Here is a 57,671-nt window from a genome sequence, read left to right as displayed (position 1 = left end):
CGCAGGCGAGTAGTGGCGGCGCTGTGCCCCAGGTATTCGCGCACGTCGGCGTGAATCACCACCTCGTCCGTCATCTGCGAGACCGGCATGATCGGCCCGGCTTTCTGGTCGTAGAGGGTCTGGATGCGCTGGTAATCCGCCAGTTGCTGCGCGGCATCGCGTTCACGCTCGGCCTGCTCGATCAGTTGATTGATCTCGGCGTCATAGAACGAGGTGCGCCAGCCCTGGAAGTTGCTCAGCCTGGCTTCCTCACGGTTGTCCGGGTTGTAGATCAATGCACGCAGGCTTGAGTGAGGATGACGTTCGGCACCGCCGCCGCCACGGCCGACCAGAATGTCGAAGCGCCGGTCGCGCATCGCGCCGTAGATCTGGTTGCCGGTGCCGGTAATGATGTTGGCGTGAATGCCGGCCTGAGCGAGGGTCGATTGCAGGCTGGTGGCGATGTTGATGAAGGGCGAATCGGTCAGCGAGCGAATAGTGATCCTGAAGCCATCCGGGTAACCGGCCTCGGCCAGCAGGCGTTTGGCTTTCGCGACATTCAGCGCGTAGCCCGGATCGTCGAGGCGGGCAGCCAGACCCAGTTGCAGCGGGCGCTGGTTGATCACGCCATAGTGCGGCATGACCACATTGTTGATGCCCTGATAGTCGATCAGCGAGCGAATGGCCTGGCGCACGCGAATGTCCTTGAACAGGGGCTGCTCCATGCTCAGGGCGACGTAATAGATCGTGCCGCGCGGAATGGTCTGCACCGTGACCTCGTCCGAGCGGGTCAGCGCCTTGATGTCGGTGGCGGCCATGCCGCGTGCCACGTCCAGATCACCACGCTCGACCATCAGACGCAGGGCCTGGGACTCGGTCATGTTGCGCATGATCACCCGGCGCATCTTGGCCGGACCGCGCCAGTAATGGTCGAAGCGGCTCATCAGGATCACGTCGTTGGCGCGCCAGATGTCCAGCTTGAAGGCGCCGGAACCGGCGGTGTTGGTGGTCAGCCAGCCTGCGCCCAGGTCATCACCCTTGGCGTGCTGCAGGGCAGTGACGCGGTCGATGATGAAGGCACTCGGCGAGGTCGCCAGCGTATTGAGCACCAGCATCGGGTCGGTGGCTTTGGGCAGGTCGAGGACGAAGGTAGATGGGCCTTCGGCGCGCATCAACTCACCGACATTGCTGGCGGTGTAGCCGTAGGCTTTCCAGGTCGAAGCCAGCGCCTTGTTCAGCGTCACCACACGTTGCAGCGACCAGGCGACGTCCTGGGCGGTCAGCGGGTTGCCGGAATGAAAGGTGACGCCCGTACGCAGGTGAAAGGTCAGACGCATACGGTCGGGACTGATTTCCCAGCGCTCGGCCAGGGCCGGGATCAACTGGTCCGGTCTGGCGGCGTCCTGCTCCAGCAGCATGTCGTAGACATTGGAATTGACCTCGGCCACTTCCAGTCCGGTGGCGCCGGCAGGATCGAGTGACAGCAGGTTGATCATGCTCATGCCGACCACCAGTTGATCCACCGGTGTTTCACCGCGCGCCAGGGCGGGCGGGGGTTGCATGAGTGTCGCCGTCATGGCGAAGCAAAGCAGCCAGGGCAGGCGCTTGGGCCAGAGCTTCATGGGTGCGGTCCTTTTTTATAGTTATTCAGACGCTTGTTTGTCGAAACACTTTTAGCAAGGGACGCCTCGAGCCCCCCTCGTTACGCCGCTTTTCAGTAGCGCTGTACGGTATGGGTCTCGATGTAGCTGAAGTTGATGTCCTCACCCAGCCCGGGTTTCTCGCTAAGGTGTACGAAGCCGTCCTTGTCCATTGGGTCGACCAACGTGTTGAGGTACGCCGGTACGTCATCGTAATCGAGAAACGGATGCAGCAGGCCGCGTTCGTACCAGCGACAGTTGCTGATTGCGCCGACCACGGCCAGGTTGGCGGCACCGTTGCCGTGTACTTCGCAATCCATGCCAAAGGATTCGGCCAGATGCGCGACTTTCAGGCATGGCCCGATTCCGCCCACACCGGCCACGCCTGCACGCAGGATGTCGCAGGATTTATTGGCCACCCAGCTGGCGCGGCTGTGGTATTTGCCGGAAATGCTTTCCGGGCCGAGCACCGGAATGTCCAGGTTGGCCGCCAGCCAGGCATAGGACTCGGCGGAATCTTCCATCATTGGTTCTTCGAACCAGGCAAAGTCGAGCTTCTGCAGTTCGCGTCCGATGTACAGCGCGTCGGTGCGGCTGTACCAGTGATAACCATCAAGCATCAGGGCGATGTCCGGGCCGACCGCTTCGCGCACGGCGGCGCAGGCCCGAACGTCCATGCGCGGATCGGGCGCGAAAGAGATCGGAGGCATCCAGGTGTGCAGCTTGATGCCTTTATAGCCACGCTGGACCAGCTTCTCGGCGAACTGGCCGTATTCGTCCGGAGTGGAAAGGCCGCCTGCCAGGTCGTCGCCGCACATGGTCGATCCGTACGCCAGCACCTTGTCGCGATAACCGCCCAGCAGCTTGTGTACCGGTTGCTTCAGCACACGTCCTGCCAGATCCCACAGTGCCTGCTCCACCAGCGCCAGTGCGCGGTCGGTGAACTGGCTGGCGCTGCCGCGTTGCCAGTGCGCCAGTTCCTGCCAGATCTTTTCCCGATTCATCGGGTTCTGGCCGACCAGCACTTTCTTAACGAACGATTCGATGATGTGGGGACGGATCAGCTCGGGAGGGCCGAAGGAAAAGCCTTCGCTGCCGTCGTCACAGGCGATACGCAGCATGGCCATTCTGACCGGTTTTTCTTCGCCGGGATGGGCGTGGCCTGCGCTGTCTACAGCGCGTCGCGAGGGGAAGGTAAAGACGTCGACACTGACCGAAGTGATGTTCATGAGGGCCTTCAGAGTTATTGTAGTTATTCGAAAATTTCTAGTATGTCGTCATACAACTTTGGGCCGAGTATTTGTGCTTTTGTAGGGCGATGTCAAGAGTCGTATGACGACTTTATACGATATAAACGCCGGTTATAGAGCGTCATTTAGGTTGGGATGTGTATGAGGCTTGGCTTGCGAGGTGATATGACGGCTGTAAAGTCATCATACCTTTCGATCGTTCATCGGTCTGTGAGAGGCGCCACCATGTCTTCGTAGCGCTGTCGCGCTGCAAACACCNTGGGAGGCGGCTTGCCGGCGATGAACGATGACGCGATTTTCCTGACCTGCCGCGTCGACTGCATCGCCGGCGGGCCGCCTCCCACGAAGGAGGATCACCAAGACGTTATAGGTCGTCGGAAAGCGCCAGCGCCCGCTCTTCTGTCTCAAGTTTCAGCGTGCGCGAGAACAGTCTGGCCACAGCGGGTTGATGGCTGATGCCGATGACTAACGTGTTCGGCAGTGCCCGTCGCACTGTTTCAAGCAACTGACAGGCGCTCGGCTCGTCCAGTTGATTGGTCGCTTCATCCAGATACAGCGTCTGTGGCGCGCACAGCAGGGCACGGGCGAGGCCGATGCGTTGCTGTTCGCCGCCGGACAGTTCGCGGCTCCATTCGCGCTCGTGCGTCAGGCCGTCAGCCAATTGCGCGAGGCCCACCTGATGCAGCACCGACACAAGCACTTCGTCCGCCGGACACTCGGTGGCCGGGTACGCCAGCAATTGCCGCAGCGGCAGGCTGGGCAGGTACGGTTGCTGAGGTATCAGCAGGCTGCTTCCGCCCGGAAATTGCCAACTGCCCTTGTAGTAAGGCCACAACCCTTGCAGCGTGCGCAGCAGAGTCGATTTGCCAATACCGCTGCGGCCCGCAATCCGTAGCCACTGGCCGGGCCCGGCGATGAAGTTCAGTTTGCCCAGCATCTGGCTGCCATCGGCGCGATGAATCTCCAGGTTTTCAACGCGCAGCACCGCACCCTGTTCAGGCTTGCTGACCTGCCCGCGTGTCGCTTCGATAGCCTGCTGAAATTGACCAAGCCGTTCGACAGTGGCGCTCCATGCAGCCAGGCGCGGGTACACGTCGATGAACCAGCTCAGCGAACTCTGCACCAGCTGAAAAGCGTTGCGGATCTGCATCAGGCCGCCCAGCGTAATGGTCTTGGCGAGAAAGGCGGGGAGTGCGGCGAACACCGGAATGATCCGGCTGACCCGGTCGTAGCTGACCGTGAAGAACTGCAGCTTGCGCATGCGGTTCATCAGTTGCCACCAGTTGCCCGCGATGTGTTCGAAGCGTTCGCCCAGTTGCCGTTGCTCGACCGCTTCACCGCGATACAGTGCGATCTGTTCGGCATGGTCGCGCTTGCGCAGCAGACTGGCACGAAAGTCCGCTTCGTAGCGCTGCTGCTGGTAATTGAGCGGCTGCAACGGGCGACCGATGAAGTGCGTGAAGGCGGTGCCGAACAGGGTATAGAGGACGGCAATCCACAGCAGGTAGCCGTGAATCGTGATGTCCTGGCCCAGCATCTGGAAATTGAGCACACCGGACAGGTTCCACAGCACCACGGCAAACGCGCCGACCTGCACGGTGTTGATGATCAGTGACGCCAGCAGCTCCACACTGCGGTCGACCAGTACCGCTATGTCTTCGGCGATGCGCTGGTCCGGGTTGTCCGGCTCACCGGTCAGGCCCAGCCGATAGTACGCCTGATCCTGCATCCAGTTTTCCAGCGTGCTGGCGGTCATCGCCCGCCGCCAGCGCAGCACCAGTGCTTTGCGCAGCCACTCCAGGTACACCATGATCACCACATAGGCGGCGATGTAGATGATGTATTCGCCCATCAGTGCATACAACGCCTCGGTATTGAACCCGCCCAGCGCGTCGAAAAAGGTCCTGCTCCAGGTGTTGATCAGCACGTTGACCTGCACCACCAGAAGACCCATGCCGATGACGCTGGCCAGCAGGACCCAGGACAGCCACTGCCTGCGGTCCAGCCAGTAAGGGGCGGCCAGTCGATAGAAGGTTCTGAGGGTATTCATTGTCCTGCCGTCGCCTGCGGTGCAGGCAACAGACGCAGCTGCACCTGATTTCGGCCGTTGAACAACTCGCCGGCCAACCGTTTGAGCGCCGTGACGGTCAGCGCGTCAGGCAGTCGTGCCTGTTCGGTGAGGTAGCGTGGATCACCCCAGTGGCGCTCGCTGAGGATCAGGCGGCGCAGCTGCGTCTGCGGATCATCCTGCCGCAGGCGCTCCTGTTGTTTAAGACGACTGCGCGCTGTCGCCGCGTCTTTCTCGCTGAGCGTAACCGGCAGTGACGACAGGGTCTTGTTCGCCAGTTGCCACAACTCTTCGACCCGCGCCGGATCGCTGCTGAAACTCAGGCGGCTTTCGATGCGCTGGCTTTGCTGATTCAGGGTGCTGTCGAACGACAACCGATAAACGCCCGAGGCTTCGCCCCGGAGTTGCCGTTTCAGCGCGGCATTGGCGATTTCCTGAAGCGCCGAAATACGGGCGGCATCCTCGGGTGTCCACGGATGGGGTTTGAAGGTGATGACTTGCAGCAAGGCCCGCGGCTCGATACCGATGGCCAGCGACTGCTGATGCCGACCGTCGCGCTGTACCCGAACCTGGGGGTTCAAGGCTGCGCCGCGCTTAATACTCGCCAGCTCGCTCTCGATCAGTGGTTGCAGCACCTGCGGCTCGACATCGGCGATCAGGTAATAGGTCACCGGCGCCTGACTCAAACGCTGCCAGTCACTGTTGAGCTGCGAGGTCTGAACCTGAGCAACGTCTTGCGCGGTCGGTGTGAGCCAGGTTTCCGGGCCGTACTGCAACTCGCGCAACGCCTTGTCCTGACGTTCACGAACATTGACCGTATTGCGCGAAAGTTCGTCCGCGAGTTCGTCCCGCGCCTGCTCGACAGCGCCTGCGTCAATATTCACGGCTTGGCCAAGGCGATAGGTTTGCAGCAAGGCCTGCAAACGTTGCGATGCAGGAAGGTCGCTTTTGGCGTCCACTGTTGTCACGTCAATCTGCAGCCGGTTCGCCTGCTGGTTTAACGACAACGACGTGCCGGACTCGCTGCGCCAGCGGCGGATCTGTTCCTCATCCCAGCCTTCCGGCGCGCTTTGCCCGGCCAGTTGCACGGCCATCTGATTACGCCAGTAGGGCAGATCCGGTGTCATGAAGCCTGCGCTTGAGTCGGCCTGCATCACGAAGCGGCCCTTGTCGCCATCGCGTTTGAGCCAGACCAGTTTGTCGCCGTTGCTCAGTTGCCAGTGCTCGACATTCTGTTCGGCAAACAGCTTTCGTCCGATGACCTTGCCAGTGCTGACCGCAGCGGGGACGTCGGGTAGGTCCGGAACCGCGACCTCTGCGGCAACGTTCACAGGCTCAGGCGGAGCAAGCGTGCTGCGGCGCACCTGAGCCATGAGCGCCTGGACGTCGCTCACGGCTGGCAGCTCCAGCGCGGTCAGGCCGGGCGCTGTCAGTTGCAATACCTGATCCTGATTGTCGGTCCAGCGCACCAGGCGCGCATTGATGTCCTCAAGTGTCACCGTGTCCAGCACGGCCAGGTAGTGCGAGGCAATATCGTGCTTGCTGGACACCACTTTGTTCTGGGTTGCCGCATCGTTCAGTCCGGTGACCCATTGTTCGAAGGTGCGCGGCCTGTTCTCGCTCAGCATGCGCCTGGCGATGTCACGTATGGCCTCGCGCTCCTTGTCCATATCCGTCGCCTGCAGCCCATGACGACGCAGGCGCTCGATCTCGTTCAGCAATTGCCGCAACGCCGCAGCGTGCTCCTGACCTTCGACTCCTGCGGCAATCCCCAGCACGCTCGATTGATCGCCGATCAGGCTTTTCTGCACGGTCAGGCTGCGCACGCCCGGCTCGCGCGGCTGACGGCGCAACTGGGTCTGCAAGGCGTTCAGGGTCAAACGGTCGATCAGGCGTTCCCGAACACCGTCCAGCGTCGAAGTGCGGCTTGCCGCTTCATGCAGGCGGAACAACAGGGTGACCTGATTGCTGCCGCTCTGGCTGTCCTGTAGGCGAGCGATCTTCAGCGTCGGCTGCAGTGGCAACTCGCGATAGCCCTTGTCGGGCAATGCCTTCGTTTTCGCCTGACCGAACCAGTGCTCGATACGGGCGGGAAGGGTGGCGGGGTCGATGTCGCCGACCACGGTCAACAACATGTTGTTGGGCACGTACCAGCGCTGCTGAAAGTCCTTCAGATTGGAAATCCGAGCCGAGCGGATCGCCGCTTCGTTGCCGATGGTGCGGTGCGCGGGATAGCGAGATCCGATGCGTTGCGACGCGGTGCGCTGGTCGTTCATGCGCTGCGCCACACCCAGTCCGCCGCGCCATTCCTCGATGACGATCGGCCGTTCGCGTTCGAGGTTTTCGGCGGTGTAATCCTGCGCCAGCGTCAGGGTTGCCAGCGCTTGCAACGCCTGTTCGGTCTGCACCGTGCCGCCCGACGGGCTCAGCAGGTACTGGGTGCGGTCGTAGCTGGTCATGGCGTTGTAACTGCGGCCCTGGATCCAGCCCCACTGGTTCATGAGGCTGCGGATATCCCGCGATTGCTGGCCACGGCTGTAGAAATTCAAATGTTCGACCATGTGCGCGACGCCCACCTGGTCCTCTTCTTCATCCACTGAACCGGCCTTGACGGTCAGGCGCATGTCGATGCGTCCCGGCTGGCCTGTTTCGCGCACCAGACGGTATTTCAGGCCGTTGCTCAACTGGCCACGCGTGACTTGGTCATCCCAGACCTGAGCCTCTTGGCGGTCAAGCATGCGGGCGCAGCCGCCCAGCATCAGCAAGCCGATCAGGCTCATGATTATTTTGTTCATCAGGTATCCCGGTTGAAACGTTTTTAGAGGTGTGGACGAAGAGCGTGCGGTCAGAAGCGGTAGCCGACTTCCAGCCAGTACTGACGACCTACCTCGTAGGTGGTGTTGCCGCCACGGCTGACGATGGAGTTCACCCGGTCGGCAACGTTGGTGACGTCCACCGCGACGAACACCGCTTCGTCCTTGCCGGTTGGCAGCTCCCAGTCGACGCGCATGTCCCAGGTAGGGGCCGCGCTGACGCTTTCGGTTTCGAAGACCGAGACGCTTCTGCCATCGATGATCACGTCGTCGTTGGTGTTGACGATCTGGTCGTAGGGGCCGCGGTAACGGAAGAAGTTGCTCCAGGTCAGGTGCAGTTGCGGGATTTCGGTGATGGTGGTCATGCGCGCTGTCCACGGCCGGTTGAAGTTGCCGGCCGGCAGGTCGCTGTACTTGATCAGGCTGCCGTCGTAGAGCACGTCATCGTTGAGCAGCAGTTCGGAGTTGATGGCGTCGTCGTAGTTGCCGTAGGCGTCGCGGGTGCGCGACCAGTCGAAGGCCATCTGCACGCTGGTGCGGGTGCCTTGAAGTTTCAGTTCCTGCAAGGGCGTGATGCTCAGCGTGATGTTGTCGCTCTCGCTGGAGCCTTCGTTGGTGTAGGTGTAGTACTCGGTGGCGTAACCGGGCTCGCTCGGCAACCCCTGCACGCGGCCCAGCGACCGGTTGATCTTGTCCTTGCCCTTGCGGTTGACGTATTTCAGGCGAAAGTCAGTGTCCAGCCAGCGCTGATCCAGGCCCAGGGTCAGTTCGTCGTCGTAGGGAATGTCCAGCGTCGAGAATTTGCTGAGGCTGCTCTGGCGCGTGCCGCTCCAGGCGCTGGTCTGGCTGGTGCGGGTGTAGCTGGTCAGCAGTGAGTTGCGACCGTCGGCCAGGCGGTATTTGAACAGGTTGCGGCCGTAATAGCGGTTGGCACCGAACACCACCACCGTGCTGCGATCACCGAACACGTCGTAGTCACCGGAAAAGCGCGGGGCGACGGTTTTCTTTTCCATGTAGTCATCGCCTTCGAAACGCAGGCCGGGGCGCAGGGTCAACTGGCCCAGTTGAATCTTGTCCTGCATGAAGAACGCGTACTTGTTTTCGGTTTCCTCGAGTTTGCCAGCGGCGTATTCGGTTCTGCGGTTGGCGTATTGACGGCGGTTGCCGTTGAGCAGCGGGCTGACCGAGCACAGTTCATCTGCGCCACAGGTGGTGCCGTTGTCGCGGGTGAAACCGGTGGCGGCGACGACGGTGTCGGGGCGCTCCCAGGTGGCGGTCTGGTGCGACAGTTCCATGCCTGTGGTGAAGGTGTGTTCGGTGCCTGCCACTTCCACAGGCAGCCAGTCAGCCTTGGTGGAGTAGGTGACGCCGCGCTGGGTCTGATCCAGGGAGCCGAATGCGCCGTCGGCACTGCGTGCGGTAGTGCTGCTCGGGTTGCCCCAGTTCTTGGCCTGCGAGTAGTACCAGTTGGTATAACTGTCGGACTCGGCATCCCGTGAACTGGTGAGATTGGTCAGCGCCAGTTTGTGGGTCCAGGTGGCGTTGTCGGCGAGCCAGGTGGCTTTGAGCGAGCCCTGATAACCGCCGCCTTCGGTGGTGAAACCGGAATTGATGCGGTTGGCCTGGAAGTAATAGCTCTCTTGCGGCGCATAGGTCAGCGAGGTGTCGAGCGTCAGCCGTTCATTGACGTTCCAGTAGGTCTTGAGCAGGTAGTTGTCGATGCGCCGGGTCTGGTCCTTGCTGTTGTCGGCGTTGGGGCTGCTGTAGCCGTTTTCGAAGGCATTGAGGGCGATGGTCGAGCGCTTCTGCGAGAAGTTGAGAATCGCGCCGAAATCTTCAGTCAGGTGACCTTCCAGCGTGCCGCGCACGGTGGTCTTGTCGAAATCCGGCTGATATTGCTCGTCGGACGCGTTGTCGAAGTTTTCCTGATCATCCTTGCTGATGTGGTATTTGGTCCATGCAGAACGGGTCATGGACGCCGAGAGCTTGCCGTGCAGCTCCCGCGTCGGCTTACGGGTCACGGCATCGACCACGCCGCCATTGAAGCCGCCGTACTCCGCCGGAACGTTGCTGTCGTAGACACGCACTTCCTGCAACAGATCGGCGTCCAGGGCGATGCCATGGGAGCGACTGGGCGCGGAGTCGAACTGGCGCACCGAGTTGTAATCGTGCTCGCCGGGGTCCAGGTCGTTGTTGATCGAGATACCGTCGATCATGAAGTTGTTCTGGTAATACTTGGCGCCGTTGATGCTGATGTCGGCGGGGTCGATCTCGCCCGGCGAATTTGAGCTTTGCTGGTTGCTATCGAACTGAACGCTGGGGTGCATGCGCAGCAGGGTGGTGATATCGCCGTTGGCACCTGGAAACGCCTGAATCGCCTTGCGACCGATGACCGTTTCGCCCTGAAAGCTGTTCTCTTCAGGCTGGCCGAGCACCACGGTGCTCTGCAATTCCATGGGTTTGTCGAAAGTCAGGCCGCCGCCCAGATGAAAGACCAGGCTGCCGTGTTCGTAGCGCCATTCCACGCCACTGCCGGACAGCAGTTTTTTCAGCGCCTGCTCACTGCTCATCTGACCTTTGACCGCTTGCGAGTAGCGGTTGGCCAACAAGCCGGGATCCACCGACACCTGCAAGCCGCTCTGCTGACCGAAGCTGATCAGCGCTGCGTCGAGTTTCTGCACCGAGATATCGAAGCTGTGCAGGGTTTGCAGAATCGGCTCACGTTCGTTCAGCGTGGTACTGGCCATGACGTTCTGGCTGTTGATGGCCCAGCAAAGGCTCAAGGCGCTCAGCTGTGCGGCATGGTTCAAATGCCTGCGGATCGCCGTGGTCAGGTTTTGCGACGGCTGAATGTTCGGTGTCATCCCGTGTCCCTATACGAGCTTTGGCCCGCAAACTTTGAATGAGAATTGATCTCAATGTATGTGCGAGTCAAAGGACGGGACAGCCGCAGGAATTTTCAGGAAAAACGTTAAATAATTTTCATCCGGCATGGCGCAGAAACGCCATAGTCAAACCTGGGATTCTTGCAGCCCTTATGGCACGTGGCCTGTACGCGAAAAGGCGCAGTCAGGGCGATGCAAGTCATTCGCACCTTGCAACGTCTTTTTCACATCTTCTTCACCGCTTCCGCACGAAGCCGACCCTATCTTGGCCGCAGCTGAAATCACGCAGATGTCCAGTACAGGAGCGGCCACGTGGCGCGCAGTTCAACCAGCAGAGACGGGGCCATGACCAGACCCTGGTTCTTCAGATCGGCTACCGGGAAACCGTTGCTGACCAATCGACAGATCGCCTTGATGCTCGCCGTGGTGGCTACCGCTGCCATTGGCGTTTGGGGTGTGAGCGTCTTCAAGGCTGCCCACGTCGTCAACCTGGGCACCAACGGCATGTTGAAGAAATCGGGCCTCTACGCACACTGGAAACAGGGCGATGTGGTGGTCATGATCCGGCATGCGGAACGCTGTGATCGCTCCACCAATCCCTGCATGGCGGACACGCAAGGCATTACGCTCAAGGGCGGTGAGGAGGCGCTGGCGGTAGGCGCAGGTCTCAAGCGTCTCGGGTTCGTGGATGCCCGGATGATTACCAGCCCCAGAATGCGCACCCAGCAGACCGCGGACCTGATCTCCGGGCACGCCGTCGCGAACGAAGCGTGGCCCAACGACTGCAACGGTAACTTCAAGAACGCCGTGCAGGCGCACAAGGTCAAGGGTGAAAACATGATTCTGATCACCCACAGCGGCTGCATCGATCAGTTCGAGCGCAAGCTGGGTGTGCCCTTCAATGAACGCTCCAGCGCCTACGCCGAAGCAGTGTTCGTTCAGGTGGACGGCACGCACACCCCGAAAATCCTTGGATCCCTGAATGCCAGGCAATGGGCAGATATCGACAGCGAGCAACTGAATTGAAGACACCGTCCAGCGCCCGTTACACCTTCTACCGCAACAATCTGGTGTTCCCTTTGCTGTTCGGTCTGGTGGTGTTCGCCATCTTCGACCTGACCCGACTCGACATCATGATCAGCAACCTGCTTTTCGACCCGGTTGCAGGCCATTTCCCGATTGGCGAAAGCCATCTGTTCGAAAAGATCACCCACAACTGGGCCCGGATCATTCCGAACTGGACGGGTGAGTTTGCGATCATTGGCGCCTTGCTGTCGTTCATCTGGCCCGCGCTGCAATACCGCCCGAACGCCCGTCTGACGCGCTGGGTCGGTCGCAGCCGGGGCGCAACCGCGTTGCAGTTTTTCAGTCGGCACCGGCTGGATTTTTTCTTCGTGGTCGTCGCGTTTGCGTTGAGCACCGGGATGATCCATTTCCTCAAGAGCCACACCAGCATCTATTGCCCGGTTGAAACCACGCTGTACGGCGGGGTGCAGGCTCAGGTGGAATGGTTCCGCAATTTCAATCTGTGGCATGAAGCGGGGGCAGGGCGTTGCTGGCCGGGTGGTCATGCATCGAGCGGCTTCAGCCTGTTGGCCCTGTACTTCGTTGCCCGTCGCTATCGCTGGCAGCATTCTAACCGCCTGCTGATCGGGATCCTGCTGCTGGGCATGATTTATGGCACCACACGGGTGCTGCAGGGCTGGCACTTCATGTCGCACACGTTCTGGGCCGGGCTGGTCGTGTGGCTGAGCACGCTGCTGGTTGCGCTGTGTTTCTATGGCCGCTCGCGGTTGCAGCAACCCTTGTCGGATGCGCCTGATCGCCAGCCTGTCATGGCTGGCTCCGGGTTGGTCAGGTAAAGACAGGAACACTGCCATGAACATTCTGGTCATCGAGGATCACCGTGACATTCACGACAACCTGCTGGAGTTTTTCGAGCTGAGAGGGCACGCGGTCGAGGGCGCGCTGGACGGTCTGAGCGGGCTGCATCTGGCGGCGTCGAAACGTTTCGACGCGATCATTCTCGACATCATGCTGCCCGGCATCGACGGCAACCAGATCTGCCGCAGCCTGCGTCAGTACTCACAGTCAGAGGTCGCCATTGTCATGCTCAGCGCCCGCGACGAGCTGGAAGACCGCCTGATTGGCTTCAAGGTCGGCGCCGACGACTACATCACCAAACCCTTCGCCATGTCCGAGGTGCTGGCCCGTGTCGAGGCCGTTGTCGGTCGTCGGCAACGCAAGGACAACCGGCAGATGGTGGTGGCGGATCTGGTGTTCGATCTCGATACGCTGGAAGTCTCGCGACGTGGTCTCCCTCTGAAGCTCAACCCGACCAACATGAAGCTGCTGGAATTGTTGATGCGCAAGAGTCCGCACATCGTCAAGCGGGCCGAGCTGGAGGAGGTGCTGTGGGGCCGCGATGCGCCGAAAAGCGATAGCCTGCGCAGCAACATCCACACACTCAGACGTGTACTGGACAAGGATTTCGACACGCCGCTGCTGCACACCGCCCACGGGCTGGGTTACAAATTGTGCGAGCAACGGGTGCTTGGCGATGTGCCCGGCAGGCGCCCCTTCAGTCGAAGCTGAACAGGCGCTGGATCAGCGTAGGTGTGCTGCCGGTCCAACGTTTGAACGCACGGCGAAAATTCGCCGGGTCGTTGAAGTTCAGGTATTCGGCCACGGCCTCGTTGCTCATGCCCTTGATCTGATACAGGTACAGCGCGACGTGCTTGCGCGCCAGGTCGTGCCGGGCCTGAAAGCAGGTGCCGTGCTTGTGCAGCTTGCGCTTGAGGGTTGCCGGGCTCATGGCAAAGGTCTGCGCCACCTGTTCCAGACTGGTGGCGTCGCGCACCGTGTCCGTCAGGTGTTGGTGCAGCCGGTCCAGGAGACTGGCGCACATGCCAAGCGCGGCGAGCTGTGTCGCGGCTTCCCGCTGGGCGACCTGCGCCGCGATGGGAGAAGCGCCGGGCCATGGCCGCGTCAGAAAATGCCGGGGCAGGCGCATCATGTCCAGCGGCCGTTCGAACGCGGTGTTTTCGCCCAGATGTACCCAGTACTGCTCCACATAACGCGGCTCCGGATAGCTGAAGCTGCATTCCCACGGCAGGCGCTCGCCACTCAATTGCTGACTCATGGCAACCATCGACGTCATGGCTGCCTCCAGCAGAAACACCTGCTGTTCGCCCGCACCGCAGTTGTCCAGCCAGTACAGGTAGGCGAACTGCTCGTCCAGCTCCAGCCGAGGGGTCAGCAACGGGCTGAGCAGGGCGCGCTGATGAATCACGATCTCCAGCGCCTGATGCAGGTTCTGGGCATGGCGCAGGGCGTGGCTGGCGGCGCCGTAATGGCCGGGAAACAGTCGCTGGCCGAACAGAAAGCTGGTGTCGTCGGCCTCCATCTGCCGCTGCGCGTTGCTAATCAGGACAAAGCACTGTTGCGGGCTCAAGCGCGTAGTGCCCGCCAGGATGTCTTCATAGAAAAGTCCGGTGCCCCTGAGCAGGCGATGACTGTCCAGTCCGCGCGACAATGCCAGGTCGATCAGCGTGGCAGGCTGATAATGGCCGGGGATGAAACGGCTGTCGGCTTCGTACCAATCACTCTTGATGGTCACGGCGGGCCTCAGGCAGTTCGCGACAGCGGACGTCTGGCACGGGCCAGCGAAAGGTTCAGGCGCCGCAGCAGGTTGTCCGGTGTTTCGTTGATGGCCATGACCACCGCGACACTGGCCGACAGGTGAACCCGCTCTCCCTGTTGGCGCGTCTTGTGCGCCAGGCTGGCGACCGCCTGTTGCAGCTCCAGGGCCAGCAGTTTCGCCTGGCTCTCGCCGGTGTTGGGCAGCAGCACCACAAACCGGTCGCCTGCCAGACGGCAGAGCAGGTCCTGACGCCGCAGGTTCAGCACCAGCAGGTGACTGAGCGCCGACAGCACTTCGTCGCCCTCGGCATGACCATAGGCATTGTTGATGGCGCTGAAGCTGTCGATGTCCACGGCCATCAGCGACAAGGGCTGCTGTTCGGTCACGCTCTGCTCAAGGCTCAATACCAATTGGCGCTTCAAGTAATCCGCGCTGCCCAACGGCGTGAGCTTGTCGTACAGCCGGTGTTCACGAAACCCGCGCTCACGTTTTTCCATCTGCGCGCTGATCGCCAGTTGCTCGCGATGCCAGTGATAGATACCGATGGTCAGCAGGATCAGGCCCACCGGCATCGGACCCGATTCCAGCCAGTGATCCCATTCGATCTCGCTGGGCAGGCGGATGAATTCATCCAGTGCGTCGATCCACCACGAGAAGAACACGCAGCTCAGTCCGATCGACAGGTAGTTCGTGACCCGTCCTGCGGGGCGGCTCTTGAACACCAGAAACAGCCAGACCAGCGACAACAGCGCCGAACCGCCTTCGCCGATGATGTCCAGCCACTTCCATTCGCTGAAATACTTGATGTCGCCGAAGGCCAGGAAAGCCAGCAGGCCGAGATTGGAGGCAATCAGCAGGACAGCGAGTTTCCAGCGGTGGGGTTGGATAATCCTGAACATGGCCAGTGGCGCTCCTTAAGTGCTGATAGAAGTGCTGATAGTCGGCCAGCAGAACAGATGCGCATGACACTTGCGTGACGCGCGACAGGCGCCGGGCGAGGTCGAATCAGCTCACGTCCGTTTCCATCTTTTATCGCGAAAATCTGTACGCCGTCAGCTTGAAACGCCGTTGTTTCAAGGCCTGCAGGCCTCGTCACGCGCCTCGCGAATGGCGCGCCGAGCGGTGGCCGGGCCTCGCGGGGAGGTCATATCAGCTCATTTCCTGATGAATCATCCCTCCAAAGCGGCCTTTCACGCGGCACCGCGCCAAACCTGTCACAGAACCGTCATTGCACGACTCTAGCTTGCGCCTCCAGTTGCCGGGCCAATTTGCCTGGCCCGTCGGGAATTCTGGGGAGGACTCACATGTACATGCGCCGCAGCAGGGCTCAATTGGTCGGCTTTACTTTCAGCGGGCTGGCACTGGCCATTGCCGGTGAACGGTTGCAGGCCGCCGAAGCGGACGCCACCGAGCACGTACAGGTGGTGGGTCAGGCGGCAAGTATCGACAACGCGCTCAAGGAGCAGCGCAGTTCCGACAGCATCAAGAGCGTGGTTCATGCCGACGGTGTGGCGCAGTTGCCTGATCAGAACGTCGCCGAAGCGGTGCAGCGCCTGCCTGGCATCAGTGTCGAGCGCGATCAGGGCGAAGGGCGTTTCGTGACCGTGCGCGGTCTGGCGCCGGACCTCAACAGCGTGACCATCAACGGCACACTGGTGCCGGCACCGGAAAGCGGTCGTCGCGCCGTGGCGCTGGACGTGCTGCCCGCTGAACTGGTGCAGTCGCTGTCGGTGATCAAGACCCTGACACCCGACATGGACGCCAACTCGCTGGGCGGCACGGTGGATGTCGAAAGCCTGTCGGCTTTCGATCACAAGGGGCTGTTCTATACCGGCAGCAGTGAAGCCAGTTACGACAAGAACACCCACCAGACCAGCCCGAAGTTTTCCGGCGCAGCGAGCAACCGTTTCAGCCTGGGTGACGGCATCGACAACTTTGGCGTGGCGGCTGCGCTGAGCTGGCAGAAGCGCGATTTCGGCTCCGACAACGTCGAGACCGGCGGTGCGTGGGACGGTGCGCGGTTGCAGGAGTTCGAGCAGCGCGACTACGACATCAGCCGCGAGCGTGCCGGTGGCGGCCTGAACTTCGATTACAAGCCCGACGACGTCAGCAAGTATTACCTGCGCACGCTGTACAGCCGCTTCAAGGACGATGAAGTGCGCACCACCAATGGTTTCGAATTCTCCGATGCCCAGGCCGCAGGTCAGACCGGCGATGCCGAAGGCACGCGCAAGCTGAAGGCGCGTACCGAAACCCAGGAAATCAAATCCTACGTGTTCGGCGGCGAGCGCATGCTCGGGTTGTGGACGCTCAGCGGTCAGGCCGGTTACAGCGAGTCCAGTGAAGACAGTCCAGGCCACATCGCCGGAGCCACCTTTACCGGTAACGACGATTTTTCGGACAGCGGGTTCTATGATCGTGACAAGCCACGGCCCATTGTCAGCTCAGCCTTCTACGACAACTCCAACTTCACCCTGGACAAGGTCGATTGGGAAAAACAGTACACCAGGGACACGGAAAAGAACCTGCGTCTGGACCTGGCCCGCGACTACGACTTCAGCGGCTACGCCTCGCAATTCAAGTTCGGTGGCAAGGTCAGTCGACGCGACAAGACCAATGACCTGGAAGTCTGGAAATATCAGGACTTCGGCGATCAGGGCATCAGTGACAATCAACTGAACCTGACGCAATTTCAGAAGGGCAACATCGACTACCGGCTGGGCAACTTCGGCAGCGGCATCAGCCCCGGCGCGGTCAAGGGGCTGATTGGCGGCCTGGATGCAGCGACTGCTTTCGACCCGGCTGAATCCCGCGCCAACGACTTCGACATCAGCGAAGACATCAACGCCGGGTACTTCATGAACACGCTGGATGTCGACAAGTGGCGCTTCATCGCCGGGCTGCGCTACGAAGGCACCGAGATGAACGCCAAGGGCACCGGCGTGCGCGACGGGCAGTTCGAAACCAGCGACACCGAGCGCCGTTATCACCACTGGTTGCCCGGCCTGCATGCCCGTTATCAGGTGGACAAGAACACTCAGGTGCGAGCGGCCTGGACCAAGACCGTGGTGCGTCCGACCTTCGGGCAACTGGCGCCGGGTTTCGTGATTGATGACGACGAGGCGTCGTTTGGCAATCCTCAGCTCAAGCCGCTGGAATCCAGCAACCTGGACCTGGGTATCGAGCACTTCATGGGCCGTGCCGGAACGGTGTCGGCATTCGTGTTCTACAAGGACATTCAGAACTTCGTCTACAACACGGACCTTGCCGGTACCGGCCAGTGGGCGAACTTCTCCCAAGCCAACACTTTCGCCAACGGTGACAAGGCCAAGCTGTACGGGCTGGAGTTGGCGTACTCACAGAAACTCGACTGGTTGCCTGCACCCTGGAACGGTGTGCTGCTCGGCGCAAACGCGACCCTGAGCCGTTCCGATGCGAGCATCAACGGTTTCGACCAGAGCACCGGCACCAATCGCAAGCGCGATATCGACCTGCCGAGCCAGTCGAAAACCGTTGGTAACGTGATGCTCGGCTGGGAGAACGACAAGCTCAGTCTGCGTCTGTCGGCCAACTACAAATCGGCCTATCTCTACGAACTGGCCGCCATTGGCGACAAGGATCACGACCAGTACGTCGATGCGCAGACCTTCGTCGACTTCAGCGCCCGCTATTCGCTGACCAAGAACCTCAAGGTCAGCTTCGAGGCGCAGAACCTCACCGATCAGCCGTACTTCGTCTACAGCGGCCACCGCGCTTACAACGGCCAGTACGAAGAGTACGGCCCGACGTACAAGGTCGGCCTGACCTTTACCCACTTCTGATCCATTCGGTCGCGCCGTTGCGGCGGCGTAGCCATGCGGGCTCATTCAAGGATTCGACCGTTGATGATGATTTCGGTGTTACCCAAAACCCTTTGCCTGACGTTGCTCTCCGGCCTGATGGCCGCCGTTGCGCAGGCCTCGCCACCGCTGGACCTGAACCTGACGCGCTGGGCCGAAAACGAACCCTTCAAGGCGCAGTCGCTGACCTTTCTGCCCGGCAGCGACGGCACGCAGCGTCTGGCAGCGAGTGTAAAAAGCGGTCTGTTGATGCTCGACGCGCAGGGAAAGCAACTCGCACAGTTGCCGGGTTCCTTCCAGGGGCTGGACAGCCGCGCCTCGGGCTCGCAAGTGCTGGTGGCGACGTTGGACAATGTTCGGCAGCAGGCCATGCTGACCCGGCTCGATGCTGGCAGGCACAGTTGGTCGAAGCCTGTGTATGTGCCGGTCCGCGACTACTCGGTCGCCGGTCTGTGCCTGTACCGCGACGAGGCCAGCAACCTGTTCGTGTTTCTGGTCGGCGAGGAGGGCAAGGGCGAACAGTGGCTGGTCGGGTCGGGCGATCAGCTCAGTGATACGCCGCGTCTGGTGCGCAATCTGCCGCTGCCGCCCAACGCCGAGTTCTGTCAGGTCGACGACGCTGCGCATCAGTTGTACGTCAATGAGCAGAATATCGGCTGGTGGGCTTATCCGGCGCATCCTGAGGCCCACGTCGCGCGCCAGCCAGTGGCGTTGCGTGAGCCGTTCGGCGATGTGAAACAGGCCGCAGGCGCGATGGCAATTGTGCCTGGCGGCCTGCTGGCGCTGGACCCTAAAGGCAAGGCGCTGCACCTCTATCAACAGCAGGCGCAGGGCTGGACGTCGGCGGGTGAGCTGTCGCTGATGAACCTGAAAAAGCCCGAAGGGCTGTCGGTGAATCAGGGCAAGGAAGGCCTGCAACTGCTGGTCAACGACAACGACGGCGAACGGTTGTATCAGGGCGCGCTGGGTTGGACGCCGACCCCGGTTCCCGTCGAGGCAGCCTTGCCCAGCGTATTGCCAGTGGCGCAGACCCAGCCGGTGGCCCGCCAGGGCGATGCCGCCGACGACCCGGCGATCTGGGTGAACCCACAGAAACCGGCGCTGAGCCGTGTGCTGGGCACCAACAAGAAACAGGGCCTGCTGGTGTATGACCTCAGCGGCAAACAGCTGCAGTCACTGCCGGTGGGTCGCTTGAACAACGTCGACGTGCGTTCCGGCTTCATGCTCGGCAAGCGCAAGGTCGATCTGGCGGTCGCCAGCAACCGTGATCGCAACAGCCTGAGCCTGTTCAGTATCGACCGCGCGACCGGCGAACTGCGTGAAGCGGGCGAGATCCCGACCCCGCTGGCGGAAATCTACGGCGTCTGCCTGTTCAAGCCTGCCAGCGGCGAGCTGTACGCCTTCGCCAACGGCAAGGACGGCAGCTTTCTGCAGTACCGCTTGAGTGCGCCGAACGGCAAGGCGCAGGGCGAGCTGGTGCGTCGTTTCAAGGTCGAGACCCAGCCTGAAGGGTGCGTGGCGGACGATCAGCGTCAACGCCTGTTTCTCGGTGAGGAGGACGTGGGCGTCTGGGAAGTGGACGCCCGAGCCGATCAGCCGGCAACCCTGTCCAGCGTGATCAAAGTGGGAGATGTACTGCACGCCGATGTCGAGGGGCTGGCGTTCTACCAGAGCGAACAGCACGACTATCTGGTGATGTCCAGCCAGGGTAATGACAGCTACGTGGTGGTCGATGCCGAGCCGCCGTATGCGCTGCGCGGTGCGTTCCGGGTCGGGCTCAATGCCCAGGCCGGGATCGACGGCAGCTCCGAAACCGACGGCATCGAAGTGACGTCGACCAACCTGGGCGGTGCCTGGAGCCGCGGCATGCTGGTGGTGCAGGACGGTCGCAAGCGCATGCCCGAGCAGGCGCAGAACTTCAAATTCGTCCCTTGGGCCGATGTGGTGAAAACCCTGTCGCTGCCGTAAGTCGTTTGTCATCGAACGGTGATAGACAGTCGATTCATACCGCGTGCCGACCGCAACCGGACGGCACTGCAAGACGAGGAAAGACCGATGCACGCAACCCTGGAACACATGACCTTGTGGAGTCTGATCAGCGACGCCAGCCTGCTGGTCAAGGCGGTGATGCTGACCCTGCTGCTGGCTTCATTGCTCAGTTGGTACCTGATCGTTCAGCGCAGCCTTGCGTTGCGCCATTACGAACGCACGCTGGACCATTTTCAAGCGCGTTTCCGCAGCGAAACCGACCTGGCGCCGCTGTATGCCGAGCAGGCTCAGAACGATGGCGTCGGGCAGGTGTTTCGCGCCGGTTACGCTGAATACGTGCAGCTCAAACAGCGCCCCGGAGCCGAGCCGGAAGCGGTGTTGTCCGGTGTCGAGCGTTCATTGCAGGTGGCAATCAGTGAGCAGGAATTGCAACTGGAAAAAGGCCTGCAATTTCTCGCCACGGTCGGGTCGGTCAGCCCTTACATCGGCCTGTTCGGCACGGTCTGGGGGATTATGAATGCCTTCATCGGCCTGTCGCAAGTGCAGCAGGCCACGCTGTCCACCGTCGCGCCCGGCATCGCTGAAGCCCTGATCGCGACCGCCATCGGCCTGTTCGCGGCGATTCCTGCCGTCATCGCCTACAACCGCTTTGCCGCGCGTGGCCATACGCTGGCAGCTCGTTACTACAGCTTCGGCAACGAATTGCAGGTGCGTCTGAACCGCATTCTGCAGACCACGCCACGCACCATGGCCGCTGCGGCCTGAGGACTTGCCATGCTGGTCAAACCGCAACGCAAACACGGCCCGAAAGCCGAAATGAACGTGGTGCCCTACATCGACGTGATGCTGGTGCTGCTGGTGATCTTCATGGTCACGGCGCCGATGCTCACCCAGGGCGTGAAGATCGAGTTGCCCAAGGTCGCGAGCGAGGCGCTGGCCAGCGATACCAAACAGCGCATCGTGACCTTGTCGGTCAAGGCGGAAGGTGGCTACTACTGGAATCTGGGCGACACCGTCGACACCCATGCGCAGACCGATACTGCCGCCAGCCTTGAAGACATGCAGGGACGTGTCGCGCAACTGGTGGCCGAGCGTCCGGACACCCAGGTATTCATTCGCGCCGATGACAAGGCCGATTACGGGCGTGTGGTCGCTGCCATGGCGGCCTTGCAGCACAGTGGTGTCACGCAGTTGGGACTGGTGACCGAGGCGCCGCAATGACCGCCATGGCCCTCCCTTACACGCAGGCACGCCCCGAGGCCCTGAACCGGCCACGGCTGCGCAGCCACGGACTGGCTGCGGCGTTTGCAGTGGCCTTGCATGTTGTCGTGCTGGCCGCACTGATGCAGGGTTGGGTCGCCGAGCAAAAATTGCCTGAGCCGGTGAGAACCCTGACCACTCAATTACTGATTCTGCCGCCTGCACCTGCGCCTGTCGCGCCATCACCGGAGCCGGTTGTCGAGCCTGTTAAGGCGGCGGCGCCTGCGCCCGAGCCTGCGCCGGTCGCGAAGCCGGTCGAAGCTCCCGCGCCGCAGCCGGACACTCAGCGTCAGGCGCGGCAGATTGAACAGGCAGCCCTGGCGCGCAAGCGGGTCGAGGAGCAGAAACGCGAACTTGATCAGCGCCGCAGCGAAGAGCAGAAGAGGACGCTCGATCAGCAGAAACAGGCCGAGCAGCAAAGGCTGCAGGACCAGCAGCGCCTCGCCGAGCAGCAACGCCTGCAAGCCGAACAGGCCCGGCAGTCCGCTGACCGCGCTCGCTCGTCACAACAGGCGGCTGCTGCCGACAACAGTCAGTATCAGCCCCTGAGCAAGGAAGCTCCGGACTACCCCGAACGTGCGCTGGACAAAGGCATCGAAGGCGACTGCACGGTAGTCTACGACGTCTCGCCCCAGGGCCGCGTCGTCAACCCACAAGTACAGGGCGCCTGCCATCCACTGTTCATGCGCCCGTCAGTTGCGGCTGCCGAAACGTTTCGCTATCAGCCACGCATTGTCGACGGCAAACCAGTAACGGTGTCCGGGGTGAAGAACACGTTTCATTATCGGATCAAGTAACGGGGGCCGGTGAGGATGCGGCCATGTTGCTGACTCCGCGTCGAACGCATCGCGTGGCAAGCCCCCTCTTATCAAACAATACGTAATCTGCTGAATGAACACGTTTTTGTGGGAGGCGGCTCGCCANCGACGCGGTATGTCAGGAAAATCGCGTCATCGTTCATCGCCGGCAAGCCGCCTCCCACGGTCCGGTGTTTGTTGCGCGACACCAGAGGTTGAAGGTCGCATGTCTGCGTGCGACAGAGCGCTTCGTCTGTTCGCGAAGACACTCTGAGCACAATCTGGATCAACTCACCTTGAAACGCCTGACCAGCGCAATCAACCGGGTATTGGACTCGGCCAGTGCTGCCGTGCTGCGTTCGTTGCTGGAGCCGCCTTCCACCAGTTCCTCTACGATGTGTTTCACCGCGATGATGTTGCGGCTGATTTCTTCGGACACCGCGCTCTGCTCTTCGGCAGCCGTGGCGATCTGGGTGCTCAGGTCGTTGATGCGCAAGACCGAACTGGTCATGTCGTCGAGCCCGGCGGTCACGGCCGTGGTCTTGCCCGCAGTGGCCTGGCAGCTCTGACGGGTTTCTTCCATGGCCGCGACGGCAGCACTGACGCCTTGCTGCAGGCTGTTGAGCATCTCGTTGATTTCCGAGGTGCTGGCCTGCGTACGGGCGGCGAGGGCGCGGACTTCATCGGCGACGACTGCGAAGCCACGACCCTGTTCACCGGCGCGTGCGGCCTCGATGGCGGCGTTGAGCGCCAGCAGGTTGGTCTGCCCGGCGATTTCACCGATCACTGCCAGCACGGCGTTGATCCGCTTGGCGTCCTGCTCCATCGACTGTACTTTGCTGGTGGCCGAATCCACTTCGCTGATCAGCGCGTTCACGCTGTCCGATGCGTCGGATACCACGGTCTTGGAGACCTGCGCGTTCTCGTTGGCCGATTGCGTGAAGCTGGCGGTCTGGGCAGCACTGCGCGCCACTTCATCGGCCGTGGAGGACATCTCGGTGATTGCGGTCACCGCCTGATCGGTCTCGTTGGCATGGCGGACCAGAATCGCGTTGGTCGTGCCGGCCTGACTGCGCAGTTGCTCGATGCCCATGGCGATGTCGCTGGTCGAGGAACTGACTTCGACCATCATGCGTTGCAGATAGGCAATGAAGCGGTTGACCGATTCACCCACCTGATCAACCTCATCCTGGCCTTTTACCGCAATGCGGCGGGTCAGGTCAGCGTCACCGGCCGACAGCGTATCGATATTGGTCTTGAGCACGGTGAGGCGTTTCATCAGCGTGCCGAGGGCAACGATCATCAGCACGAGCAGGACCAGCACCATCGGAATCTGCAGCCAGGCCAGGGTCTTGAGGACCGTCTCGCTCTGGGTCTTCAGCAATGCGGTGTTCTGCGACACGGCCAGCAGCCAGGGCGTGCCGGCGACCGGCATCAGGAACAGGGTCGATTCTTCGCCGTCACTGTTGTCGTAGGTCAGGCGGGTAGTGCCGCTGCTCTTGAGGGCGAGGGCCGATTTGATGCCGTTGATGAACGGCGACTGCCCTGCCAGTTCGGAAATGTTGCGCAGCACGATCTTGTCGTTGCTGCCCGGCACGTTGGAGAGGATCTTGCCATCTGCTTCGATGATCATGATCCGGCCGTTGACCTCACGCTCCTTGGCTTCGACCAACTGATTGAAAAAGCCCAGGGTCACGTCGATGGTCGATACGCCCCATGGCTTGCCATCCTTGGTGATTGCCATCGCGCAGTTGGTGCGCGGCTCGGGGCTCGCTGCGTCCTGATAGGCCGGAGCCCAGGCGCATTGACCGGCAGGCGAACTCAGGCCGCCCTTATGCCAGCCCTGCTCGAAATAGTTGAGCGATTCAGGCGAGTTCCAGTGGGTGTTGACGATCAGCTTGCCGGAGGCATCGCGGTGATAAAAGGTGCTGTGCTTGGCGCGCCCGGGTGTACGTACTTCGGGCAACGGCCAGATACCGCCACCGAAGACTTTGGCTTCCCCGTACTGGTTGACCATGAACGGCAGCAACCGGTCGATGTCGTCACTGGACAGCTGCGGCACGATTTCGGTAATCACTCGCGCCTGTGCCTGAACCCGGGCCAGCTCGGTCTTGATCTCGTTACTGATGTCGGCTGCCTTGACGGTCAGCATGTTCTCGTCGTTGGCCGTGAGCCTGGGCGTCACGAACTGATTGATCCCATAAACAGTCAGGATAATGACCAGCGCCATGAATCCCACGAATGTAGCGGTGTAGCGTGCCTGAACGGTCTTGAGCGTGGCCATTATTGTTATACCTGCGCGTGAGAGGGGGCTGTGATGCCGAAGTGTCGGCCTTACGCGGCAGTTCTTGAGAGGGTAAAAGCGCCACATTCCGGTCTGGCGATGATCGGTCCGGCTGTCTTTGGCGGTGCAGGGGCGGGTGCAGGTTTATCGTGTCAGCACTTGCAGCCACGGTGTCCAGCTTTCGACATGTGCGCCGTGGGGTTGCGCCATGGCCAGCAAGGCGGCTTGCGGGTTGCGGGTGTCATAGACGCCAGTGATGCGCAGTTCGGCGAGCTGCGGGTCCTTGAGCCAGACCTTGCCGGGCAGGTAGCGCTGCAGTTCGTCCACCATGTCGCCGAGGCGGGCATTGTCTGCGATCAACTGGTTATTGCGCCAGGTGGCGACACGACTGGCGGGCTGGGCCAGCAGTCGGGCCTGTCCACTGTAGCGGTCGACATCCAGACGCTGTCCTGCGATCAGTCCGGGGTTGAGCAGGCGCTGACTGGCACGCTCACTGACCTTGACCGAACCGTGCTGAACGGCCACTTCAATGGTGTTCGATTCCAGGTCCACGTTGAACGCGGTGCCGGTCACCGTGACGTCGAGGCTCTGGACTTGAACATTGAACGGTTTGCTGCGATCGGGTGTGACGTCGAAGAAGGCTTGACCACGCAGAAGGCGGACATCCCGGCGTGCGCCTGAAAAGTCCACGGCAATGGCGCTGTTGCGGTCCAGCGCTGCAAGGCTGCCGTCGGGCAGCCGGACGTCACGGCGCTCATTGCTGGCGGTGGCGAAGTCGGCCTGCAGCAAGGTTGTGAAGGTTGGGTTGAGGGCCAGCACCAGGCAGGCGGCGAGCGCGCCGCCAACCGCCCAGCTCAGGGTTCGGCGTCTCACGGGGCGCTTTTTGACCGGGCGTTGCGCAGTCGCAGCGTCATGCACGGACGGAATCGGCGGCCATTTGTGCGCCGTGGTAGGTGTGAGCTGGCCGGTCAACTGCCAGATACGCTCAGCCCTGCGCAGCGCCTCGGCGTTCTGCGGGTCGGCCTCTTCCCACTGGCGCATCTCATCGTGCAGCCGCGCATCGTCAGGTGCCTGTCGGGCACGCATCAACCATTCCAGAGCAATGTTCTGAAGGGCCTGGCGAGGTTCGGCTTGCGGCATGTCCGGCAAGGCTCCAGCGGCGGAAAAGGGGGGCAAGGGTCGCACAGGATCGCGCCCTTCAGCAAAAGACGGATGACTGCCGGTTTTTTTCAGATTCTTTTGAATGTTTTCGTCGCGCGGGTCAGTCATTGCCACGGTCCAGCCATGCAGCGCAATGACTCAAGGCTTCATGCACCAGATGATGTGTCAACCCTACCGAAATACCCAGCGCACTGGCCACCTGTTGCAACGTGTAGCCGCCCAGGCGATGCATCTCGAAGGCCATGCGCGTGCGTTCCGGCAACCGGGCCAGCGCGTCAGCCACCTGTTGCAGCTCGTCCTGACCGACCACTTCCTGCTCGGGCGATGCCGTAACAGCTGGCAGTTCGGCCAGAAGGGCGTCGCTGTCGGGCTGTCGCTTTTCGGTGGACATGCTGCGCGTGAGGTCCAGCGACAGATTGCGCACGATGCGATACAGGTAGCCAACCGGATTGTTGATCGAAAGAGTCTGGTCCTCACGTCCGTTGAATCGCAGCCAGGCTTCCTGAACGACATCCTCGGCACGCGCACGGCAACCCACGATCGGTGTGGCGTAGTCCACCAGTGCCGAACGGTGCGCGAGATAGAGGTCGAGTTTGCTGGCGGACGAATCCACAGGGCATTGATGCTCGTTTCGTGGGGAAGAAGCGATATGTCCTGCCCGGAAGAACGCATGCTACCCGTTTTCGATAATCGTTATCAAATGCGATCTGTAGTCGTTAACCTGGGTTCGCGGGCGCGGCATGTGCTGCGCCCTCGGGTTTCAAGGCTTCAGAAAATATAGTCAGTGGTCAGAAAGCTCGACTCGCGGTTGCGAATGATGTCGCTGACCAGCTGCTTGTTGCTCTCCTGAAATTTCGTCGCCACCAGCGTGCGGATCGAGAACACCCTTAACGCATCGTGAACCGACAGGGTGCCTTCTGCCGAATTCTTCCGTCCGTTGAACGGGTATTTGTCCGGACCGCGCTGGCACTGGGCGTTGAGGTTGATCCGGCCGACCTGATTGGCGAACGCGTCCACTAGCCGTCCGACCTGCGCCGAGTCGTTGCCGAAAATGCTCAACTGCTGGCCGAAGTCGGAGTCCAGTACGTAATCGATCACGCTGTTCAGGTCGCGGTAAGGCACAACGGGGACAACCGGACCGAATTGTTCTTCGTGATAGACGCGCATTTCAGGTGTAACCGGATACAGCAGAGCAGGGTGGAAGAACGACTCGCTGACCAGTGCACCGTTGTTATTGATGATCTTTGCACCTTTGCCGAGTGCGTCGGCCACCAGCCCTTGCAGATAATCCGTCTTGCCAGGCTCGGGCAGCGGCGTCAGCGAGACACCTGGTTCCCAGGGCATGCCGGGTTTGAGCTGGGCCAGCTTCTCCTGAAATTTTTCCAGAAAGCTTTCGACCACGTCTTCATGCACGAAGAAAATTTTCAGCGCCGTGCAGCGCTGGCCGTTGAAGGACAGCGAGCCGGTGACCGCTTCGCTGACCGCGTTGTCCAGATCCACGTCGGGCAGGACGATGCCAGGGTTCTTGGCGTCCAGACCCAGCGCCGCGCGGAGGCGGTGAGGGCGCGGATGGAGTTTTTTCAGGTCGCTGGCAGCCTTGTTGGTGCCGATGAACGCGAACACGTCGATCATGCCGCTGGCCATCAGCGCGCTCACCGTGTCGCGACCGCTGCCATAGATCACGTTGATGACGCCGGCCGGAAAACTGTCACGAAACGCCTCAAGCAATGGACGGATCAGCAGTACGCCGAACTTGGCGGGCTTGAACACCACGGTGTTGCCCATGATCAGCGCAGGGATGAGCGTGGTGAATGTCTCGTTCAACGGATAGTTGTAAGGCCCCATGCACAGCGTGACACCCAGCGGTACGCGGCGGATCTGCCCGAGCGTGTCCTGCTCAAGCTCGAAGCGACTGGAGCGCCGGTCGAGTTCCTTGAGCGCATTGATGGTATCGACGATGTAATCGCAGGTGCGATCGAACTCCTTCTCCGAGTCCTTCAGGTTCTTGCCGATCTCCCACATCAGCAGATTGACCACCGCCGTACGCTGCTCACGCATGCGCTTGAGAAACGCCTCCACATGCTGGATACGTTCGGCAACGCGCATCGTCGGCCAGCGGCCCTGGCCTCTGTCCCAGGCGCTGACCGCTGCGTCGAGTGCCGTCATCGCGGTTGCCGCATCCAGCAAAGGCGTGCTGCCCAGAATCATCGGTTCAAGGCCTATGCTGCTTCGGATGCACACCGGACTGCGTACCGGCGCCAATGGGCCGTTCCAGGTCTGCAGCTTGCCATCGACCAGATAGTCGCGCTGCTCGATGTGCGGGCCTGGACGATACTGCTCGGGAATGTCATCGACAGTGGGGAATAGCGTTTCAAGATGGCTATTCAGGGGCATCGGCTTTACCTCGAAAATGGTTGCGTCAGGTCAAGGGCAAATACACTACGCCACCTGTGACGCGCTAATGAACCCGTCTGACGACGAGCGCGCGTTCTTTCATCGGACTTTCAGTGAAAAAATTTCAGTCGCTCGCTTGACTTCGTTTTGCGAATCAGTAACATAGCGCTCANTAGCTCAGTTGGTAGAGCAAGTGACTGTTAATCACTGGGTCCCTGGTTCGAGTCCAGGTCGTGGAGCCAGACAAGATTCCAAAGAAACAAAGTCTTTGGAATCATTCAAAAAACCCGCCTGACTGGCGGGTTTTTTGTTTGTGCCTGTTTTGTTTGGTGGTCACCGCGAGCGAGACCCAGCTTGGCAGGAATTGACTGGCTTAAGCAGGGCGCAGGTCCGACCCAGTGACTCGCACTCGTTGGTTTGGAAAGGCATGCGCAGGCCGGTTGGCTGCGTTTCTTTTTAGCTTTCCTGTGATAGCCGCAGCTCTGAATCGATGGATTCCGGGTCTGACGGCGACGCATTCAGCGCTGTCGAAGCACGAACGTTATCAGTGACAGGCGCGCTGTGCACGGTGCGCGGTGCCGGGCGCACCTGATCTTCATTTGGCGTTGGCCCCAATATTGGGCAGGTAAGTCGTCATGAATGCCCAGTCAAAAATAGAATCGCTGGATTTCAGTCGTGGAAATTGGTTTTTCCCTTGGCTTTATTAGTGTCACGGCTTTCTTGGCTTGTGCACTGTTTTGGTGAGAGTGTGCACGCTGTTAATGCATTTGAAAAAAGTAAAGACTTCCAAAATAATGTGTTGACTTTGGTTTTCTTGTTATTCAGTCTGAAGTCACTTTTCCAAGGCTTGACCATATTCGAGCGTGCAGTTTGTTAACTCGGTTAGGCGTAGCAGTGGAGTGTATAACCATTGATGGTTTGGCCGCTTTTCTCTTGGGAGGCGGTGAAGATTAGAGGGATCTATGTTTAAAAATATTAGCGATATTGATGACAGCTCAGAGTTTGTTATCGGTGGACTAAAATTTGAAGCTAATCAGTCCAGCGCTATCACAAATGCGTCCGGGCCTTTCCAGCTCAAATTGATATCCAGTGCCGGCCCCATGATATCGGATTTTGTCACGCATGAGTCTGGGTTTCACTACTCCACCTACGGAATACATGTCGGACAGGATGATCGACTGACGTTTATGGGGGGGCGGGAAACAAAATACAGGGCTATTTTGTAGACTGCCGAGAAGAGAGTAGTACCTTCCATCAGATAGTCAGATTGCGTTTCTCGAGCAGTTTTAACAGGCGTCTCGTTATTCCAAGAGGTGTGGCCCATACATTTGATTATCTTGAGGGCGTGGTAACTCGGGATGAGCCAATATGGTATGTTGACAGCGATAATCCTGCTTGGAATATCGATAATGACCTGGTTTCGATTTCCAGAGACAGCCGGCTAGATGACTTTCCCAGTGTGCGTGTAAATAGATTGCGGCTTCCCGATGAAGCCCATATTTATCTCTCTAAGCTGTCTCAGTCTTTGCTCGAAAGTCCCAAATCTTACCTCGCTAGGTACCCTGTCACCATTGCCGGGGTTGAAACGTTCGTGATGCTTGAGCCAAAAGTTTGGTCCAATGACGCCGAGTACCTCAGTCGTTTAATCTCAAGCGTCGATATCCCGGGTGTACAGATTAAGCGGAACCGTTACGCGTTGACAGGCGGTCAGTCCTACACATTGGTGCCTAATACTGAGGCCTGTATAGCTGACGTCCTGATTTTAAAAGCCAATGATCAAAGTGCGAAAATATTTTACTGGCACGCCAGAACTCGAAAGATTTACACCTTTCTGAATAATGAGGCAGCGACAATCTCGGTGGAGTGCATTGACGTAAGGCCGCAGTCTCCAACGTACGGCAGGATGTTCGTCTTTTCAGTTCCCTGCGATCCGAGAATCAGTGTGTGGATTGATCAAGGTATTGCTTACGTTTTTCGCTGCAGCCTCGATACAATAATCAGGTGCGAGCATGAGGTGTATGCCGATATCAACGAGCCTCGAGTAGATATTCCGATGTTTGGTCAGGATATGATTCGCTTGTTTGATCACGAGCCTTATCCGAGCACAAATCTGCCCACGCTAAAGTGCCCAGGTGCAATAGTGTACAAAATGGCTCAGTTTGAACAGGAACAGTTTTACAGAGTTTGATTTGGGTGCGCACGCAATTGCTTTTTAATCGATGAAGGAGTTACGACATGGAAGAAGTTCTCGCAGCAAAAGCAGTTTCTTGGAAACACGACCTTGCAACTATGCTTGCGTCAGCTAGCTCTGATGCAGATGCTCAGGCCTTGAAGGCATTCAATAATGCATTGATGCCCTATCTGGATAACCCTGAATCACTACGCACTCTACTCGGCAAGATACAACTCGCCGAGCCGATTCGCAACTTGAATCCGCAACGCGCGTTTGAAAGCATGGAAGAGCTCAAATCGGTTCTTCCGGATACGGTAAATGTGATAGCGGCATAATTGCTAACTAAGCTGATGTAATTGGAAGAAATCGTCGTGCGCGCTCATCTTAATTTAGAAAAAAAACGTGTTTTATTATTTGTCTCGGTGGGCGTATTCATTGCGCTCTCCGAGGCTATTTACGATCTGGTTTTCGCCAATTTGGCGTACTCGATAACAGGCAAGGCGTCTTCTGTGACAACGACGTACGCATTCGGCTATATGGCCGAAATAGCGGTTACGTTAGTGGGTGCCGGTTTTATAGACAGATTCAATAAATGGAGGCTTTTCATCGGCACTCAGATCGTGAATGTGTGTGTTTTTGCTATTGCTATTTATTTTTTATCGGTGCATGACGCGTCGGTAGGTTGGATCTGGGTGTTTGCATTTTGTGTGGATCTGATGCATCAGTATGCTCGCTTGATCATGTTCGCCCTGGTTCCGTTTTTATTTGTTCGAGACGAAATTCTTCATGTCAACGGGATTCTTGCTACCATGAATGGTGTTGCCCGATCGGTGGGGCCGGCAATCGGCTCCATGGCCATATTGTTGATCGGTTTGCCAATGTCACTTACCGTTTCGATCGCTTTTATGGTGCTAGGTTTACTATTGGCCGTGACTTTAAAATCGCGCTGTCATGAAAATTCTGTAGATGAAATACAGGACGTTAGCACGTTCAAAGAGCGTTTTCATGAAAGCTTTACTGGCGCCTCCCGCGCTGCGATTACACTGTTGAAATCCACACAGTGGCGTTCCTTTATCGGGTCGTATGCGGCGTGTGTTCTGGTGATCGGAGTGTTGTCATTGCTCTGGATTCCCTTTCTTCGGGATTACCATTTATTTACCCCTGTGCAGACCGGTTATCTTTACGCAGTGGGTACCTTGGGTGCTATCGCGGGAGGACTGACGACAAAACGCTTTTCAGCAATAAGCCGGTTGCCATCAATGATTTTTAGCGCACACTTTATAATGCTTTTAGGCGTGATTATGGCGCTGATGATCAAAAGCAGTCTGGTGTTCGTTGGGCTTGGGATGTTTATCTTCCAATTCGGTGCGACATTATATTTTCGGACGACTTCCAGTGCAATTCAGTTGTCTGTGCCCAAGGAGGTCATCGGCAGTTGGTACGGCGCAATTGACTTTTTGAGCCGATTCGCCGGGCTGGGTGGGATACTCTTGGTCGGCTGGTCTTATGATAATGTAGGCGCTTATTGGGTATATTCCATCGTATTGTCTATGTTGGTGATAAGCAGCTTGAACTGGTTGCCCAATCGTAAAATCATCTGGCTTCAAAATTCATCGAGCTGAATGGCGGCTTCGGGTGTTCTTTCGAACCCTCACCGCCTTGGCTGATTTGTACTGATAGCTGCAGGATCAACAGATCTCGGGAAAAGTGTTGCTCCCCGCGCCAAACTTTCCCTGCTACTTACCCTCCAAACCCGACTAGAATCGCCGCCTCGCTGAGCCTTCGCCTGAAGCGCTCAGCCCCAGTCCGTTCAGGGGAGCGTAATGGCTGCAGCCAGCGCGATATTTACCGAAGGTCCCGTATCACGACACGTGATGGTGACGGCCAGCACCAGCGCCTTGAGTCTGTTCGCCGTTTTTCTGGTCGACATCCTCACGCTGGTCTACGTCTCCATGCTGCACGACCCGGTGCTGCTGGCAGCGGTTGGCATTGCCAAGGTGATGATGTTCATCAACATGTCGCTGGCCAGCGGTTTCATCATCGCGGCCACGGCGGTATTGTCGGCGCGCATCGGTCACCGGGTGACGAAATCGGTGGCGCGGCTCTGCGCCAGCCTGATGCTTATGATCCTTGTGGTGTCCGGTTTTGCGGCGGTGCTGCAACTGCTCCTGATGGTGCCGATTACCCACTGGCTGGGTGCCGAGGCGGCGGTTTACGAGGCGGCGCGCGGGTTTATCTGGCTGGCGCTGCCCGCGACTGTGTTGCAGGCCGTGATGCAGATGGCCGCGCAAATGCTCAGGACGGCGGGCGATAACCGCCGTGCGCTGGGTGTGGTGCTGTCAGGCGCCGCGACGCTTGCGGTGGCGGATCCGTTCTTTATCTTCGGGCTCGGTCTGGGGCTGGAAGGGGCAGGGCTGGCGTTCGCGCTGTCCGGGTGTGTGTCGGCCTGCCTGGGCGTTTACTGGGTGCGTCAGCGGATCGGCCTGACGTTCTCCCGCAACCTTAAACTGCTGCGCAATCACGCAGGCCGGACGTTCAAGCTGGCGCTGCCGGCCATGGCTGCCAATCTGGCGACGCCGGTCGGGCTGGCCTATCTGGTCGCCTCGCTGTCGGCGTTCGGCACCTCGGCGCTGGCCGCCATGAGCGTGATGGATCGCGTGCTGCAATTTTCCTACTGCGCCTTTTTCGCACTGCCCGGCGCGCTGGCGCCGATACTGGGGCAGAATATCGGGGCGCAACGGGACGACCGTGTTCGCCAGGCCATCGTCTTCACTCGCAGGCTGGTGGTCGGCTACGGGTTGGCGGTCTGGCTGGTGCTGCTAGTGTTCAGCAGTACCATCGCCGATATCTATCAGCTGGAAGGCGAGGTTCGCACGGTCTTTTTGAATTACTGCCGGTTGGGTGGCGGGCTCTGGGTGATCATCGGCCTGGATTTCGTCGCCATCGCGGTATTCATGACCATGAACCGTTCATGGCTGGTGGCGGTTTTCGCCTGGCTGCGTGCGACGCTCGGCACGGTGCCGTTCGTGTACGTCGGGGCTCACTGGTTTGGCGGCAGCGGCGCGGTACCAGGCATGTTTGCCGGTAACGCCGTGATCGCGTCGATCTCCATATTCGTCGCATCGCTGACCGCAAAACGGTTTTTCGCGAGCAGGGCCCAGGCTGCAGGCACTGGGAAATATTGAAGACACATCGGCTCAAGGTGTTATCAGGTTTTATGTCAGTTGAAGACTCAGGGAATGAATCCGAAGAGGTCGTGCAGCCCAAACGCCGCCGCGCACCCAAGGGTGACATGCGCAGAAAGGCCTTGCTGGATGCGGCGACGATCGTCTTCGCCCGCAACGGCTATTCGAGCGCCTCGATGCGTGACGTGGCGACGCTGGCAGGTATTACTACGGTCGGTTTGCTGCACCATTTCCCGAACAAGGAAGCCTTGCTGAGCGCGCTGCTGGAGCGCCGCGATCAACGAGTGGTGTCCAGATTTCAGGATCTGGTCACCGAGCCGACGCTTGAAGGTTTTATCAAGTTCATCAAGTTGAGCATGGGTTTCAGCATCGAGGATGCGGCCGAGTGTCAGGCGGCCTTGCTGATGAACACCGAAAGCCTGTCGCCTGAGCATCCGGCCTGGGCCTGGCACAAGGAGCGCTTTCATCTCACCCACCAGCATGCGCGCGGCCACTTGAATGCCTTGAAAGAAGCGGGGGAGATACGTGCGGATGTCGACGTACAAGCCTTGGCCCAGGAGATCTTCTCGGTCATGGACGGCTTGCAGATTCAGTGGCTAAGGTGCCCTGAAGAAGTGGATGTGATGGCGGTCTTCGACGTTTACGCGCAGCGATTGGGAAGGGACATCAAGGCTCGTCCATGAGCCTTGATGCTGACATCAGTATTTCAGTGAAGCTGACACCTGCACCGCCTTGCGCAGTGGCAACGGCAGCGGGTTGCTGTCGCGGGTCGTCAGTTTTTCCGGGTACAGGGTGATCAGGGTCCGGTTGAGCGTCAGGTTTTCCGAGTCTGCACCGACCAGAATCTTGTACTTGCCTGCGTCCACATCCCAGCTTGCAGTCTTGTCGACGTAGTAGGCCAGCGAACGCGAGTCGATCGGGATGCTGACGGTCTTGCTCTCGCCCGGCTGCAGGTACACCTTGGTGAAGCCCTTGAGTTCTTTTTCCGGACGATCAACGGCAGGTTTTACCGGCTGCACGTAGAGCTGCGCCACTTCGAAACCGGCCTTGTCACCGGTGTTGGTCAGGGTGAACTTCACGTCAATGGTGGAGCCTGGCGTCAGCACGTTGGTCGACAGCTTGAGGTCGCTGTAGCCGAACGTGGTGTAGGACAGGCCGTAACCGAACGGGTAGAGTGGCTTGGCGTGCTTCTTGTCGTAACCGCGATAACCCATGTACAGGCCTTCGCTGTAGTTCATTTCCGTCAGGGCCTTGTCGCCACGGTAAGCGGCCGGATCCGGATACGACGCGTAGCTCGGGTTGTCCTCGATCTTCTTGTCGATGGTGATCGGCAGTTTGCCCGACGGGTTGACCTTGCCGAACAGAATCTCCGCAAGTGCCTGACCGCCTTGCTGGCCGGGGAACCAGGCTTGCAGCGTTGCGCCGACCTTGTTGGCCCACGGCTGCATGTTGGCCACGCCACCACCGTGCATCACGACGATGGTGTTGGGGTTGGCCTTGGTCACGTAGCTCACCAGTTCGGCCTGTTGGTCCGGCAGGTCGAAACCGTGGTCCGAGCCTTCGCCTTCGTTCTCGTAGTTGGTGCCAGTGGCGACGACCACCGCATCGTATTTCGACAGGTCCTTGGGCGGACGCAGCGAAGCCCAGCTCATCTGTACGCCAGTCACGCCACCGAGTGCGGGAATGAAGTTGCCCTGCACGCGCTTGTATTCAAGCTTGACGGTGTACGACTTGCCCGCGGTCAAAGCGGCGGTCTTGCCGGAGGTGGTCAGTGCATTGACCACGTCGGACGAGTACGGAACGCCGTCGCTTTCCACGATCAGTTCGTCGTTGACCCAGAGCTTGTAAGGGCCATCCGCCCGCACCTTGAAGACCTGCGGGCCGGAGACCGTCGGCTTGATCACCGATGTGAAGCGTGCCGAGAACGAGCCGGGTGCAGGGCTGAAGCCGGAAACGGCGGTGGTGCCTGCGTCGGTGACGTTGGTGCCGGTGGTCCAGTTCAGGTTCACACCTGGCTCGACGCGGGTCAGCGCCGGGTCACCGGAGAAACTGGTGTTGGAGAAATATTCGGCTTTGACGCCCGAATTATTGATGCCGTTGTTACCGGTTGCAGGCTGATACCAGGCCGAGCTGGCCGGGTTCAGGCTCAACTCCGACAGGTAAGTCACGTTGGTACTGCTGGATGCCAGTTGCTGCAGGCCGCTCAGCTCTGTCACGTAACTGTTGGGTGGCGAGTTGGCGGTGCCGAAAGGCGAGGCGGGTGCGTCGTGTGCCCAGTTGCCGATCACTGCGATTTTCGCGGTGCGCGCCAGTGGTAGCAACGGTTTGCCCGCAGCGGTGTTTTCGTTGCGCAGCAGGACGATGGATTCACGCGCCGTGTTCAGTGCTGCACGCATGCCGTATTCGGGATGGTCCAGGGTCTTGGCCGTGTTGAGGTTTTCCTGGAAGTCGTAGCTGACGATGGCGCGCAGGTTGCGTTTGACCTTGTCATCAATGACGTTCTGGGTCAGTTGGCCGCTCCACAGGTACGGCAGCAGGTTGGCTTCGGTGAATTGCAGGCCGGACGGCATGTCGATATCGGTGCCGGCCCATGCGCCTTTGAACGCATCATGAATGGCGTTGAAGTCACTGATGACCGTGCCCTGATAACCCCATTCACCCTTGAGCACTTCGGTGATCAGGTGATGGTTTTCACAGGCGTAGTCGCCGTTGATCTTGTTGAAGCCACACATGATCGACGCGACATTGGCGTTCTTGACCATCGATTCGAAGCCCGGCAGGTACAGCTCGCGCAGGGTGCGTTCGTCGACTGTCACATTGAGTGCCTGACGGTTGGCTTCCTGCTCGTTGGCCAGGTAGTGCTTGCCGCTCGCCTGAATCCCTTGCACCTGAATGCCGTTGACGATAGCCGGAGCCAGCACCGCGCCCAGGAACGGATCTTCACCGCTCACGTACTCGGCCGACCGTCCATTGAATGGCGTGCGATACAGGTTCGCACCGGGCGAAAGCATCTGCTGCCCGCCGGAAATACGAGTCTCGTAGGCAATCGCCTGTCCGAATTCCTTGGCGCGGTTGATGCTCCAGGTCGCGGCCAGTGCGGACTGCGATGGGTACTGCGCGCCGAAGGTGGCGTTGTTGACGTGCACGCCCATGGACGAGTCGTAGGCAACAGTGCCCTTGATGCCCCACTTGAGCAGGGAAGGGATCATGTGCCCGTCGTTGACGCGGGTGAAGTTGATCTTTTCCGACGTGTTCATGTTGTCGAGAATCGAGCTGACGCGCGCCTCGACTTCGTTGCCGGTGGCGGGCGTGACGACGGCCGCCAGCGCCAGATTGGCCTGCATGACGCTGAAGGTCAGCAGGCTCAGGCCCAGCGTTTGTTTGAAAGCTGACAAGGCAAATGCTCGCTTGGCACACAGGGACGGATGAAGGTCTGACGGGCTCATCGGCTGTGCTCCAGTGGAGGCGTGTCATTGGTGTCCACAGGCTCGTCGAGCAGGGTGGAAGCGCCTTTCTGTACAGGTGTGGTGACTTTGTCGGCACCGGAAATCCGGTCACGTTCGGCCTCGACCTGAACTCTGACTTGTGCGTCGGAAGTTCCCTTGGTGGCAGTGGAAGTTGAGTCCGCTGCGAAGGCAGACAAACTTTGCGCGCACAGAAGTACAGCGCCGAAAACAGGCAACATGGATCGGGTCATCAATGGCAATCTCGATTGACGGTGGCAAGGATAAGCAAATAGGCGTTTAGCGCGACATACCTGTCAGCCGAGTGTTAAGTCCGGAAAGCGCGAAAGAAGTTCAGCTGTTTATAAAATATTCCGGCAACGGAATTTATGAAATGCTGGCATATGGCCTGCCTGGTGCTGGCGCGCTTTTTTTGAGCAGGATAGCGCTTGAGGTAGAAGAGTATTCGCTTTAATTTAGCGTTTTAAGCTCTTTTAATAGTAAAAATTGATGTTTAATAGCTAAAAAAATATATCCAGAGGCATTATTCACTAATTTACTAAACCTAACTGTAATTAGGTTTAGTGCTCTGCTATCATGGCCGCTCTGCTGAAATAGCCGCATTTTTTACAGTCTTTAAACGGCGGTCGTTATTGATGAATACACGCCTTGAGTTGATCTACAGAGAACGGGTTTATCGGTCTTTATAGTGATATCGACTCTGATGAAAAAGGCTGTTTGTCTGTTTTGGTTTCATCAGATTTTATCGACGTTATCGCCAGCTCTTTCGCGGTCTTTTTATATTTTGACGAAACGTGGCAACTTGATTTGTCACGTCGAAGTGTACCCGCCCATGACATCAGATAATGTGAGCGACAAGCCTGGTCGAATCGACGTGGCTATATTGAGTGCCGTCAGGCGCCTGAGCCCGGATCGCACCCGAAAGCTCACCTTCGGCCAGATCTACATGGAACTGCTCAAGCGCTCTGCGCGTGTCTGCCCCATCGTCGACTGCGTGCTGGCGGTCGATGTGCTGGCAAGGGAAGGGTTGCTGATCTCGGAACGACTGTTGGAAGTCGATCCGTCCTTTCCGTACACGCAGCACATCATCAGTGGCCTGACCGATGTAGGCGCCGCCTCTCTGGATGAGCGCGAAGCACCGTCAGCCAGAAGCGGCTGCTGCGGCTGAACAGAACCCATCTTTCATTCGCTGTACGGCAACGAGAGGTAGTACTGACCCAGTTCCGTCAGTCTTCCTTCGGCATCCAGCAGGCTTGAAAAGTGCGGATCCGGTGTCATTCGCCCGGTGAACCAGGCGTACCTGAACACGTCCGACCGCCGTTCCAGCATCGCGACCATCTCGGCCATCTGTTGCTTCTGTTTTTCCAGTGAATCGATCTGCAGTCCGTCATCGAGCGTGTGCCAGTTGGCGAACTCGGTTACCCAGAAGGGTTTGCCGTATCTGGAAAGCCTGTCGAGCATGCTCGACAGGCCGTAGTCATACCAATGAAAGGCCAGGTAATCGATCTGCGGGTCCCGTCCCTGATGGGCCGACGCATAGGCTGCGTAGAACGCGTCAAGCCAGGCCACCGGGTCGCCGTAGCCGGTCATGGTTCCCCAGTTCATCGCAGGGCCGACCAGCTTGACACCGGTCTGCGCCGAAATCTGTTCCAGACGCGGCCACAACTGTGCAGCGGCCTGGGGTGTCATGTTGGCCTGATCCACCAGATTGGGCTCGTTGATGACCAGCAGATAACGAATGCCGGGGTGCGCCAGCAGATAGAGCTTCAACTGACCGTCATCGAGATTGGCGTTCCAGACCATCGGCACGAAATCGACGTTGTACTGGCCTGCGTAGTCATAGGCGGCCAGACGATCATGGGGCTTCGGGCTCCAGTTGTACCACCAGCTCACGCCAGTCGATAAAGCACTCAGGTCCGCAGGCGAGGCCACGTCATACGCGACGCCGCGCTTTACGCTCTTGGTGGCTGTCCAGGCGGACTCGGAAAGCACACTCAGCAGCAGTGTGAAGGCGATCAGTGCATGGCGTGTTAGAAGGGCTTTTCTCAAGATCATGATTCGCACATCCCTGGAATCAATGGCTGATGATCTGGCAGTCCCTTTCGTGGCGTATGGGCGTTATTAGTGTTGTGGTTGCTTTCCCGAATGGCTGTCTCCAGCCATCACAACGATTGGGTGACGAGTCCGGACGTTACCCCAATCGCAGATGAATGTCTTTGCGCGTCATTCGCTGACCTGAATGAGTCGCTCGATGCTGATCTCGCGCAGGCGAAATTTCTGCACCTTGCCGGTGACCGTCATCGGGAATTCGTCGACGAAGAAAAAGTGCCTTGGCACCTTGAAGTGCGCTACACGGGAACGAAAGAAATCGCGCAGCAACGGTTCTTCGCACACGTGACCAGGATGCAGCCTGACCCAGGCCACCAGGTCTTCGCCGTAGCGATCACAAGGAATGCCGACGACATAGGCTTCGGCTATGTCGCTGTGTTGTAAAAGCAGTTCTTCGATTTCACGCGGGTAGATGTTCTCGCCACCGCGAATGATCATGTCCTTGCTGCGGCCCACGATCGTCACGTAGCCGTCAGCGTCCATCTGCACCAGATCACCAGTGTGCATCCAGCCCTCGGCATCGATGTCTCTGGCCGTGGCTTCGGCGTCCTGCCAGTAACCCAACATGACGCTGTAACCTCGGGTGCAGAGTTCGCCGACCTGACCACGCTCCACTGTGTTTGCGTCGGTGTCGATCACCTTGTGTTCCAGATGCGGCTGAGTGCGGCCAACGCTGGTCACGCGTAATTCCAGAGGGTCGTCGTTGGACGTCTGCAGGGAAACCGGGCTGGTCTCGGTCATGCCGTAGGCGATCTGCACACCGCTCATGTGCATCTGGTCGATGACCTGACGCATCACTTCGATGGGGCAGATGCTGCCCGCCATGATTCCGCCCTTGAGGCTGGAAAGATCCAATGCCTGTCGATCGGGAAGATCCAGCTCCTTGATGAACATGGTCGGCACGCCATACAGGAAAGTCGCCCGCTCGCTGGCGACCGCTTCGAGTGTTGCAAGGGGTTCGAACGACGGCGCCGGATAGATCATCGTCGCGCCATGGGTCAGGCAGGCGAGGTTGCCCATCACCATGCCGAAGCAGTGATAAAGCGGCACCGGAATGACCAGCCGGTCCTCGGATCCCAGGCCAAGGTTGTAGCCGACCATGTAACCGTTGTTGAGGATGTTGCGATGGCTCAGCGTGGCGCCTTTCGGAAAACCGGTGGTGCCCGAGGTGTACTGGATGTTGATCGGGTCGCACACCTCCAGGCTGGCAGCGCGCAGTTCGAGGGCATCCGGGGGCGTCGATTCGGCAAGCGAGTGAAGCGCGCGCCACGCCAGCATGCCGGACGGCGGGCTGTCGGCCAGGCTGATCACGCCGCGCAGTTCGGGCAGTGCTTCGCTGTGCCAGGCTCCAGGCGTCCGGGTCAGCAACTGCGGAACGATCTGGCCGAGCATGGCGTGATAATCCGAGTCCTTGAAGCAGTCTGCAGTCACCAGCCACGAACAGCCTGAACGCTGCAATGCGTAGGTCAGCTCTGAGGTGCGATAGGCCGGATTGATGTTGACCAGCACTGCGCCAATCTTCGCGCTGGCCAGTTGCGTGATGCACCACTGGGCGCAATTGGGTGCCCAGATGCCGATCCGCTGGCCCTTGTCGATACCCAGGGCGAGCAGGGCGCGAGCCACGGTATCGACCTCACGTCCAAGGTCGCGCCAGCTGTAGCGCACCTGCTGGAACGGCACGATCAACGCGTCCTGCTCCGGCCAGCGTTTTATGGCTTCGGACAGGGCGCTGCCGATCGTGTGTTCAAGCAAGGGCGGATGTTGCATTCCAGCGGAATAGCTCAGCATGTCGCATCCTCGATCTTTTTATTGTTGAGATGTGATGACTGCGAGTGAAGGTTGCCGCTTACGTTAACGTCATGGCGAAACGCTGTCCAGTTCCTCTCGGCGGGCATCGCTTGCTGATCTTTCGACAGCTTACAGTCCCGGTTCTGCCGACGATTGCCTGATCCGGTTTCATGAATGCCTGTTCCGACGCGCTGGCTTGAGGTAGGTTCTTGAAAACCTTTTCAATCACACTCAAGGATGGATTGCGCATGCGCCTGTTTTCCCGCTCGCCACTGGCCGCTCGGCTGGGTCTGGTTTTCGTTCTGACAGCCCTCACTCCGCTTGCCATGGCCGAGCCTCATCAGAAGATTCAGGCCGACGCCGAGCAGTATCAGGACGAAGCCTTGAAGCTGCTCGAGCGTCTGGTGAACATCGACTCAGGCTCTGGCTACACCCAAGGTCTGGGTCAGGTCAGTGACATCGCCATCGAAGAACTGAAAAAGCTCGGTGCCACCGTCGAGCTGGTCCCCAATACGCTTGAGGCCAGCAATCATGTGCTGGCCACGATCAAAGGCACTGGCAAGGCGAAGATTCTGTTGATGGCGCACATGGATACCGTATTCAAGGAAGGCACCGCTGCCGAGCGACCGTTTCACATCAAGGATGGCCGTGCCTACGGTCCCGGTGTGATGGATGACAAGGGCGGAATCGTGGCGGCGATCTACGCGCTGAAAGTGCTGCAGAACCTCAACTTCAAGGATTACGCGCAGATCACGGTACTGCTCGACGCCAGCGAGGAAATCGGTTCGACGGTCGGCACCGAGCTGATCAAAAAGACCGCCAAGGCGCATGACGTCACCCTCAACCTGGAACCGGGTCGTCCGGCCGATGGCCTGGTGGTGTGGCGCAAAGGCGTTGCCACAGCGCTGGTTGAGGTCAAGGGCAAGGCTTCTCACGCAGGTGTCGCACCAGAGTTGGGACGCAATGCGGCCAGCGAGGTTGCCCACCAGATTCTGCAACTGGGCAAGCTCGGTGACGAGGAGAAAAAGACCACCATCAACTTCACGGTGCTCAAGGCTGGCGACCGCACCAACGTGATCCCCGATCAGGCCAGCGCCAAGGCTGATGTGCGTGCGGTGTTGCCGGAAGAGTTTGATCGCATCGAGCAGGACATGGCCAAGGTGTCCGCCAACAAACTGATTCCCGACACCGAGGTCAAGACCAGCCTGGTCCGTGGCCTGCCGCCGATGCCGCAGACGCCGCAGTCCGATGCACTGGTGGCCATGGCGCAGGGCATCTATGGCGAGCTGGGGCGCACGTTGACCATCGAAGGCAGCGGCGGGGCGGCGGACTCGAGTTTGTCGGCCAGTGTAGGGACGCCAACGCTGGACGGTTTCGGCATCGTCGGCGGCAATATTCATACGCCTGAGGAATACGCAGAAGTCGCCAGCGTGGCGCCGCGTATCTATCTGCTGTCGCGGATGATCATGAAGGTCGCCGGGGCGCAGTAATCCTCTGGCTCAGACCGGGATCATCAGGCGGATCATCGATCCGCCGCCCGGTCTGTTCTGTGCGCTGATGACTGCATCGTGTTCAAGGCAGATGGCCCGGGCGATGGATAAACCCAGCCCGCTGCCACCCGAGTAGCGCGCTCTGGAACGCTCGGCCCGCCAGAATCGGTCGAACACCTGTTCAAGGTTGTCCTCGCCAAAACCCGGCCCTCTGTCTGCAAACGCCAGTTCCACCTGGGTGCCGATGGCGCTCGCCGTGATGTGCAGTTCGCCGCCCTGTGCCGAGTAGCGCAGCACGTTGTCGACCAGAATGTTCACGACCTGACCGATTCGGTCCCGATCCGCGGTCAGCTTCAGCGCGGACGGGATGTCCAACGCCACCTTGACGCCTGCCTGCTGAAGCTGCGTGGCAAACCAGTCCAGACGTTCGGTGACAAGTTTTCCCAGCGAAAAGGCGGTCTTGTTCAAGACCAGTTGACCGGCACTGGCCAATGACAGCAGGTGCAGGTCGTTGACCAGCTTGTTGAGCTGATTGAGTTGTCGGCTGACCATTTCCAGTTGGGCGAGATCGCTTGGGAAAACCTCATCGATCATGCCCTGCACACGGCCCATCGCTGCGTTGAGTGGCGTGCGCAGCTCATGGGCGATCATGGCACTGGATTCGCTGACTTCCAGCTCGTAGCGTTCGAGCTGAGTGGTCATGGTGTTGAAGTCGCGCACCAGTGATTGCAGTTCGTCCGGACCGTGATCGATGGCAGGCAGGCGCGTCTTGAAATCACCTTGAGCTACTTGGCGCGCACCTTTGGCCACGGAGGAAAACTGGCTCGACAGCGGGCGCGAGAACAGGAACCCGAAAAAGATGATGACGGGTGTCGCCACTCCGATCAGCCCAGCCAGCAACCACCACAATTGATTGGCAATGCCAGGCAGCATGTATTCGGTCGGATAGTACTGCACGAACAGTTCACGAAGCCTGGGAACGTTCAGGTCCGGCTGGGCCTGCAACTGCTCAAGTTCGATGCGCACGCTCTCGGGGATGGAGTGCAGGGTGATCCAGTCCGTTGCGGTTACGTACAGCCACATGCAGAACGCAATCACGATGATGGCGCCGATTGCGAGCATGCTCATGCGCATCCCGACCCAGTGCCATAACGGCCTAGCCTTGGAATCCGGTTGACTTGGTGGCATGACAGTCACCTGAACCGGTAGCCGACGGCGCGCACGGTGACCAGCACGTTATCGATGCCGTGCAGTTCCAGCTTGCGGCGCAGGTTATGCACGTGAGCATCCACCACCCGCGCCAGCGCTTCGCTTTCCGGCAGACAGATCTCGAGCAGCTCCTCGCGGGTAAACGCCTTGGATGGGGTCTTCAGCAGGGTGCAGAGAATCTTGAACTCGGTGGGCGTGAGGTCCAGCAGCGTCTCTTCCTGTTCCAGCCCTTCGATACGCGCCGTGACGGCGTCGAGATCGACCACCAGATCCTTGTAGCGCAGCTGTCTTTCGGCGCTGCCACCCGGTTGTGCACGGCGCAGAACGGCGTGCACCCGCGCCACCACTTCCTTGGGGTTGTACGGCTTGACCACGTAGTCGTCCGCGCCATAACGCAGTGCACCGAGTTTTTCCGGCTCGTCACCCATGGCGGTGACCATGATCACCGGCGTATCGCTGCAGCGCCGGATTGCCGACAGCACATCGGTGCCGCTGACCAGCGGCAACATCACGTCGAGCAGCACCAGATCGGGCCTCCATTGCCGGTGCATGTCGATGCCGCGCTGGCCGTTTTCCGCGAGGCCGACGATGAAGCCGTCCCGAAGCAGGTAGGCCTCCAGAATGCTTGCACTGTCGGCGTCGTCTTCGACCACCAGAATACGTTTTCCTGACACAGGGCAGCCTCTTGATCAAATCTTGATAATTCACGAACGGTTTATTGATAGTCGACGTTCAGGATTGCGTTCAGACCCCACTGTCGCGAACAGATCCTATGCCCACTCTCACGCTGCTGTCCAAGCCTATCCGTGTTTCCCGGCATCGCACCCTGCGGTGGTGCGCGGCGTGGCTGATGGTGCTGACTGTTTCAGGTTGCTCCCTGGCACCCGAGTATCAGCAGCCGCCATTACCTGTCCCTGCCACGGTGTCATCCGGCGTTGTGTCAGCCGCTGCACCGCCTTCGCAAGCGGTGCTGACGTCCGACGAAGAGACGCTGATTACCGAGCTGTCTCCAACCGGTGAACTGCGCACGCTGGTGCTGTCGGCGCTGGACTTTAATCGCGACTTTCGCATCGCCGGTCTGCGCGTCGAGGAAGCCCGGGCGATGCGCGGCCTGAGCGTCGCGGATCGCTTTCCGACGGTGGCCGCAGGGCTCGAGCGTGATCGACAGCACTTCGACAACAAGGCCGCTGACGAGCGTTACGGCCAGGACATCACCGTCGCCTCCTTAGGCATTTCCAATTACGAGCTGGATTTCTTCGGTCGCTTGCGCAGCCTGTCCGACGCAGCGCGGCATGACTATCTGGCCACGCTTCATGGTCAGCAGGCGGCCCGCAGCGCTCTGGTGGCCGAAGTGGCGCAGGCCTGGCTCGCCGAGCGCATGGCGGCAGCCTTGCAGGTCGATGCGCAGACGATTATTGACACGCGCTCAATGCTGCTTGGCATGGCCGAGGGACAGCAGCGCGCGGGCGCCATTTCCCTCGACGACGTTGCCATGCAGCGCCTGGAGGTGCTGAGCGCGCAGCAGCAACTGCAGGATGCCATCGGTGATCATTCCAGCGCCTCCCAGGCATTGCTGCTCCTGACCGGCTACTCGGCGCCGTTGCCGTCGATGACGCTCGAACCTGCGCACCTGACCGCCGCTGCGATCGACACGCCTGCATGGCTGATGAACCTGCCGTCTCAACGTCTGCTGGAACGCTTCGACGTGCGCCAGCGCGAAGAGGCGTTGAAGGCCAGCAACGCAAACATTGGCGCAGCCCGCGCAGCCTTTTTCCCGTCCATCACGCTCAGCACAGGAGTCGGTGTGCAGAGCGACAGCCTGCGCAGCCTGTTCAGTCACGGCAGCGGTGCCTGGCTGTTCAGCCCGCAGTTGAACCTGCCGCTGTTCGACGGCGGTCGCAATCGCGCCAACCTGGACCTGGCGCAGGTGCGCAAACAGATCGCCGTCGCCGACTACGAGAAAACCATTCAGATCGCTTTCCGCGAAATGGCCGATGTATTGACCCGCCGCCAGCAGGCGCTGGCTCACGTGCGTGATGAGGTCAAGCGTGTCGCGCTGGTCCAGGAAAAGGTCCGGCGCATGGCCTTCGAACTGGAGGCGGGCAACACGGACCGCAGCGCGCCGCTGGCATCGGCCATTCGTGTCGCCCAGGCCGACGCCACCTTTCGCAAGTCTCTATACGATCTGCAACTGAACCGCCTGGACCTCTATCGCGTCCTGCACGGCGCAGAACCTGTCACTTCTTCCTCCCTGACTCAACCTGGAGTTGCCCCATGACTGTCATGAACATCCACACCCCGCCACGTCCCTTGCTGTTCAAGGTTTTGATTGCTACTGCTGCTGTGGTGCTGGCCGGTCAGGCACTAGCCGCCGATCCAGCCTCTGATGCATCGCTGCTGGGCGACAAGGTCAATGTCAATCTGGGACTGGGCATGGGCGTCGTGCCGCGTTACATGGGCGCGGACGAATACCGCAGCCAGGTGCTGCCGATGTTCACCGTACAGAGCGGCATGCTGTTCGCTGACAGCCTCAGAGGGCTGGGGCTGCAGTATCAGTCGCCGTCGGGCTTCGGTGCCAGTGCTGCGCTCAACTATGACTTCGGCCGTACCGAGAAAAACAGCACAAACCGTCCGGGCTCCAACGAGCTCAAGGGTATGGGGACGGTCGGTGGTGCGACGGTCGCTGACCTCGTGCTTTCCCAGCAGCTTTTGCCTTGGTTGACCGTCAGCGGCGAAGCCGAACTGCGCCTGGCAGGCGAGAAGCGCGGCAATCGCTACCGTCTGGGCTTTGAAGGCATTGCCTACCACAGCCAGTCAGACACGGTGGCTATCGATATCGACGCGCATGCCGGCGACGGTCGTTACAACCAGACCTATTTCGGTGTCAGTCCGATCCAGAGCCAGCGCACCGGTTTTTCCCGGTTCACGGCCGACAGCGGCATTTATGCGTATTCCGCGGCGCTCAGCTGGCAGCACAGCTTCGACGATCACTGGTCGACGGTTACCAGCGTTGGTGTTACGCATTACACCGATCAGACCCGCGGCAGCCCGCTGGTCGAGACGGACGCCGAAGCGAGCGGTCTGCTTGCCTTGAACTACGCCTTTTGACCGTCAGAGGCCTGCCATGCGATTCCATTTCATGACATTGCCCGGCTTGATGAAGCGCTTGGGCGTGGGTTGTGGCGCTGTCCTGCTGGCGGTGTTGGTGAGCGGTTGCGACGACAAGCCTGCCGCCGTGGCGCCTGTCATTCGGGCTGTAAAAGTCGAATCTGTCAGAAGCGGAGCGGGCGAAGGCCTGCGTTTTTCCGGCGTCGTTCGCCAGCCTGACAGCGCCAGCCTGGCGTTTGAATCGGCAGGCACGCTGGCCGACCTGCGGGTCGACATCGGAGATGCATTCGAAAAAGGCCAGGTGCTCGCGGCGCTGGATCGTCAGCCCGCCGCGCTGCGGCTCCAGCAGGCCCAGGCCAGCCTGAGCGCTGCGACGGCTCAGGCTGCGGAGCGTGGGCTCAACTACCAACGCCAGAAAAATCTGCTGGCCGCTGGCAGCGTCGCCGAGAGCGTTGTGGAGGCAGCCCGTGCTGCGCAGACCCAGGCTGTGGCAGAGCAGACTCGGGCGAAGTCCGAGCTTGCTCTGGCACGTCGGGAGGCCGAGCGCAGTCAGTTGATCGCTCCCTTTTCCGGGCGTGTCGTGGCGCGCCGTGCCGACCGTTTCGCCATGCTGGCGGCCGGGCAGGTGGTTCTGCAGGTGGAATCGCGCAACCGGCCGCAAGTGATGGCAGCGGTTCCCGTCGAGCAGGCCAGTCATTTCAAAGTCGGCGATCGGGCGCACGCTTCGCGTACCTCAGGATCGTCTGCCGGGTTTGATCTGGTGCTTGAAGGCATCTCGCCGCGTTCCGAGGACGGGCTGGTGCGCAACTGCCTGTTTCGTCTGCTCGATCCTGCCGAATCGGTAGCCAGTGGCGTGACGCTGCTGGTGCAAATGACGCCCGAGCAGGACGTACAGCCCTTATCAATACCGGTTCAAGCGTTGTGGATGGGGACGAGCAAGGGAGCTGCGCAGGTGTTTGTCTATCAGCCGCCTGGCACGGTTGCCATCAGAAACATCACGCTGGGCGCCGTCAGGGAAGGGCGTGCGGTTGTCACCGAGGGACTGTTCGCAAACGAGCAGGTGGTAACAGCCGGCACTGCTTTTTTGCAGGACGGACAGACCGTCAGCCTGTTCCAACCCACGACCCGTTTGACTGAGAGCGCCCCATGAACATTACCCGTAACGCCATGGGGGCGAGTCGCCTCACGCTGTTTGCCGCTGGCCTGATCCTGATTGCCGGTGTCCTGGCTTTTCTGGGTTTTCCTTCTCAGGAAGAACCGTCCGTGACCGTGCGCGATGCGCTGGTCAGCGTGGCGTTGCCGGGTCTGCCCGTCGAACGCGCGGAGGAGTTGCTGGCAAGGCCGCTGGAAGACAGGATCCGGGAGTTGGCGCAGATCAAGGACTTCGTCACGACCATCAAGCCGGGCCGAGTGATCGTACAGGTCACAGCTTATGACAGCGTCAAGGATCTCCCCGCGCTGTGGCAACGGCTCAGGGCCAAGGTGGGCGAACTGAGCGGCAGCTTTCCGCCCGGCACTCAGGGTCCGCTGGTGGACGATGACTTCGGCCGTGTCGCCGTCGCCTCGGTCGCAGTCACGGCGCCGGGCTTCAGCATGAGTGAGATGCGCGGCCCCATCAAACGTCTCCGCGATCAGTTGTACGGTCTGAGCGGGGTTGATCAGGTCGAGTTGTACGGCCTGCAGGATGAACGCATCTACCTTGATTTCGACCACCAGACGCTGGGTGCTTCCGGGCTTGCGCCGCAGCAGGTGCTGCAACAGTTGCAGGGTCAGAATGCAATTGCGCTGGGCGGCAATCCAGTTGTGGGGGCGCAGAGCACCACGCTGTCGGTGAGTGGCGAAATCCTTTCTCTGGAGCAACTGCGGCGGTTTCCCGTGCAACTGGCGAGCGGTGAGCGCGTACCACTGCAATCTCTGGCGAAGGTGTCAGTAGCCCCTGTCGACCCGCCGGAAACGGCGGCCATCTATCAGGGACAGTCAGCGGTCGTGCTGGCCGTCTCGATGCAATCGGGACTCAATGTTCAGGCCTTCGGCACGTCGCTTCGCGCACGTCTGGGCGAACTTGAGCAGCAACTGCCTGCCGGTTTTGCCCTGCACATCGTGACGTTCCAGGCCGATGTGGTGCAGAACGAGATGAGCAAGATGTACCACGTCATGGGCGAAACCGTGGTGATCGTCATGTGCGTGGTCATGCTGTTTCTGGGCTGGCGCACCGGGCTGGTCGTAGGGGCCATCGTTCCGCTGACGATCCTGACGACGCTCATTGTGATGCGCTCGCTGGGCATTGAGCTGCAAACCGTGTCGATCGCGGCAATCATCCTGGCCCTCGGACTACTGGTCGATAACGGTATCGTGATTGCCGAGGACATCGAGCGACGGCTGCATGCCGGTGAGGCGAGATGGCAGGCGTGCGAGGACGCAGGACGTACGCTGGCGATTCCGTTGCTGACCTCTTCATTGGTGATCGTGCTGGCGTTCTCGCCGTTTTTTCTCGGGCAGACCAGCACCAACGAATACCTGCGTTCGCTGGCGATCGTTCTGGCGACCACGCTGATCAGTTCCTGGCTGCTGAGCATCACCGTGACGCCGCTGTTGTGCTTTTACTTCGCCAAGGCGCCGACCGTTCATAAAGATGCACCGGCACGTGACGAATACGCTTCAGGTTTTTACCGCGGCTATCGCACGGTCATCGAGCAACTGCTGCATTACCCCTTCATCTTTCTGGGCTGCATGCTCGGCTTGCTGGCTGGTGCGGTCGTGGTACTGACCCACGTGCCCTATGACTTTCTGCCCAAGTCCGACCGTTTGCAGTTCCAGATTCCGCTGACGATGGAGCCCGGCAGCAGCTCGACAGCGACGTTGCAGACCGTGCGTGACATCAGCCAGTGGCTGAGCAATGACCGGGCTGTGGTCGACAGCATCGGGTATGTCGCCGACGGCGGGCCGAGAATCGTGCTGGGTCTCAACCCGCCATTGCCAGCCCCTGACATTGCCTACTTCACGGTCAGCGTGCGCAAGGGCGTCGATATGGATGCGGTGATTGCCAGAACACGCCGGTTCCTGCTGCAGCAACATCCGGAAGTCCAGGCACAGCCGAAGCGTTTTTCCATGGGCACCACCGAGGCAGGCGTGGCGATCTACCGGATCATCGGCCCGGACGAAGAGGTGTTGCGCCAGGCGGCCGGTCAGCTTGAAAAGGCCCTGTTGGCGTTGCCCGGCACCGTTGACGTGCAGGACGACTGGCGCAGTCGCCTGCTGCGTTATGAGGGGGTGGTCGATCCATACAAGGCGCGCTTGGCAGGGGTCAGCAGCGAAGACATCGCTCAGGCACTGCGGTTGCGTAATGGTGGTCTGTCGGTGTCGTCGATGCAGGATGGCGAGACCACGGTAGCGCTGGTGGCCCGGGCGGTGGAAGATGCCGGAGCCTCCGGCAATGATCTGGACACGACGTTTATCTACCCGGCCTCGGGTTCAGGTCCTGTCCCGCTGTCGACAGTCGCTACTCTGGAGCCGCAGTCCGAAGCGTCTACGTTGTTGCGCAGGAACATGGAGCGCGCCATCACCGTGACCGGACACAATCCCTCGCTGACGGCGACGACCATTGTCCAGCGCCTGGCTCCGCAAGTTGCAGCAATCAAGCTGCCGGTGGGCTACCGCATCGAACTGGGCGGGGAGATTCAGGACTCTGCCGATGCCAATCAGGCGTTGCTGCAGTACATGCCGCATGCGCTGGTCGGCATGCTGCTGCTGTTCGTCTGGCAGTTCAATTCGTTTCGCAAGTTGCTGATCGTGATCACCAGCGTGCCGTTCGTGCTGATCGGGGCGGCGTGCGCCTTGCTCATCACCGGTTATCCGTTTGGCTTCATGGCCACCTTCGGCCTGCTGTCGCTGGCGGGCATCATTGTCAATAACGCGGTGTTGCTGCTTGAGCGGATCGATGTAGAGCGCGAGCACGGCCTGAATGTGCACGAAGCGGTGGTCAACGCCGCCGTCAAACGCCTGCGGCCTATCGTGATGACCAAACTGACCTGCATCATCGGGCTGGTGCCGTTGATGCTGTTTGCCGGCCCGCTGTGGGAAGGCATGGCAATCACGATCATCGGTGGATTGGCCCTGGGGACACTGGTGACCCTGGGCCTGATTCCCATTCTTTACTGGCTGCTATTCGACAGGTTCGACAGGTCCAGCCTCAGGAAGGCGGTATCGTCCCCAGCAGGCCCACCGCAATCGTGAATGCCAGAAACGCCAGTAAACCCAATGCCATCTTGCCCATGAGAACCTCTTGATTGATCGGTGTGGATCGCAGGGTAATTATCGGACGCAGGTGAAAACTGGTACAGATTCAGAAAGCGCAAAAAAACAGGGATCAGTTGTGGGGCGTATCCCGGAATGAAGCGAGGATACGGCCCAGGGTTGCCATGGCCTGTTCGCACCGATCGTCCCAGGGGCTGCCGTGATTCAGGCGTGCGCAGTTGCGAAAGCGCTGCGAGGGCGAAAAGATCGGTCCCGGCGCCAGGCTGATGCCTTGCGCCAGGGCCTCCTGAAACAGTCGAAGCGAATCCACGTGTTCGGGAAACTCGAACCACAGAAAGTAGCCGCCGACCGGTTTCGTCACGCGAGTGCCCGCCGGGAAGTAGCGAGCCGCTGCGGCGAGCATGGCGCCTTGTTGAATTTCCAGCGTGTCGCGCAGCTTGCGCAGATGCCGGTCATAACCGCCATGATTGAGGTAATCGGCAATCGCCGCCTGCGCTGGCACCGAGGGTGAAATAGTGGTCATGAGCTTCAGCCGGTTGATCTGCTCGGCGTAACGTCCGCCCGCCACCCAGCCAACCCGGTAGCCCGGCGCAAGGGTCTTGGCAAACGAGCCGCAGTGCATGACCCGGCCACTGCGGTCAAGGCTCTTGACCGGCTGCGGCGCGGTGCTGCCGTAATACAGCTCGGCGTACACATCGTCTTCGATCAACGGGACGTCGTGGGTTTCGAGCAGTTCGTACAGTCGGGTCTTCTTTTCCGGCGTCAGGCTCGCGCCCAGCGGGTTCTGAAAACTGCTCATGAACCAGCAGGCCTTGATCGGCAATCGACCGAGACTGTCCTGCAGCGAATCCAGGTCCACGCCGTCACGGGGATGCACCGGAATTTCCACGGCTTTCAGTTTCAAGCGTTCCAGCACCTGCAGGCACGCATAAAAGGCAGGCGCTTCGATGGCAACCAGATCGCCAGGCTCGGTGACGCATTGCAGGCACAGGTTCAGCGCTTCCATGGCGCCATTGGTGATCACCAGTTCGTGTGCTGGCAGCCGCACACCGCTGATCATGTAGCGCAGTGCGATTTGCCGACGCAACTCGGCGTTTCCCGTGGTCATGTCATTGATGATGGTGGATGGGGTGAGCGCTCTTGCGGCGATGCCCATGGATTTCGCCAGGCGTGGCAACGGATAAAGATGAGGGCTGGGAAACGCCGAGCCGAACGGAACGGTGTCTGGATCCTTGAGCGACGCCAGCACCGAAAAGATCAGGTCGCTGACACTGACCTCCGTCCCTTCGCTCACATGTCTGACCAGCTCGGGCTCGGTCATGGTCTGCGGGCCGTACTCGCGCACGTAATAACCCGAACGGGCACGCGCCTGAATGAGTCCTTTGTCTTCCAGCAAATAGTAAGCCTTGAAAACCGTTGTCGGACTGACCGAATACGTACGGCTAGCCACGCGCACGGAGGGGACTTTTTCGCCGGGTGGCAGAATCCCGCTGCGGATCATTTCAGCGATGTCGGCGGCGAATTTTTCGTAGCGTTTCATGGAAGGCATCGAGAAGAGGGCGGTTGCATGATGCGTGAAGGAAGGCTGCTGCGACAACGTCCCGATTGGCTTTCACAGTCGCCGAGCGGTCTGCATGGTCTTTTGATGTCAGCTAGGCTTGATCTTCTTTGCGAGGGATATCAGCCATGTACACGCTCTACGGTGCCAAGGGCTGCGGTTCGGCAGCCATCGAGGTCGCGCTTGAGCTTTGCGCTACACCCTACACATTGATCGACGCCTGCGCTTGGGAAGAGGGACTCGGCAAGGAAGCGTTGAAGCAGGTCAATCCCCTGATGCAGGTGCCTGTGCTGGTGCTGCCCGACGGCACCGTCGTGACCGAGAGCGCGGCAATCCTGATTCACCTGGGGCTTGAGTTTCCGGAAGCCGGCCTTCTGCCGCGTGCAGCGCCCCAGCGGTCGCAAGCGCTCCGGGCGCTGATCTATATAGCCACTAACTGCTACATACCCAGCGCCATCATCGACTTCCCGGAACGCTGGCTGGTTGATGGTGATGAGGCGACTCACCGCAAGCTGGAGTCGGGCGCGCGGTTACGCCTTTACTGGCACTGGCAGATGTTCAGCGATCTGTTCGCCAAGCCGGGACATTGGCATCCCGAAGCACCCGGCGCGGTCGAGATCCTGGCCAGCATCGCAAGCCGGTGGAGCGGGGCGCGTGATGACCTGCGTGGTTCGCGACCGACATTTCATGCGTCGCTGTTGCAGATCGATGCGCATCCTGTCGTAAATGCGGTGGTTCAGCGCCACTGGCCGTGAGTTGTGCCGTTGAATCCGGAGAAGTGTGCGTTCATTCAGTCTGTTCAGGTAAGCTCGACGCCACCCTCATTGGGCGCTGGTGCTGTGTTGATCCCGATTGATGTGATTCAGGAGAAGACCATGGCTTCACTTGCAGAGATATTCCAGAGCTTCGACCCCTCCAGTCCCTTCAACGCCCCCGAAAACTGGCTGCAAGGCAGAACGGTTTATGGCGGGCTGACCGCCGCGCTTGCGTTGCATGCTGCGATGCAGGCAGGCGGTTCCGACCTGCCGCCATTGAAGTCTGCCCAGATCACCTTCGTCGGTCCTGCCATGCACGAGCAGATCTTCAAGCCAACCGTATTGCGTCAGGGAAAGTCAGTCACCGTCATGACCACCGACTGTTTTTCGTCAGCGCAACTGGCGCTGCACATGACGATGGTGTTTACCGCTTCGCGTGACAGCCGGATCCTTCACGATTATTCACAACGACCCGCCGTCAGCCAACCCGACGATTATTCATTGTGGGATGCAGGACCACACGCACCCAACTGTGCCCACAACTTCCAGAAAAGACCTGCCGGTGGGGCCTTGCCGTTCTCCGGAGCAACTGATCCCGAACTGTTGATGTGGGTCAGGCACGATGAGGCGCAAGGCATCGATCCAATAGTGGCGCTTATCGCACTGGCAGACGCGTTGCCCCCGGCATCCATCACCACCCTGACAGCCCACGTGCCGCTCAGCACGATCACCTGGACACTGGATATCGTCAACGCGCCTGCGCCGGACCAGTGGTTTTTGCTCAAGACCTCAAGCCATGTGGCGGCTGGCGGTTATTCGTTGCAGGACATGGAAATCTGGAGTGAGAGCGGTGAGCTGGTGCTGAGGGGGCGGCAGACGGTTGCGATTTTTGCGTAGCTAAATCCTATTCGTTTCAGTGCCTCGGGGCTCATCTGGCCTCGGTAATAAAATTTTGTACAAAGTTGTACAAATATTTGACGCCAGTGTAATGGCGAACTAATATCGCGCCCGAAATTAATATCAATATGATATCGCAGGGACGCGTCGTGCATCTTTTCGCTTCAAGATTGGCCGTGCTGGCGCTGCTCGCCGCTGCGCCACTGTCCGCTTTCGCCGCCACCACGCCTGGCGAGCAGGACCTTATCCGTGATCGTCAGGACCGCCTGCTTGAAGAGCAGCGCCGCCGCCTTGAAGACCTCAAGGATCTGCCGGGCAAGCAGGCCGAGCCTGCTGCTCCGGTGGCGCCTGCCGATACACGCTGTTTCACGATCGATCGCATCGAGCTCAAGGGTGCGGATTCGCTTTCAGCCGCTGAGCGCGACGACCTGATCAAGCCTTATATCGGTCAATGCCTGGGCGTTCCTCAGCTCAACGAGCTGCTCAAGGTCATCACCGATCACTACATCGAAAAAGGTCTGGTGACCACGCGTGCTTATCTGCCGCAGCAGGATCTGTCCAAAGGCGACCTGCAGGTGCTGGTGATTGAAGGCAAGCTCGAGAACCTGCGTGGCGCTGCCGACAGCGGCCTGTCGGCGCGTGAGCTGGCGATGACCTTTCCAGGTCAGGAAGGCACGATGGTCAACCTGCGCGAGATCGAGCAGATGGTCGATCAGCTCAACCGCCTGCCGTCCAATCAGACGCAGATGGAACTGACGCCCGGCAAGGCGGTGGGTGGCAGTGATGTGGTGGTCAAGAACACGCCGCAAAAGCCTTGGCGAGCCAATCTGTCGCGTACCAACGAAGGTCAGCGCAGTACCGGTGAGCAGCAATGGAATGCAGGGATCGAGTGGGATAACCCGCTGGGCCTGGCTGATCAGTTCAGCCTGCGCGGCGGACACGATGCGATCAGTGATCGCCAGAAAGCCTCTCGCAATGCCTCGCTGTCGTACAGCCTGCCTTGGGGCTGGTGGACGTTCAGCTACCTGTACAGCACCAGTGAATATCGCTCGGTGGCCCAGGCGTCCAATATCGATTTCAAGCAGGACGGCGACAGCCAGAACCACCAGTTCAGGGCTGAGCGGGTCGTGCACCGTGACGCGCTGAGCAAGACGTCGCTCAATGCCGGTCTGGCGTACCTGCGGACCAACAACTATGTAGAAGGCAGCAAGCTGGCACTCAGCAGCAACCGCATCACTGAAGCGCAATTCGGCATCAACCACGGCCGCCGGATAGGCTCTGCGTTTCTTAACATCGACCTGGGCATGCAGCAGGGCATTGGCGCGCTGGACGCCCAGGGCAATCATGATCCGGGTCCAGGCCAGGCCGATGCGCGCTATCGCAAATACACCGGCACCCTCAGCTACCTGCAACCGTTTCAGTTATGGGGCGAGAATCTGACGTTCACCAGCCTTGCAACCGGGCAGCGCAGTGAAGATGTGCTGTTCAGCCCGCAGCGCCAGAGCCTGGGCGGCTCGTCGTCGGTGCGCGGTTACAAGGATCAGTTTCTGTCGGGTGACAGTGGCGGCTACTGGCGCAACGAAGTGCGTCTGACTCGCCCGGTCACCCTCGACTGGATAAGGCCGGTCTTCGCCGAGTATGGCGCCGCGGCTGGTTACGATCAGGGCGTGATCCGTGGCGACCGTTACAACGGCGACCAGCATGGCCGCCTGTCCAGCAATTCATTCGAACTGTTTACCCGTGGCCAGCATGTCGCCGCGTCGGTGACCTTTGCCCGCTCTCTGGAACGTCCCGACGTGATCGAGCGTGAATCGCCGATCTATTTCCGCGTGGATTTCTTCCTGTAACCCAGCCTTTTCATCTTTTGCGTTTCGAGGTCACTTACATGGACGTTCACCAGTTCGCTCTGCTCGCCCGTCAGCCTTCCGCGGCGTTGACCGAGCGCCAGCATTTCTGGGGAATGCCCAAGCGTGGCCTTGCGTTGATTCTGGCCAATGCCCTGTTCTGGCAGCCGTTGCTGGTTCAGGCCGAAGGCATCGCGGTCAGTGGCACGGGGACCACGCTGGGTCAGGCCGGCAATGGCGTGCCCATCATCAACATCGCCACGCCCAATGCCAGCGGCCTGTCGCACAACCAGTTCCAACAGTACAACGTCGACAGTCAGGGCGTGATCCTCAACAACTCGACCAACCAGACCCAGAGCACCCAACTGGGCGGCATCATCGTCGGCAACTCCAACCTGCGTGGCACCGCGGCCAACACGATTCTCAACGAAGTGGTCGGCGCCAATGCCAGTCAGCTCAGGGGCTACACGGAAGTGGCAGGGCAGGCGGCACGCGTCATTGTCGCCAACCCTTATGGCATCAGTTGTAACGGTTGCGGGTTCATCAACACGCCTCAGGTCACGCTGACCACCGGCAAACCGATTCTGGACTCCAACGGTCAGTTGCAGCGCTTCAACGTTCAGGGTGGCAGCATCTCGATTGACGGCGTGGGGCTGAATGCCGACAATGTCGACCAGTTCGACATCATCACCCGCAGCGCGAAAATCAACGCCGAACTGCACGCCAAGCGCCTCAACGTCATTACCGGTCGCAACGACGTCGATGCACAGACCCTGAACCCGACGGCACTGGCAGACGACGGCAGCAGCAAGCCGGAACTGGCGATCGACAGCTCGGCCCTGGGCGGCATGTACGCCGGTGCCATCCGGCTGGTCGGTACCGAAGCGGGCGTCGGCGTCAGGCTCGCCGGAGACCTGGCGGCCAGCGGCGGCGATATCCAGATCGATGCCAACGGCCACCTCAACGTCATGCAGGTGGCGGCGAGCGGCGCGGTAAACGTGCGGGCCAACACCGCAGAAGTCAACGGGCCGGTGTACGCCGGTTCCTCGCTGGCGATGACCACCGGCGGTGATCTCACCACCCGGCAGAACGTCGCTGCCCGCGATGCACTGACCCTGTCCGCTGGCGGTCAATTGCGTAACTCGGCCGTGATCGAAGCGGGCGTCAACGCAGACAGCAGCCGCAACGCTTCGGGCGATGTGACCCTGTCGGCCAACAGCCTGACCAACAGCGGCAGCATCACCGCCAGCCGCGCCTTGCAGGCGACCGTTACCCAGACGCTCAACAACCAGGGCGCCACACTGAACGGACAGGCCAGCGCATGGGTTGCTGCGGGCGTGATCGACAACCGTCAGTCCGGCCGTATTTTGAGCCAGGGTGGCAACGCAGACATCAATGCCTCTCAAGTACTGAACGCACAGAGCGGGTTGATCAGCAGCAGCGGCAATCTGAACATCACCGCCCAAACGCTGGATAACAGCCAGCAAGGCAAACTGTCCAGCGGCGCCGTATTGACTGCGCGCATCTCCGGTCAGGTGCTCAACCAGTTGGGCATCATCAACGCGGCAGGTGGCCTGCTGCTGAACACCGGCACCGTTGACAACCGCACCGGTGAAATCTCCAGCCTGGGCAACCTGACCGCCACGCTCGTTCAGTTCGACAACAGCAGCAGCGGTCGCCTGTTGGCCAACGGTACCTTGCAACTGACGGCTGACACGCTGAACAACCAGAACGCCGGATCAGTGTCCGGCCAGCAGAACGTGCAACTGACGCTGGGGCAACTGACCAACACCGGCAAGGGCAGCGTCTACGCCAGAAACAACCTGGGCGTGACT

The 57,671-nt window shown here is 59.9% G+C and carries 39 protein-coding genes and 3 pseudogenes (2 of these 42 cut by a window edge); 23 read left to right on the top strand and 19 right to left on the bottom strand.

Features of this window, described 5'->3' with window-relative positions:
* The 5 genes from AO065_RS02725 to AO065_RS02705 form a co-directional block, all read right to left on the bottom strand.
* Positions 1–1,601 carry the 5' portion of an ABC transporter substrate-binding protein gene (locus AO065_RS02725; RefSeq protein ID WP_004881925.1) on the bottom strand. The gene continues 22 nt to the left of window position 1, outside the view, so 1,601 of the gene's 1,623 nt are visible here — the first part of the coding sequence; it begins with the start codon at positions 1,599–1,601; the stop codon falls past the left edge of the window.
* 92 nt (positions 1,602–1,693) lie between these two features.
* Positions 1,694–2,848 (bottom strand): mandelate racemase family protein, encoded by a 1,155-nt coding sequence (locus AO065_RS02720; protein ID WP_004881926.1) that lies wholly within the window; start codon positions 2,846–2,848, stop codon positions 1,694–1,696.
* A 385-nt stretch (positions 2,849–3,233) separates the two neighbouring features.
* Positions 3,234–4,919, bottom strand: a complete 1,686-nt coding sequence (locus tag AO065_RS02715) for an ABC transporter ATP-binding protein/permease (protein WP_004881927.1) — start codon at positions 4,917–4,919, stop codon at positions 3,234–3,236.
* Entirely contained in the window at positions 4,916–7,732 is a 2,817-nt protein-coding gene (locus AO065_RS02710; RefSeq protein ID WP_004881928.1) for a M16 family metallopeptidase, read from the bottom strand. Before AO065_RS02710 ends, AO065_RS02715 begins: the two co-directional genes overlap by 4 nt.
* Before the next feature lie 50 nt (positions 7,733–7,782).
* Positions 7,783–10,614, bottom strand: a complete 2,832-nt coding sequence (locus AO065_RS02705) for a TonB-dependent receptor (protein ID WP_004881929.1) — start codon at positions 10,612–10,614, stop codon at positions 7,783–7,785.
* Between the two features lie 366 nt (positions 10,615–10,980).
* Between AO065_RS02705 and pmrG the strand changes: the two genes are divergently transcribed.
* From pmrG to AO065_RS02690, 3 genes are read left to right on the top strand one after another with little or no spacing between them, the layout of a single operon-like run.
* Positions 10,981–11,661, top strand: a complete 681-nt coding sequence (pmrG, locus tag AO065_RS02700) for a lipopolysaccharide core heptose(II)-phosphate phosphatase PmrG (protein ID WP_074454414.1) — start codon at positions 10,981–10,983, stop codon at positions 11,659–11,661.
* A complete protein-coding gene (locus tag AO065_RS02695; RefSeq protein WP_080597919.1) occupies positions 11,628–12,497 on the top strand; it encodes a phosphatase PAP2 family protein in 870 nt (289 codons plus the stop codon). The genes pmrG and AO065_RS02695 overlap by 34 nt, the downstream gene beginning before the upstream one ends.
* Positions 12,498–12,513: 16 nt before the next feature.
* Positions 12,514–13,230, top strand: a complete 717-nt coding sequence (locus AO065_RS02690; RefSeq protein WP_004881932.1) for a response regulator transcription factor — start codon at positions 12,514–12,516, stop codon at positions 13,228–13,230.
* On the opposite strand, the gene AO065_RS02685 is transcribed toward AO065_RS02690, so the two are convergent.
* The gene (locus AO065_RS02685) at positions 13,217–14,254 is read right to left on the bottom strand and encodes an AraC family transcriptional regulator (RefSeq protein ID WP_004881933.1); all 1,038 of its coding nucleotides are present in this window, start codon (positions 14,252–14,254) and stop codon (positions 13,217–13,219) included. The two genes, AO065_RS02690 and AO065_RS02685, sit on opposite strands and share 14 nt — an antisense overlap.
* Before the next feature lie 8 nt (positions 14,255–14,262).
* A complete protein-coding gene (locus AO065_RS02680; protein WP_004881934.1) occupies positions 14,263–15,177 on the bottom strand; it encodes a GGDEF domain-containing protein in 915 nt (304 codons plus the stop codon).
* Between the two features lie 405 nt (positions 15,178–15,582).
* On the opposite strand from AO065_RS02680, the gene AO065_RS02675 reads away from it, so the two are divergent.
* The 5 genes from AO065_RS02675 (at position 15,583) to AO065_RS02655 (ending at position 22,163) form a co-directional block, all read left to right on the top strand.
* The gene (locus AO065_RS02675; protein ID WP_004881935.1) at positions 15,583–18,099 is read left to right on the top strand and encodes a TonB-dependent receptor; all 2,517 of its coding nucleotides are present in this window, start codon (positions 15,583–15,585) and stop codon (positions 18,097–18,099) included.
* A gap of 63 nt (positions 18,100–18,162) precedes the next feature.
* Positions 18,163–20,085 (top strand): phytase, encoded by a 1,923-nt coding sequence (locus AO065_RS02670; RefSeq protein WP_004881936.1) that lies wholly within the window; start codon positions 18,163–18,165, stop codon positions 20,083–20,085.
* Between the two features lie 87 nt (positions 20,086–20,172).
* Positions 20,173–20,871: a protein TolQ gene (gene tolQ / locus AO065_RS02665; RefSeq protein WP_004881937.1), complete on the top strand. Its 699-nt coding sequence runs from the start codon at positions 20,173–20,175 to the stop codon at positions 20,869–20,871.
* 9 nt (positions 20,872–20,880) lie between these two features.
* Positions 20,881–21,327 (top strand): protein TolR, encoded by a 447-nt coding sequence (gene tolR, locus AO065_RS02660; protein ID WP_004881938.1) that lies wholly within the window; start codon positions 20,881–20,883, stop codon positions 21,325–21,327.
* Complete coding sequence (locus tag AO065_RS02655) at positions 21,324–22,163, top strand: energy transducer TonB (protein WP_004881939.1); 840 nt, start codon at positions 21,324–21,326, stop codon at positions 22,161–22,163. The genes tolR and AO065_RS02655 overlap by 4 nt, the downstream gene beginning before the upstream one ends.
* Before the next feature lie 286 nt (positions 22,164–22,449).
* Here AO065_RS02655 and AO065_RS27700 read toward each other — a convergent pair.
* The 5 genes and pseudogenes from AO065_RS27700 to AO065_RS02635 all read right to left on the bottom strand — a co-directional run.
* Positions 22,450–22,995: pseudogene (locus AO065_RS27700) on the bottom strand (methyl-accepting chemotaxis protein); the annotation flags it as partial.
* A 315-nt stretch (positions 22,996–23,310) separates the two neighbouring features.
* A pseudogene (locus AO065_RS27695) lies at positions 23,311–24,180 on the bottom strand (HAMP domain-containing protein); the annotation flags it as partial.
* Positions 24,181–24,591: 411 nt separating this feature from the next.
* Positions 24,592–25,716: a FecR family protein gene (locus AO065_RS02645; RefSeq protein ID WP_004881941.1), complete on the bottom strand. Its 1,125-nt coding sequence runs from the start codon at positions 25,714–25,716 to the stop codon at positions 24,592–24,594.
* Complete coding sequence (locus AO065_RS02640) at positions 25,709–26,221, bottom strand: sigma-70 family RNA polymerase sigma factor (RefSeq protein WP_004881942.1); 513 nt, start codon at positions 26,219–26,221, stop codon at positions 25,709–25,711. Before AO065_RS02640 ends, AO065_RS02645 begins: the two co-directional genes overlap by 8 nt.
* Before the next feature lie 155 nt (positions 26,222–26,376).
* The gene (locus tag AO065_RS02635) at positions 26,377–28,002 is read right to left on the bottom strand and encodes an NADP-dependent glyceraldehyde-3-phosphate dehydrogenase (RefSeq protein WP_004881944.1); all 1,626 of its coding nucleotides are present in this window, start codon (positions 28,000–28,002) and stop codon (positions 26,377–26,379) included.
* 1,315 nt (positions 28,003–29,317) lie between these two features.
* Here AO065_RS02635 and AO065_RS02620 point away from each other — a divergent pair.
* From AO065_RS02620 to AO065_RS02600, 5 genes are all read left to right on the top strand, one after another.
* Positions 29,318–30,190 carry a hypothetical protein gene (locus AO065_RS02620; RefSeq protein WP_004881947.1) on the top strand — a complete coding sequence of 291 codons (873 nt, stop codon included), beginning with the start codon at positions 29,318–29,320 and terminating at the stop codon, positions 30,188–30,190.
* A 47-nt stretch (positions 30,191–30,237) separates the two neighbouring features.
* Entirely contained in the window at positions 30,238–30,510 is a 273-nt protein-coding gene (locus AO065_RS02615) for a hypothetical protein (protein WP_004881949.1), read from the top strand.
* A 30-nt stretch (positions 30,511–30,540) separates the two neighbouring features.
* Positions 30,541–31,797 carry an MFS transporter gene (locus AO065_RS02610; protein WP_100225914.1) on the top strand — a complete coding sequence of 419 codons (1,257 nt, stop codon included), beginning with the start codon at positions 30,541–30,543 and terminating at the stop codon, positions 31,795–31,797.
* 201 nt (positions 31,798–31,998) lie between these two features.
* The gene (locus AO065_RS02605; RefSeq protein WP_004881952.1) at positions 31,999–33,360 is read left to right on the top strand and encodes an MATE family efflux transporter; all 1,362 of its coding nucleotides are present in this window, start codon (positions 31,999–32,001) and stop codon (positions 33,358–33,360) included.
* A 32-nt stretch (positions 33,361–33,392) separates the two neighbouring features.
* Entirely contained in the window at positions 33,393–34,043 is a 651-nt protein-coding gene (locus AO065_RS02600) for a TetR/AcrR family transcriptional regulator (RefSeq protein ID WP_004881954.1), read from the top strand.
* A gap of 15 nt (positions 34,044–34,058) precedes the next feature.
* Here the strand turns inward: AO065_RS02600 and AO065_RS02595 are convergent, their stop codons facing one another.
* Positions 34,059–36,806: a beta-glucosidase gene (locus AO065_RS02595; RefSeq protein ID WP_004881956.1), complete on the bottom strand. Its 2,748-nt coding sequence runs from the start codon at positions 36,804–36,806 to the stop codon at positions 34,059–34,061.
* Positions 36,803–37,045, bottom strand: coding sequence for a hypothetical protein (locus AO065_RS02590; RefSeq protein WP_004881958.1), 243 nt, complete (start codon positions 37,043–37,045; stop codon positions 36,803–36,805). Before AO065_RS02590 ends, AO065_RS02595 begins: the two co-directional genes overlap by 4 nt.
* A gap of 611 nt (positions 37,046–37,656) precedes the next feature.
* Here AO065_RS02590 and AO065_RS02585 point away from each other — a divergent pair.
* Positions 37,657–37,992 (top strand): hypothetical protein, encoded by a 336-nt coding sequence (locus tag AO065_RS02585; RefSeq protein ID WP_004881960.1) that lies wholly within the window; start codon positions 37,657–37,659, stop codon positions 37,990–37,992.
* Between the two features lie 14 nt (positions 37,993–38,006).
* Here AO065_RS02585 and AO065_RS02580 read toward each other — a convergent pair whose 3' ends face one another.
* A complete protein-coding gene (locus AO065_RS02580) occupies positions 38,007–38,879 on the bottom strand; it encodes a glycoside hydrolase family protein (RefSeq protein ID WP_004881963.1) in 873 nt (290 codons plus the stop codon).
* 168 nt (positions 38,880–39,047) lie between these two features.
* Positions 39,048–40,721 (bottom strand): AMP-binding protein, encoded by a 1,674-nt coding sequence (locus AO065_RS02575; protein ID WP_004881965.1) that lies wholly within the window; start codon positions 40,719–40,721, stop codon positions 39,048–39,050.
* A 248-nt stretch (positions 40,722–40,969) separates the two neighbouring features.
* Here AO065_RS02575 and AO065_RS02570 point away from each other — a divergent pair, with 248 nt between their 5' ends.
* Positions 40,970–42,211: a M20/M25/M40 family metallo-hydrolase gene (locus tag AO065_RS02570; protein ID WP_004881967.1), complete on the top strand. Its 1,242-nt coding sequence runs from the start codon at positions 40,970–40,972 to the stop codon at positions 42,209–42,211.
* Between the two features lie 9 nt (positions 42,212–42,220).
* On the opposite strand, the gene AO065_RS02565 is transcribed toward AO065_RS02570, so the two are convergent.
* Together AO065_RS02565 and AO065_RS02560 are read right to left on the bottom strand one after the other, a co-directional pair.
* Positions 42,221–43,399, bottom strand: coding sequence for a sensor histidine kinase (locus tag AO065_RS02565; protein ID WP_032650878.1), 1,179 nt, complete (start codon positions 43,397–43,399; stop codon positions 42,221–42,223).
* 5 nt (positions 43,400–43,404) lie between these two features.
* Positions 43,405–44,094 (bottom strand): response regulator, encoded by a 690-nt coding sequence (locus AO065_RS02560; protein ID WP_004881971.1) that lies wholly within the window; start codon positions 44,092–44,094, stop codon positions 43,405–43,407.
* A 98-nt stretch (positions 44,095–44,192) separates the two neighbouring features.
* Between AO065_RS02560 and AO065_RS02555 the strand changes: the two genes are divergently transcribed.
* The 4 genes from AO065_RS02555 to AO065_RS02540 are packed head-to-tail and all read left to right on the top strand — an operon-like array spanning position 44,193 to position 50,761.
* Positions 44,193–45,698: an efflux transporter outer membrane subunit gene (locus AO065_RS02555; RefSeq protein ID WP_004881973.1), complete on the top strand. Its 1,506-nt coding sequence runs from the start codon at positions 44,193–44,195 to the stop codon at positions 45,696–45,698.
* Positions 45,699–45,703: 5 nt separating this feature from the next.
* On the top strand, positions 45,704–46,528 hold the full coding sequence (locus tag AO065_RS02550) for a MipA/OmpV family protein (protein ID WP_162864809.1): 825 nt from the start codon (positions 45,704–45,706) through the stop codon (positions 46,526–46,528).
* A 16-nt stretch (positions 46,529–46,544) separates the two neighbouring features.
* Positions 46,545–47,678: an efflux RND transporter periplasmic adaptor subunit gene (locus AO065_RS02545; protein ID WP_004881977.1), complete on the top strand. Its 1,134-nt coding sequence runs from the start codon at positions 46,545–46,547 to the stop codon at positions 47,676–47,678.
* Complete coding sequence (locus AO065_RS02540) at positions 47,675–50,761, top strand: efflux RND transporter permease subunit (RefSeq protein WP_004881979.1); 3,087 nt, start codon at positions 47,675–47,677, stop codon at positions 50,759–50,761. The genes AO065_RS02545 and AO065_RS02540 overlap by 4 nt, the downstream gene beginning before the upstream one ends.
* A gap of 133 nt (positions 50,762–50,894) precedes the next feature.
* Here the strand turns inward: AO065_RS02540 and mapR are convergent, their stop codons facing one another.
* On the bottom strand, positions 50,895–52,322 hold the full coding sequence (mapR, locus tag AO065_RS02535) for a GntR family transcriptional regulator MpaR (protein WP_004881981.1): 1,428 nt from the start codon (positions 52,320–52,322) through the stop codon (positions 50,895–50,897).
* 146 nt (positions 52,323–52,468) lie between these two features.
* Here mapR and AO065_RS02530 point away from each other — a divergent pair, with 146 nt between their 5' ends.
* The 4 genes and pseudogenes from AO065_RS02530 to AO065_RS27375 all read left to right on the top strand — a co-directional run.
* A complete protein-coding gene (locus tag AO065_RS02530; protein ID WP_004881982.1) occupies positions 52,469–53,095 on the top strand; it encodes a glutathione S-transferase N-terminal domain-containing protein in 627 nt (208 codons plus the stop codon).
* Between the two features lie 120 nt (positions 53,096–53,215).
* On the top strand, positions 53,216–53,992 hold the full coding sequence (locus AO065_RS02525; RefSeq protein ID WP_004881985.1) for a thioesterase family protein: 777 nt from the start codon (positions 53,216–53,218) through the stop codon (positions 53,990–53,992).
* Between the two features lie 149 nt (positions 53,993–54,141).
* Entirely contained in the window at positions 54,142–55,839 is a 1,698-nt protein-coding gene (locus tag AO065_RS02520; protein WP_032650916.1) for a ShlB/FhaC/HecB family hemolysin secretion/activation protein, read from the top strand.
* Between the two features lie 38 nt (positions 55,840–55,877).
* Positions 55,878–57,671: pseudogene (locus tag AO065_RS27375) on the top strand (two-partner secretion domain-containing protein) (its annotated part continues 928 nt past the right edge of the window); the annotation flags it as partial.

This window comes from Pseudomonas viridiflava (assembly GCF_001642795.1).
Lineage (GTDB): Bacteria > Pseudomonadota > Gammaproteobacteria > Pseudomonadales > Pseudomonadaceae > Aquipseudomonas > Aquipseudomonas viridiflava.
This window is presented reverse-complemented; position numbering and strand designations above follow the sequence as displayed.

Bases quoted from the DNA above. Each gene is read 5' to 3' on its own strand.
- AO065_RS02720 (WP_004881926.1), bottom strand. From the start codon at position 2,848: ATGAACATCACTTCGGTCAGTGTCGACGTCTTTACCTTCCCCTCGCGA.
- AO065_RS02715 (WP_004881927.1), bottom strand. From the start codon at position 4,919: ATGAATACCCTCAGAACCTTCTATCGACTGGCCGCCCCTTACTGGCTG.
- AO065_RS02710 (WP_004881928.1), bottom strand. From the start codon at position 7,732: ATGAACAAAATAATCATGAGCCTGATCGGCTTGCTGATGCTGGGCGGC.
- AO065_RS02705 (WP_004881929.1), bottom strand. From the start codon at position 10,614: ATGACACCGAACATTCAGCCGTCGCAAAACCTGACCACGGCGATCCGC.
- pmrG (WP_074454414.1), top strand. From the start codon at position 10,981: ATGACCAGACCCTGGTTCTTCAGATCGGCTACCGGGAAACCGTTGCTG.
- AO065_RS02695 (WP_080597919.1), top strand. From the start codon at position 11,628: ATGGGCAGATATCGACAGCGAGCAACTGAATTGAAGACACCGTCCAGC.
- AO065_RS02690 (WP_004881932.1), top strand. From the start codon at position 12,514: ATGAACATTCTGGTCATCGAGGATCACCGTGACATTCACGACAACCTG.
- AO065_RS02680 (WP_004881934.1), bottom strand. From the start codon at position 15,177: ATGTTCAGGATTATCCAACCCCACCGCTGGAAACTCGCTGTCCTGCTG.
- AO065_RS02675 (WP_004881935.1), top strand. From the start codon at position 15,583: ATGTACATGCGCCGCAGCAGGGCTCAATTGGTCGGCTTTACTTTCAGC.
- AO065_RS02670 (WP_004881936.1), top strand. From the start codon at position 18,163: ATGATGATTTCGGTGTTACCCAAAACCCTTTGCCTGACGTTGCTCTCC.
- tolQ (WP_004881937.1), top strand. From the start codon at position 20,173: ATGCACGCAACCCTGGAACACATGACCTTGTGGAGTCTGATCAGCGAC.
- tolR (WP_004881938.1), top strand. From the start codon at position 20,881: ATGCTGGTCAAACCGCAACGCAAACACGGCCCGAAAGCCGAAATGAAC.
- AO065_RS02655 (WP_004881939.1), top strand. From the start codon at position 21,324: ATGACCGCCATGGCCCTCCCTTACACGCAGGCACGCCCCGAGGCCCTG.
- AO065_RS02645 (WP_004881941.1), bottom strand. From the start codon at position 25,716: ATGACTGACCCGCGCGACGAAAACATTCAAAAGAATCTGAAAAAAACC.
- AO065_RS02635 (WP_004881944.1), bottom strand. From the start codon at position 28,002: ATGCCCCTGAATAGCCATCTTGAAACGCTATTCCCCACTGTCGATGAC.
- AO065_RS02615 (WP_004881949.1), top strand. From the start codon at position 30,238: ATGGAAGAAGTTCTCGCAGCAAAAGCAGTTTCTTGGAAACACGACCTT.
- AO065_RS02605 (WP_004881952.1), top strand. From the start codon at position 31,999: ATGGCTGCAGCCAGCGCGATATTTACCGAAGGTCCCGTATCACGACAC.
- AO065_RS02600 (WP_004881954.1), top strand. From the start codon at position 33,393: ATGTCAGTTGAAGACTCAGGGAATGAATCCGAAGAGGTCGTGCAGCCC.
- AO065_RS02595 (WP_004881956.1), bottom strand. From the start codon at position 36,806: ATGAGCCCGTCAGACCTTCATCCGTCCCTGTGTGCCAAGCGAGCATTT.
- AO065_RS02590 (WP_004881958.1), bottom strand. From the start codon at position 37,045: ATGTTGCCTGTTTTCGGCGCTGTACTTCTGTGCGCGCAAAGTTTGTCT.
- AO065_RS02585 (WP_004881960.1), top strand. From the start codon at position 37,657: ATGACATCAGATAATGTGAGCGACAAGCCTGGTCGAATCGACGTGGCT.
- AO065_RS02580 (WP_004881963.1), bottom strand. From the start codon at position 38,879: ATGATCTTGAGAAAAGCCCTTCTAACACGCCATGCACTGATCGCCTTC.
- AO065_RS02575 (WP_004881965.1), bottom strand. From the start codon at position 40,721: ATGCTGAGCTATTCCGCTGGAATGCAACATCCGCCCTTGCTTGAACAC.
- AO065_RS02570 (WP_004881967.1), top strand. From the start codon at position 40,970: ATGCGCCTGTTTTCCCGCTCGCCACTGGCCGCTCGGCTGGGTCTGGTT.
- AO065_RS02565 (WP_032650878.1), bottom strand. From the start codon at position 43,399: ATGCCACCAAGTCAACCGGATTCCAAGGCTAGGCCGTTATGGCACTGG.
- AO065_RS02555 (WP_004881973.1), top strand. From the start codon at position 44,193: ATGCCCACTCTCACGCTGCTGTCCAAGCCTATCCGTGTTTCCCGGCAT.
- AO065_RS02550 (WP_162864809.1), top strand. From the start codon at position 45,704: ATGAACATCCACACCCCGCCACGTCCCTTGCTGTTCAAGGTTTTGATT.
- AO065_RS02545 (WP_004881977.1), top strand. From the start codon at position 46,545: ATGCGATTCCATTTCATGACATTGCCCGGCTTGATGAAGCGCTTGGGC.
- AO065_RS02540 (WP_004881979.1), top strand. From the start codon at position 47,675: ATGAACATTACCCGTAACGCCATGGGGGCGAGTCGCCTCACGCTGTTT.
- mapR (WP_004881981.1), bottom strand. From the start codon at position 52,322: ATGAAACGCTACGAAAAATTCGCCGCCGACATCGCTGAAATGATCCGC.
- AO065_RS02530 (WP_004881982.1), top strand. From the start codon at position 52,469: ATGTACACGCTCTACGGTGCCAAGGGCTGCGGTTCGGCAGCCATCGAG.
- AO065_RS02525 (WP_004881985.1), top strand. From the start codon at position 53,216: ATGGCTTCACTTGCAGAGATATTCCAGAGCTTCGACCCCTCCAGTCCC.